Annotated in this window: 48 protein-coding genes and 1 pseudogene (1 of these 49 running past the window's edge); 40 read left to right on the forward strand and 9 right to left on the reverse strand. The window is 70.6% G+C overall.

What is annotated here, in order from left to right; all coding sequences use genetic code 11:
• The 4 genes from ACT3UL_RS02510 to ACT3UL_RS02525 all read left to right on the forward strand — a co-directional run.
• On the forward strand, nt 1-887 hold an 887-nt coding region (locus tag ACT3UL_RS02510; protein WP_444576556.1), incomplete at its 5' end, for a DUF3159 domain-containing protein.
• A gap of 161 nt (nt 888-1,048) precedes the next feature.
• Entirely contained in the window at nt 1,049-2,365 is a 1,317-nt protein-coding gene (locus tag ACT3UL_RS02515) for a class I SAM-dependent RNA methyltransferase (RefSeq protein WP_444576557.1), read from the forward strand.
• Nucleotides 2,366-2,640: 275 nt separating this feature from the next.
• Nucleotides 2,641-5,418, forward strand: coding sequence for an aconitate hydratase AcnA (acnA, locus tag ACT3UL_RS02520; RefSeq protein ID WP_444576558.1), 2,778 nt, complete (start codon nt 2,641-2,643; stop codon nt 5,416-5,418).
• A gap of 349 nt (nt 5,419-5,767) precedes the next feature.
• The gene (locus ACT3UL_RS02525; RefSeq protein WP_444576559.1) at nt 5,768-7,663 is read left to right on the forward strand and encodes a 1-deoxy-D-xylulose-5-phosphate synthase; all 1,896 of its coding nucleotides are present in this window, start codon (nt 5,768-5,770) and stop codon (nt 7,661-7,663) included.
• 41 nt (nt 7,664-7,704) lie between these two features.
• Here ACT3UL_RS02525 and map read toward each other — a convergent pair whose 3' ends face one another.
• The 5 genes from map to ACT3UL_RS02550 form a co-directional block, all read right to left on the reverse strand.
• Nucleotides 7,705-8,526 carry a type I methionyl aminopeptidase gene (map, locus tag ACT3UL_RS02530; RefSeq protein WP_444576560.1) on the reverse strand — a complete coding sequence of 274 codons (822 nt, stop codon included), beginning with the start codon at nt 8,524-8,526 and terminating at the stop codon, nt 7,705-7,707.
• Nucleotides 8,523-9,614 carry a COX15/CtaA family protein gene (locus ACT3UL_RS02535; protein ID WP_444576561.1) on the reverse strand — a complete coding sequence of 364 codons (1,092 nt, stop codon included), beginning with the start codon at nt 9,612-9,614 and terminating at the stop codon, nt 8,523-8,525. Before ACT3UL_RS02535 ends, map begins: the two co-directional genes overlap by 4 nt.
• An 86-nt stretch (nt 9,615-9,700) precedes the next feature.
• A complete protein-coding gene (locus ACT3UL_RS02540) occupies nt 9,701-10,540 on the reverse strand; it encodes an ABC transporter permease (RefSeq protein ID WP_444576562.1) in 840 nt (279 codons plus the stop codon).
• On the reverse strand, nt 10,537-11,487 hold the full coding sequence (locus ACT3UL_RS02545) for an ABC transporter ATP-binding protein (protein WP_444576563.1): 951 nt from the start codon (nt 11,485-11,487) through the stop codon (nt 10,537-10,539). The genes ACT3UL_RS02540 and ACT3UL_RS02545 overlap by 4 nt, the downstream gene beginning before the upstream one ends.
• A 153-nt stretch (nt 11,488-11,640) precedes the next feature.
• A complete protein-coding gene (locus ACT3UL_RS02550; protein WP_444576564.1) occupies nt 11,641-12,723 on the reverse strand; it encodes a glutathione S-transferase family protein in 1,083 nt (360 codons plus the stop codon).
• A 333-nt stretch (nt 12,724-13,056) separates the two neighbouring features.
• Between ACT3UL_RS02550 and ACT3UL_RS02555 the strand changes: the two genes are divergently transcribed.
• The 6 genes from ACT3UL_RS02555 to ACT3UL_RS02580 all read left to right on the forward strand — a co-directional run bounded on the left by ACT3UL_RS02555 (nt 13,057) and on the right by ACT3UL_RS02580 (nt 18,148).
• Nucleotides 13,057-13,794, forward strand: a complete 738-nt coding sequence (locus ACT3UL_RS02555; protein WP_444576565.1) for a helix-turn-helix transcriptional regulator — start codon at nt 13,057-13,059, stop codon at nt 13,792-13,794.
• Complete coding sequence (sufB, locus tag ACT3UL_RS02560; RefSeq protein ID WP_444576566.1) at nt 13,791-15,218, forward strand: Fe-S cluster assembly protein SufB; 1,428 nt, start codon at nt 13,791-13,793, stop codon at nt 15,216-15,218. The genes ACT3UL_RS02555 and sufB overlap by 4 nt, the downstream gene beginning before the upstream one ends.
• Nucleotides 15,218-16,537, forward strand: a complete 1,320-nt coding sequence (gene sufD, locus ACT3UL_RS02565; protein ID WP_444576567.1) for a Fe-S cluster assembly protein SufD — start codon at nt 15,218-15,220, stop codon at nt 16,535-16,537. The genes sufB and sufD overlap by 1 nt, the downstream gene beginning before the upstream one ends.
• Nucleotides 16,537-16,875 (forward strand): non-heme iron oxygenase ferredoxin subunit, encoded by a 339-nt coding sequence (locus tag ACT3UL_RS02570; RefSeq protein WP_444576568.1) that lies wholly within the window; start codon nt 16,537-16,539, stop codon nt 16,873-16,875. The genes sufD and ACT3UL_RS02570 overlap by 1 nt, the downstream gene beginning before the upstream one ends.
• A 79-nt stretch (nt 16,876-16,954) precedes the next feature.
• Complete coding sequence (gene sufC, locus ACT3UL_RS02575) at nt 16,955-17,716, forward strand: Fe-S cluster assembly ATPase SufC (protein ID WP_443404276.1); 762 nt, start codon at nt 16,955-16,957, stop codon at nt 17,714-17,716.
• 99 nt (nt 17,717-17,815) lie between these two features.
• Nucleotides 17,816-18,148 (forward strand): metal-sulfur cluster assembly factor, encoded by a 333-nt coding sequence (locus ACT3UL_RS02580; protein WP_443404277.1) that lies wholly within the window; start codon nt 17,816-17,818, stop codon nt 18,146-18,148.
• A gap of 235 nt (nt 18,149-18,383) precedes the next feature.
• On the opposite strand, the gene ald is transcribed toward ACT3UL_RS02580, so the two are convergent.
• Nucleotides 18,384-19,499 carry an alanine dehydrogenase gene (gene ald / locus ACT3UL_RS02585; protein ID WP_444576969.1) on the reverse strand — a complete coding sequence of 372 codons (1,116 nt, stop codon included), beginning with the start codon at nt 19,497-19,499 and terminating at the stop codon, nt 18,384-18,386.
• A 318-nt stretch (nt 19,500-19,817) separates the two neighbouring features.
• Here ald and ACT3UL_RS02590 point away from each other — a divergent pair, with 318 nt between their 5' ends.
• From ACT3UL_RS02590 to pyk, 28 genes are all read left to right on the forward strand, one after another.
• Nucleotides 19,818-21,422: an ABC-F family ATP-binding cassette domain-containing protein gene (locus ACT3UL_RS02590; protein ID WP_444576970.1), complete on the forward strand. Its 1,605-nt coding sequence runs from the start codon at nt 19,818-19,820 to the stop codon at nt 21,420-21,422.
• A gap of 150 nt (nt 21,423-21,572) precedes the next feature.
• Nucleotides 21,573-22,202: a MarR family transcriptional regulator gene (locus tag ACT3UL_RS02595; protein ID WP_444576569.1), complete on the forward strand. Its 630-nt coding sequence runs from the start codon at nt 21,573-21,575 to the stop codon at nt 22,200-22,202.
• Between the two features lie 75 nt (nt 22,203-22,277).
• Nucleotides 22,278-22,838: an elongation factor P gene (gene efp / locus ACT3UL_RS02600; protein WP_444576570.1), complete on the forward strand. Its 561-nt coding sequence runs from the start codon at nt 22,278-22,280 to the stop codon at nt 22,836-22,838.
• A 77-nt stretch (nt 22,839-22,915) separates the two neighbouring features.
• Nucleotides 22,916-23,353, forward strand: a complete 438-nt coding sequence (gene nusB / locus ACT3UL_RS02605) for a transcription antitermination factor NusB (RefSeq protein ID WP_444576571.1) — start codon at nt 22,916-22,918, stop codon at nt 23,351-23,353.
• A gap of 228 nt (nt 23,354-23,581) precedes the next feature.
• Nucleotides 23,582-24,229, forward strand: a complete 648-nt coding sequence (pyrR, locus tag ACT3UL_RS02610; RefSeq protein WP_444576572.1) for a bifunctional pyr operon transcriptional regulator/uracil phosphoribosyltransferase PyrR — start codon at nt 23,582-23,584, stop codon at nt 24,227-24,229.
• Nucleotides 24,226-25,182, forward strand: coding sequence for an aspartate carbamoyltransferase catalytic subunit (locus ACT3UL_RS02615; RefSeq protein WP_444576573.1), 957 nt, complete (start codon nt 24,226-24,228; stop codon nt 25,180-25,182). Before pyrR ends, ACT3UL_RS02615 begins: the two co-directional genes overlap by 4 nt.
• Nucleotides 25,179-26,513, forward strand: coding sequence for a dihydroorotase (locus ACT3UL_RS02620; RefSeq protein WP_444576574.1), 1,335 nt, complete (start codon nt 25,179-25,181; stop codon nt 26,511-26,513). The genes ACT3UL_RS02615 and ACT3UL_RS02620 overlap by 4 nt, the downstream gene beginning before the upstream one ends.
• A complete protein-coding gene (locus ACT3UL_RS02625; RefSeq protein ID WP_444576575.1) occupies nt 26,510-27,004 on the forward strand; it encodes a PH-like domain-containing protein in 495 nt (164 codons plus the stop codon). Before ACT3UL_RS02620 ends, ACT3UL_RS02625 begins: the two co-directional genes overlap by 4 nt.
• Nucleotides 27,001-28,278: a glutamine-hydrolyzing carbamoyl-phosphate synthase small subunit gene (gene carA, locus ACT3UL_RS02630; RefSeq protein WP_444576576.1), complete on the forward strand. Its 1,278-nt coding sequence runs from the start codon at nt 27,001-27,003 to the stop codon at nt 28,276-28,278. Before ACT3UL_RS02625 ends, carA begins: the two co-directional genes overlap by 4 nt.
• The gene (gene carB, locus ACT3UL_RS02635) at nt 28,278-31,643 is read left to right on the forward strand and encodes a carbamoyl-phosphate synthase large subunit (RefSeq protein ID WP_444576577.1); all 3,366 of its coding nucleotides are present in this window, start codon (nt 28,278-28,280) and stop codon (nt 31,641-31,643) included. Before carA ends, carB begins: the two co-directional genes overlap by 1 nt.
• 77 nt (nt 31,644-31,720) lie before the next feature.
• Nucleotides 31,721-32,560: an orotidine-5'-phosphate decarboxylase gene (pyrF, locus tag ACT3UL_RS02640; protein ID WP_444576971.1), complete on the forward strand. Its 840-nt coding sequence runs from the start codon at nt 31,721-31,723 to the stop codon at nt 32,558-32,560.
• A 206-nt stretch (nt 32,561-32,766) separates the two neighbouring features.
• Entirely contained in the window at nt 32,767-33,093 is a 327-nt protein-coding gene (gene mihF, locus ACT3UL_RS02645; protein WP_193117277.1) for an integration host factor, actinobacterial type, read from the forward strand.
• Entirely contained in the window at nt 33,090-33,689 is a 600-nt protein-coding gene (gene gmk, locus ACT3UL_RS02650; protein ID WP_444576578.1) for a guanylate kinase, read from the forward strand. Before mihF ends, gmk begins: the two co-directional genes overlap by 4 nt.
• 83 nt (nt 33,690-33,772) lie before the next feature.
• Nucleotides 33,773-34,135 carry a DNA-directed RNA polymerase subunit omega gene (gene rpoZ / locus ACT3UL_RS02655; protein WP_444576579.1) on the forward strand — a complete coding sequence of 121 codons (363 nt, stop codon included), beginning with the start codon at nt 33,773-33,775 and terminating at the stop codon, nt 34,133-34,135.
• A gap of 25 nt (nt 34,136-34,160) precedes the next feature.
• A complete protein-coding gene (gene coaBC, locus ACT3UL_RS02660; RefSeq protein ID WP_444576580.1) occupies nt 34,161-35,435 on the forward strand; it encodes a bifunctional phosphopantothenoylcysteine decarboxylase/phosphopantothenate--cysteine ligase CoaBC in 1,275 nt (424 codons plus the stop codon).
• Complete coding sequence (metK, locus tag ACT3UL_RS02665; RefSeq protein WP_444576581.1) at nt 35,432-36,640, forward strand: methionine adenosyltransferase; 1,209 nt, start codon at nt 35,432-35,434, stop codon at nt 36,638-36,640. The genes coaBC and metK overlap by 4 nt, the downstream gene beginning before the upstream one ends.
• Entirely contained in the window at nt 36,637-37,086 is a 450-nt protein-coding gene (gene hisI / locus ACT3UL_RS02670; RefSeq protein WP_444576582.1) for a phosphoribosyl-AMP cyclohydrolase, read from the forward strand. The genes metK and hisI overlap by 4 nt, the downstream gene beginning before the upstream one ends.
• Nucleotides 37,083-38,678, forward strand: coding sequence for an anthranilate synthase component I (locus ACT3UL_RS02675; RefSeq protein ID WP_444576583.1), 1,596 nt, complete (start codon nt 37,083-37,085; stop codon nt 38,676-38,678). Before hisI ends, ACT3UL_RS02675 begins: the two co-directional genes overlap by 4 nt.
• Nucleotides 38,675-39,418, forward strand: a complete 744-nt coding sequence (locus tag ACT3UL_RS02680; RefSeq protein WP_444576584.1) for a Trp biosynthesis-associated membrane protein — start codon at nt 38,675-38,677, stop codon at nt 39,416-39,418. The genes ACT3UL_RS02675 and ACT3UL_RS02680 overlap by 4 nt, the downstream gene beginning before the upstream one ends.
• A gap of 110 nt (nt 39,419-39,528) precedes the next feature.
• The gene (locus ACT3UL_RS02685) at nt 39,529-39,777 is read left to right on the forward strand and encodes an HGxxPAAW family protein (protein WP_444576585.1); all 249 of its coding nucleotides are present in this window, start codon (nt 39,529-39,531) and stop codon (nt 39,775-39,777) included.
• The gene (locus ACT3UL_RS02690) at nt 39,774-40,241 is read left to right on the forward strand and encodes a DUF2752 domain-containing protein (protein WP_444576586.1); all 468 of its coding nucleotides are present in this window, start codon (nt 39,774-39,776) and stop codon (nt 40,239-40,241) included. Before ACT3UL_RS02685 ends, ACT3UL_RS02690 begins: the two co-directional genes overlap by 4 nt.
• A gap of 61 nt (nt 40,242-40,302) precedes the next feature.
• Entirely contained in the window at nt 40,303-41,136 is an 834-nt protein-coding gene (trpC, locus tag ACT3UL_RS02695) for an indole-3-glycerol phosphate synthase TrpC (protein ID WP_444576587.1), read from the forward strand.
• On the forward strand, nt 41,133-42,467 hold the full coding sequence (gene trpB / locus ACT3UL_RS02700; RefSeq protein WP_444576588.1) for a tryptophan synthase subunit beta: 1,335 nt from the start codon (nt 41,133-41,135) through the stop codon (nt 42,465-42,467). Before trpC ends, trpB begins: the two co-directional genes overlap by 4 nt.
• Complete coding sequence (trpA, locus tag ACT3UL_RS02705; RefSeq protein WP_444576589.1) at nt 42,464-43,303, forward strand: tryptophan synthase subunit alpha; 840 nt, start codon at nt 42,464-42,466, stop codon at nt 43,301-43,303. The genes trpB and trpA overlap by 4 nt, the downstream gene beginning before the upstream one ends.
• Before the next feature lie 163 nt (nt 43,304-43,466).
• Nucleotides 43,467-44,396: a prolipoprotein diacylglyceryl transferase gene (gene lgt / locus ACT3UL_RS02710; protein ID WP_444576590.1), complete on the forward strand. Its 930-nt coding sequence runs from the start codon at nt 43,467-43,469 to the stop codon at nt 44,394-44,396.
• Nucleotides 44,397-44,513: 117 nt separating this feature from the next.
• On the forward strand, nt 44,514-49,232 hold the full coding sequence (gene gltB / locus ACT3UL_RS02715) for a glutamate synthase large subunit (protein ID WP_444576591.1): 4,719 nt from the start codon (nt 44,514-44,516) through the stop codon (nt 49,230-49,232).
• Nucleotides 49,225-50,703, forward strand: a complete 1,479-nt coding sequence (locus ACT3UL_RS02720; RefSeq protein ID WP_444576592.1) for a glutamate synthase subunit beta — start codon at nt 49,225-49,227, stop codon at nt 50,701-50,703. Before gltB ends, ACT3UL_RS02720 begins: the two co-directional genes overlap by 8 nt.
• Nucleotides 50,704-50,803: 100 nt before the next feature.
• Nucleotides 50,804-52,273, forward strand: a complete 1,470-nt coding sequence (pyk, locus tag ACT3UL_RS02725) for a pyruvate kinase (RefSeq protein WP_444576593.1) — start codon at nt 50,804-50,806, stop codon at nt 52,271-52,273.
• A gap of 105 nt (nt 52,274-52,378) precedes the next feature.
• Here pyk and ACT3UL_RS02730 read toward each other — a convergent pair whose 3' ends face one another.
• Entirely contained in the window at nt 52,379-54,583 is a 2,205-nt protein-coding gene (locus ACT3UL_RS02730; RefSeq protein ID WP_444576594.1) for a heavy metal translocating P-type ATPase, read from the reverse strand.
• 204 nt (nt 54,584-54,787) lie between these two features.
• Here ACT3UL_RS02730 and ACT3UL_RS02735 point away from each other — a divergent pair, with 204 nt between their 5' ends.
• Together ACT3UL_RS02735 and ACT3UL_RS02740 are read left to right on the forward strand one after the other, a co-directional pair.
• Nucleotides 54,788-55,501 carry a response regulator gene (locus ACT3UL_RS02735; protein ID WP_444576595.1) on the forward strand — a complete coding sequence of 238 codons (714 nt, stop codon included), beginning with the start codon at nt 54,788-54,790 and terminating at the stop codon, nt 55,499-55,501.
• Nucleotides 55,502-55,553: 52 nt separating this feature from the next.
• The gene (locus ACT3UL_RS02740) at nt 55,554-56,645 is read left to right on the forward strand and encodes a sensor histidine kinase (protein ID WP_444576596.1); all 1,092 of its coding nucleotides are present in this window, start codon (nt 55,554-55,556) and stop codon (nt 56,643-56,645) included.
• 114 nt (nt 56,646-56,759) lie between these two features.
• Here ACT3UL_RS02740 and ACT3UL_RS02745 read toward each other — a convergent pair whose 3' ends face one another.
• Both ACT3UL_RS02745 and ACT3UL_RS02750 read right to left on the reverse strand, forming a co-directional pair.
• Entirely contained in the window at nt 56,760-57,281 is a 522-nt protein-coding gene (locus ACT3UL_RS02745; RefSeq protein WP_444576972.1) for a CueP family metal-binding protein, read from the reverse strand.
• Nucleotides 57,250-57,671 (reverse strand): annotated as a pseudogene (locus tag ACT3UL_RS02750) (DUF1541 domain-containing protein) (its annotated part continues 145 nt past the right edge of the window); the annotation flags it as partial. The gene ACT3UL_RS02745 and the pseudogene ACT3UL_RS02750, both read right to left, overlap by 32 nt.

Genomic DNA, 57,671 nt, shown 5'->3' on the forward strand with positions numbered 1-57,671 from the left:
AAGCCGTCGACGTTCCAGAAGATGCCGACGTCCCCGAGGCTGCCGGTTCCCACCAGGCTCGCGCCGGGGAGACGGCTCGACACCGGGACAGCGGCAGCGCGGAGACGGAGCGACCGATCGCGCCCACCGCAGCAGTCGGGCCCACAGCAGCGGCCGGACCCACCCCGACCGCCCCGTCCGATGACGCGTCGGCAGACGCGTCCTCGCCCGCGTCGGCAGACCCGTCCGCTTCCGCGCCATCAGACCCGGCCTCCCCGCGCAGCGGGCTCGGCGGGGTCCTGCAGCAAGAGGACTTCTCGGTCGCCGGTGCGGTCGGCGGCCCTCGCGGCGTCGCCGAGTCGGTGCTGCCCACGCTGCTGTTCATCGTCGTGTTCGTCGCGAGCCGGTCGGTGATCGCGGCGTCCGTGACCGCGGTGGTCGTGGTCGCGGCTCTCCTGATCGTCCGCCTCGCGCAGCGTCAGAGCCCGGCGACCGTGCTCGGCGGGCTCATCGGGGTCGCCCTCGGCGCGGTGATGGCGATCCGCTCCGGCGACGGCACCGACTTCTATGCTCCCGGCATCGCGATCAACGCGGTCTCCCTGCTCGTGCTCCTCGTCTCCGTGCTCGCTCGCAGGCCGCTCATCGGTCTGCTGGTCGGTGTCCTCGATCCCCGGGTCGAGGACTGGGCGGCGGATCCCGATGCCCGCCGCGTCTACACCCGGGCCACGCTGCTGTTCGTCGGGCTGTATGCGGCGAAGCTGGCCGTGCAGGTCCCGCTGCTGCTGACCGGGCACGTCGCCGCGCTCGGTGTGGCGAAGCTCGCGATGGGGCTCCCGGCCTTCGCGGTCATCGCCTACCTGGTATGGCTCATGCATCGCGCTCTGCTGGGTCGCCGCGAGCAGCTCTGACAGCGTTCCCGGAGCGTGGTGTTCTCGGATCGGTCCGCCTGGTGAGACACTGGACCCGACGAGACTCCGCCCGGCACAGGCCGCGGTCGGAGAACATCACGAGACCGGGCAGCGGTGGTCCGCGAGGGCGCGCGCGCCCGTGGACGGAGAGGGAGCGGACGATGAGCATGGAGGCCGAGCCGATGTCGAGCACCCCCACTGCAGGCGGACGGCTCCTCACCCTGACCATCGGGCCTCCCGCCGCGGGCGGCACCTTCGTGGCCCGCCACGAGGGTCGAGTGGTGTTCGTGCGCGGGACCGCCCCGGGGGAGACCGTCACGGCCCGCCTCCTGGACGACCCCGAGAAGCAGGCCGACGCCCGGTTCTGGCGCGCCGAGGCCGTCGACGTGCTCGAGGCCGGCGTGGACCGCGTCCCGACCATCTGGGAGGAATCCTCGGTGGACGGCGTCGGCGGTGCCGAGTGGGCGCACATCGCGCTGCCCGCCCAGCGGCGCATCGCCAGCGAGGTGATGCAGGAGCTGCTGCGCCGCGCCGGAGTGACCAGCTATCCGATCGAGCAGGTGCAGGTCGAGCCCGCGCCCCACGACCTCGACGGCCTCGGCTCGCGCACACGGGTGCGCTTCGCCGTGGACGACGAGGGTCGGGTCGGGATGCGCGGATGGCGCTCGCACGACGTGCGCGACGCCGGGGAGAACCCCTTGGCATCCCCTGAGATCCGGGCCCTGCGGCTGGGGGAGTGGACCGCCCCCGAGGGGACCGAGGCCATCGACGCCGTCGCACCGTCCGCCGGCCCCGCCTCCGTGGTGCTGATCGGCCGCGACCTGGACCCGGCCTCCGTCGTCATCCCCGAGGCCTGGGGCGACGCGGACGTCGCCGTGCGCACCGGCCGCGGGCTGGTCCCGCTGCGCGGTGACGGCCTGGTGCACGAGCGCGTCGGCGAGCGTCTGTTCGCCGTCAGCGCCACCGGATTCTGGCAGGGGCACCGTCGCGCCGCCGAGCTGCTCAGCGAGGTCGTCGAGCGCACGTTGAAGGCACCGCACGGCGGCAGCGCCTGGGACCTCTACGGCGGGGTCGGCCTCTTCGCGGCCACCGCGGCCCAGCAGGTCGGGCCCGAGGGCACCGTGATCACGGTCGAGGGCAACCGACGGGCCTCGCAGCTCGCCGCCGAGAATCTCGAGGATCTGCCGCAGGTCTCCACCGCCACGGCCGACGTCGTCGACTGGGTGCGTGCCCGGCGCGGCGGCGTCGACGTCGTCGTGCTGGATCCGCCGCGCAGCGGCGCCGGGGCGGAGCTCATCGGCCTGCTCACCAAGAGCGTGCGCCAGCGCATCGTCTATGTGTCCTGCGAGCCCTCGACGCTCGCCCGCGACCTGGCCCTCGCGGAGAAGGCCGGCTGGAAGATCGTGGACCTGCGAGCCTTTGATCTTTTCCCGCATACGCACCACGTCGAGTCCGTGACGGTGCTCGAGCGCGCCTGAGTGCCGGAGCTCCGGAGCGACGGGGCGCCGGACGGGAACCGTCGTCGAATCGTCCGGGAAGGCCGTCCGGGAAGGCCGTCCGGGAGTGCCGTCGCGCCGTGGTAGACTTATCTTGACTTCAAGATATTTCCCGGGCGACCCCGGGGAGACGTCCCCCGGAGACCCCTGATCACCCCGCACCCCGCCCGTCCTCGCGACGGTCGCCGCGCCGGGCTGTCCGCAGCGGCGGACGAGCCTACGATGGTGGGGTCGCCCCAACCCAAGGAGTTCACCCCATGAGCACCGCCAACTCATTCTCTGCGAAGCAGGATCTCACCGTCGGTGGGACCGACTACGAGATCTTCGCGCTCGACGCCGTCGAAGGCGCCGACAAGCTTCCGTACAGCCTCAAGATCCTCCTCGAGAACCTGCTGCGCACCGAGGACGGTGCCAACATCACCGCCGACCACGTGCGGGCACTGGCGAGCTGGGACCCCGCCGCGGATCCGTCGATCGAGATCCAGTTCACCCCGGGCCGCGTGATCATGCAGGACTTCACCGGTGTCCCCTGCGTGGTCGACCTCGCCACCATGCGCGAGGCCATGCGGGACCTGGGCGGCGATCCCGAGAAGATCAACCCTCTCGCCCCGGCCGAGATGGTCATCGACCACTCCGTCATGATCGACGTCGCCGGGCGACTGGACGCGCTCGAGAAGAACATGGAGCTCGAGTACGAGCGCAACCGTGAGCGCTACCAGTTCCTGCGCTGGGGCCAGACCGCCTTCGACGACTTCAAGGTCGTCCCCCCGGGCACCGGCATCGTCCACCAGGTCAACATCGAGTACCTGGCCCGCACCGTCATGACGCGCGAGGTGGACGGCGTTCTGCGCGCCTACCCCGACTCCTGCGTCGGCACCGACTCGCACACCACGATGGTCAACGGCCTGGGTGTGCTCGGCTGGGGCGTCGGCGGCATCGAGGCCGAGGCCGCGATGCTGGGCCAGCCCGTCTCCATGCTCATCCCGCGCGTGGTCGGCTTCAAGCTGACCGGCGAGATCCCGCCGGCCGCGACCGCCACCGATGTGGTGCTCACGATCACCGAGATGCTCCGCAAGCACGGAGCCGTCGGCAAGTTCGTGGAGTTCTACGGCGAGGGCGTCACCCAGGTCCCGCTGGCCAACCGCGCCACGATCGGCAACATGAGCCCCGAATTCGGCTCCACCTGCGCGATCTTCCCGATCGACGACGTCACCGTCGACTACATGCGGCTGACCGGCCGCTCCGAGGAGCAGCTCGCGCTGGTCGAGGACTACGCCAAGCGCCAGGGCCTGTGGCACGACCCCTCCAAGGAGGCCGTGTACTCGGAGTACCTCGAGCTGGACCTGTCCACCGTGGTTCCCTCGATCGCCGGCCCGAAGCGTCCCCAGGACCGCATCGTGCTCACCGAGGCCAAGGAGTCCTTCCGGGAGGTCCTGCCGTCCTACGCCACCGGTCACCCGACGCCCGGCAACGGCGACGGCTCGTTCCCCGCATCGGACCCTGCCACCCCCGACTCGGACAACGAGTCCGGCGGTCAGGCGCCGACGCACCAGCATGTCGCCGGTCGGGCCTCGGACCCGGTCCAGGTCGCCGGCACGGACTACTCGATCGACCACGGCATCGTCTCGATCGCCTCGATCACGTCCTGCACCAACACCTCGAACCCGTCGGTGATGATGGCGGCCGGCCTGCTGGCCCGCAACGCCGCCGATCGGGGACTCACCTCGAAGCCGTGGGTCAAGACCTCGATGGCCCCCGGGTCCCAGGTCGTCACGAACTACTACACCAAGGCCGGTCTGTGGCCCGCCCTGGAGGAGCTCGGCTTCCACCTGGTCGGCTACGGCTGCACCACCTGCATCGGCAACTCCGGCCCCCTGGACCAGGAGATCTCCGACGCGATCGCCGAGAAGGACCTGGCCGTCACCGCGGTGCTCTCGGGCAACCGCAACTTCGAGGGTCGCATCAACCCCGACGTGAAGATGAACTACCTGGCCTCCCCGCCGCTGGTCATCGCCTACGCCCTCGCCGGCACCATGGACTTCGACTTCGAGAACGATTCCCTGGGCACCGACAAGGACGGCAACGAGGTCTACCTCCGCGACCTGTGGCCCAGCCCCACCGAGGTCGAGAAGGTCATCGCCGAGTCCATCTCCCAGGAGATGTTCACCGAGGACTACCGGGACGTCTTCACCGGCGACGAGCGCTGGAGGGGGCTCGACACCCCCGAGGGCGCCACCTTCGCCTGGGACGGCGAGTCCACCTACGTGCGCAAGCCCCCGTACTTCGAGGGCATGGGCCTGACCCCGGAGCCCGTCAGCGACATCGAGGGTGCGCGCGTGCTGGTCAAGGTCGGCGACTCGACCACGACCGACCACATCTCGCCCGCCGGCGCGATCAAGCTGGACTCCCCGGCCGGTCGCTACCTGCAGGAGCACGGAGTGGCCCGCAAGGACTTCAACTCCTACGGCTCGCGGCGCGGCAACCACGAGATCATGATCCGTGGCACCTTCGCGAACATCCGCATCAAGAACGAGCTGCTCGACGGCGTCGAGGGCGGATACACGAAGAACCTGCTGACCGGTGAGCAGGAGTTCATCTACGACGCGGCCCAGGCCTACGCCGAGAAGGACATCCCGCTGGTCGTCCTGGCCGGTAAGGAGTACGGCACCGGCTCCTCGCGCGACTGGGCGGCCAAGGGCACCAAGCTCCTCGGCGTCCAGGTCGTCATCGCCGAGAGCTACGAGCGCATCCACCGCTCGAACCTCATCGGCATGGGCGTGCTGCCCCTGCAGTACCCCGCCGGCGAGTCCGCCGCGTCGCTGGGACTGGACGGCACCGAGACCTTCTCGGTGACGGGCGTGACCGCCCTGAACGAGGGCACCACCCCGAAGACGGTCTCGGTCGTCGCCTCGAAGGAGGACGGCACCACGGTGGAGTTCGACGCGGTCCTGCGCATCGACACCCCCGGTGAGGCGGAGTACTTCCGCAACGGCGGCATCTTGCAGTACGTGCTGCGTCAGCTCGTCGCCGCCTGACCCGTCCAGGTCGGGAGCGGCACGGAGCCGCTTCCGACCTCGACACGGTCTTCGGCCGCTCGGGCAGTGACTGCTCGGCCTCCGCGCCCCGACCCCTCGTGGGTCGGGGCGCGCTGTCGTCCTGAGGGGTCGAGTCCGGATGGTTCCCGGTCCAGCAGGCGACGAGACGCGACCGAGAGCTTCTCGCATGCACCATTGCGCGCCCGCTCTGCACCGTGATGCACACCGCCGCTCCTGCCCGTGAAACCCCGGTGAAGATGTGCACAGATGTGACCATGCTGCCCGTCAGTACAGGTCAGGACGACGTACGCTGGTCGAGTCCCGTCCCCAGGCCGATGGAGGATCGCCCGTGTCGACGACCCGAGAGCATCCCATGCAGGAAGCCGTTGCCCTCCCCACTGCGGAGATGGCCGGCCCTCGCGCCGTGACGATCCCGGCGACGCTCGAGGAGCTGCGGGCACTGCCCGCCACGGACCTGCCCGGCCTCGCCCGCACCCTGAGGCGACGACTGGTCGAGATCACCTCGCGCACCGGAGGCCATCTGGGGCCGAACCTCGGCGTCGTCGAGCTGACCATCGCCCTGCACCGCGAGATCCGCTCCCCGCACGAGGCGATCGTCTTCGACACCGGCCACCAGGCCTACGTCCACAAGATGCTCACCGGGCGCGCAGACCTGCCCGGGCTGCGCACCGCCGGGGGAGTGTCCGGCTATCCCGACCGCGGAGAATCCGCGCACGACGTGGTCGAGAACTCCCACGCCTCGGGCTCCATCGCCTGGGCTCACGGCATCGACCGGGCGCACCGGCACGCCGGTGAGGAGGGCGTCTCCGTCGCCGTGATCGGTGACGGCGCCCTGACCGGCGGCGTCGGGCTCGAAGCGCTCAACGTGCTCGCCTCCGACACTGGTTCCCGCACGATCGTGGTGCTCAACGACAACACCCGCTCCTATGCCCCGACCGTCGGCGGCCTCGCCCACCATCTGGAGGCGCTGCGCGAGGGCTCCGTCGCCGCTGGCGCCGATGTGTTCACCTCTCTCGGCCTGACCTACCTCGGCCCGATCGACGGACATGACCACGTGGCCCTGGCCCGGGCGCTGGAGCTCTCCCGCGAGGCCGCCGAGGATTCCTCCCGGGCCGGGGTCGTGCTGCACGTGGTGACACGGAAGGGAGCGGGCTTCTCCCGCGCCGAGGACGATGTGATCGACCATTGGCACGCGACCGGTCCGTTCGAGCTGGAGCCGGCCCGTGAGCCGGATGTCGTTCTGCCCGGTGATGCTCCCGCCCGCGCGGAGACGGAGACGGAGACGGAGACCTGGACCTCCCGCGTCGGCACGGCGCTCCTCACTGCGGCCCGGGCCGACGACCGGGTGGTCGCCCTCAGCGCGGCGATGGTCGACCCGGTGGGACTGACCCCGCTGCAGCGCGAGATGCCCTCGCGCGTGATCGACGTCGGCATCGCGGAGCAGCTCGCCCTGGACACGGCCGCCGGCCTCTCCCGGGGCGGGGCGAAGCCCGTCGTCGGCCTGTACGCGACCTTCCTGAACCGCGCCTTCGACCAGCTGCTGCTGGATGTCGCCCTCCATGGGGAGGACGTCACGATCACTCTGGACCGCGCCGGAGTGACCGGTGACGACGGCCCCAGCCATCACGGCATCTGGGACCTCTCCGTGGCGGCGCAGATCCCCGGGCTGCAGGTGTGGGCGCCCCGAGACGCAGCCCGCCTGGACGCGGCGGTCGCCTCCGCCGTGGCCGTCGAGGGCCCCTCGCTGGTGCGCTATCCCAAGGGCGCCTGCCCGCCCGAGGTCCCGGCCCTCGCCGCCGTTCCCGCCGGGGACGTTCTCGCCGGGAACATCGAGGCTCCGATCGACGCCCTGATCCTCAGCGTCGGCGCCCTCGCCGATCGGGCCGTGGACGCCGCCAGAGCACGGAACGCGTCGAGCACTCCCGGCAACATCGTCGTCCTGGATCCGGTGCGCGCGCTGCCGATCACCGAGGACCTGCTGGACCTCGCCGCCCGGGCCCGGGCGGTCGTGACGCTCGAGGACGGCGTCGGGTCGCGAGGGATTGGGGCCGCGATCGCCCAGAAGCTCGGGGAACGTGCCACGGTGAGCGTTCCGACGCCTCCCGTGCGGACCCTCGGCGTGGCCCAGGAGTTCATCCCGCAGGCCAAGCGCGGCGCGATCCTGGCCGAGCAGGGACTGGACGCGGACGGCATCTCCCGGACCCTCGACGCGCTCCTGCGGTAGAGCGTCCGGCTTCCGGAGCCGAGACCGCGGGGCGCCGGGCCTCAGACCTGCGAGCTCCGCGGCGAGGGATCGTCGGACCGTGCGGTGAGGATGATCGGATCGCCATCGGTCACGTAGAGGGTGTGCTCGGCGTGAGCGCCGCGCGAGCCGTCGGCGGCGAGCTGCGTCCAGCCGTCGGTCTCGTCGACCACCAGATCGGCGGTGGTCGGGATCAGGAACGGCTCGACCGTGATGAGCTGACCGGCCACGAGCTCTGCGCCGCCGCCGGGGGTGCCGTGGTTCGGGACGAACGGCGCCTCGTGCATGGTCCGTCCCACGCCGTGCCCGCCGAAGCGGTCGTTGATCAGGTAGCCCAGGGATTGCGCCTCGTTCATCACCGCGTGCCCGATATCGCCCACCGTGGCCCCGGCACGCACCTGATCGATGCCCGCCCACATCACCTGCTCGGTGTCGCGGATCAGCTGCTGGTCCTCGGGGCGCGGCGTGCCCACGGTGATCGAGAGGCACGAATCGGCGACCCATCCCTCGACCTCGACCGCGAAGTCCAGGGAGAGCAGGTCGCCGTCAGCGAGCACACGATCGTAGGGGCGGCCGTGCAGCACGCCCTCGTTGACCGAGGTGCAGATGACGTACCCGAACGGGGAGGCGCCGAAGACGGGGTGATAGTCGATGTAGCAGCTCGTCGCCCCGGCCTCACGGATCAGCCGGTGGGCCTCGGCGTCGACCTCCAGGAGGTTCCAGCCGACGTCGACGACCTCGCGCAGGTGCGAGAGCACCGAGGCGACGAACTCGCCGGCGGGCCGCGCCTGGTCGAGGGTGGGCAGGTCGGCTTCCGCGGCGCGGCGGCGTCGTCCCAGGATCATCGTGCGCTCCTCTCGGGAGCAGTGGACGTGGAGGACCCGGCCGTGGTGTCGGCGACGGTCCCGGCCCAGTCCGGTCCGTCGACGCCGAGGGCGGGGGAGTCCCAGGTGTACAGCGAGACGGCCACCCAGGCGATGCCGGCGGCGAACAGGCCGGCACCGAGCATGTGGAAGCCGACGAGCAGCTCGGGCAGGCCCGTGAAGTACTGCGTGTAGCCGATCAGGGCCTGGAACGCGGTGACGCCGACGAGCCCCCAGGCGGCCCGGCGTGCGGGGCGCTGGGCCCCGATCAGGTGCAGCGCGATGAGCAGCCCGACGAGCAGGCCGCAGAACAGCATCACGGCGTCGGCGTGCAGCCACGAGATCGTGCGGGGGTCGAACGGGAGCCGCTCGGGGTGGACGTCGTCCCCCGAATGCGGACCGGTGCCGGTGACCAGGGTTCCGAGCACGAGGATCGCGAAGCCGATGACGCCCAGGGCCCAGCTCATCCAGTGCATCGCAGCGGGCACCACGGAGCGCCTGCGGGCGGCGTCGCCGTCGTACAGCCGGTACAGGAGCAGCGCGGACAGGGCCACGAGGACGGGGGAGATGAGGAAGTGCGGGCTGACGACACCCGGGTGGAGGTCCGCCTTGACGACGACCATTCCGACGATCGCCTGCAGGGCGGTGCCCGCCAGCGGTGTGAGGGCGAGCCACAGCACGGCCCGACCCTTGTGGCGCAGCCACAGCAGGGCGATCAGCAGCAGCGCCACGGCGAAGACGCCGAGCACCCCGGTGAGCGTCCGGTTGCCGAACTCGATGAAGGGATGGATCCCGGATTCCATCGTGAGCTCGGGGGTGAACTGACCGGGCTCGCAGTTCGGCCAGGTCGAGCAGCCCAGTCCGCTGCTGGTCAGCCGCACGACGCCGCCGGAGACGATGATCCCGATCTGGCAGACGAGGTTCCCCCAGAACACGACTGCCGCGATCCGGGCGCGGGCGGTCGGGGAGAGTCCGAGGGTGCGTTCTCCGGACAGCGACATCCGCCCGACGCGCTCTATCCGAGGGGAGGTGGCCGTCTGCTCGTCGGCGACGGACGGAGAATCGTTCATGGTTCCGATTGTAGGAACCTCCCCTGGGGTTCCGGTGATCGCGGCGATCCCTTTCACATCTGCGGCTCAGATCTGCGGCGGCACGATCAGACCGAGGTCCAGCGGAACCAGCGCGCCACCGCGAGGCTGCCGCCGGCCGCCCACAGCATCAGCACGATGATCGAGCCGCCGGTGACGTCGCCGCCGGCGAGGCAGGCGCGCAGGAGTTCGCCGAGCGCCCCGGAGGGCAGCAGATCGACCAGGCCGTGCAGCAGTCCGGGATAGCTCGAGGTGGGGAAGGCGATTCCGCCGGCGGCGACCAGGATCACGAATACGAGGTTGGAGACGGCGAGCACGGCCTCGGTGCGCAGGAGCCCGGCGACCAGCAGCCCGAGCGATCCGAAGGCGATGGTGCCCAGGAGCCATACCGGGACCACGGCGAGCAGTTCGAGGGCGCCGGGTCGCCAGCCGAGGATCATGGCCAGCAGCCCGAGCACGAGCACCTGGACGACGTGCACGAGCAGGGTGGCGAGGATCTTGCCGGCGAGGTAGCCGTCGCGTCCCAGCGGGGTGGTCGCCACCCAGCGCAGCACCCCGTTGCGCCGGTCGAAGCCGGTCTGGATCGCCTGGGAGGTGAAGGACGTCGAGATCAGGGCGGTGCCCAGGGTCGCGGCGAGCGCGGTCTCGATGGGCTGCGCTCCCTCGAGGCGACCGATCGGCAGCAGGCGCAGTCCGATCAGCACCATCGCGGGCAGTGCGATCGCGACCATCAGCTGTTCGCCGTTGGAGAGCAGGATGCGGGCCTCGAGCGCGGTGTGGGCGAGGACCCGGCGGATCCGCGGGGCCGGTGCCGGTCGCCGGGCAGCGGGACGGGCCGGATCGGCGGATCGGGCCGGATCGGCGGGAGCGGGCGAGGTGGATCCCTGCTCGGGCGAGGTCGTGCTCATCGGGACATCCCTTCCTGCGTGACGGCGTCCTGGCCCTGCTCGCCGTCGTCCTGGCCGTGCTCGATGTCAGCCTGCGGCGCCATGAGGTCCAGCAGGACGGCTTCGAGGTCCGCGGCACCGGCGCCGGTGATCTCGAGCCGGGCCCCGTGGCGGGCGGCCGCGGCGGCCAGGTCCGCCTCGAGGGCGGGGACGGCGGCAGGATCCACGCCGTGGGCTACCGCTCGGACCGAGACGACTCCCTCGTGCTCGCGATGGGCGGTGATGACGTCCTGGACCGAGCCGGAGGCGACCGTGCGGCCGCCGGCGATGACGCATACCGCATCGGCGAGGCCGACCACGTCGTCCATCATGTGCGTGGTCAGGACCACGGCGCTGCCGGTGTCCGCCAGCGAACGGATGAGGTGCCGTACGCGTCGACGGATGGCGGGGTCCATCCCGGCCGTCGGCTCGTCCAGGAAGATCAGCTCGGGGCGCCCCACGATGGCGAGCGCAAGTGCCAGACGCTGACGCTGGCCGCCGGACAGGCGCCGCACGAGGGTGTCGGCGAACTCGTCGATGCCGAGATGCTCGGCGACCTGGTCCACGTCGAGCGGGTCTGCATGCAGGCTCGCGCCGTAGCGCAGCAGCTGCATCGCGCGGGAGCCCGACGCCAGACCGCCGTCCTGGATCATCACCCCGACGCGGGCCCGGTGCTCGGGACCCGCGTTCCAGGGGTCTCGGCCCAGCACCTCCACGGTGCCGCCGCTCGCCCGCAGCAGTCCGGTCGCGCAGGACACGGCGGTGGTCTTGCCCGCTCCGTTGGGTCCCAGCAGGGCGGTCACCTCGCCCCGCAATGCAGTGAGCGTGAGGCCGTCGAGGGCTCGGACGGGACCGTAGGAGTGCGTGAGGTCCTCGATGCGCAGCGCCGTGGGGGGAGTGCTCGCAGGAGCGGTGATGTCGTCTGTCATGGCGAACCCATCGTAGGCGCGACCACCTGCGCGGCGCGCAGGGCCCGCCGGACCGGTGGGCGCCCCGCCACCGGGACGGGCGGCGGGGCGCGTGGTGCGGCGTGAGCGGCGCGGCGTCGGCAGCGCGATGGTCGCCGTGTTCACCGCTCCGCGTCAGCGGCCGACGACGTGCAGCGGCGTGTGGTCAGGGTCGACGACCTCGGCCGCGAGCGGGGCCAGGGGAGCGGTGCCTCCGTCTCCCCAGGTGTTCGTGGGGAGACGGTCGCGGTCGTGCGCATCCAGCAGGGGAGTCAGGTCCGGGCCGAGCGGCACCACCTGGGTGGGGTTGATGTCGGTGTGCACCACGTAGTAGTGCTCCTTGATCTGCTGGAAGTCGACGGTGTCGCCGAAACCGGGGGTCTGGAACAGGTCCTTGGTGTAGTTCCACAGGTTCGGCATGGAGGCGAGCGTCTGCCGGTTCGCCTTGAAGTGGCCGTGATAGACGGCGTCGAAGCGGATCAGGGTGGGGAACAGCCGCACATCGGCCTCGGTGATCGAGGGGCCCATCAGGTACCGGCTGCGGGACAGTCGCTCCTCGAGCTCGTCCAGGGCGGACCAGAGCTCACCGAACGCCTTCTCGTAGTCCGCCTGGCTGCCGGCGAAGCCGACCTTGTAGACCCCGTTGTTCACCCGGTGGAGCATCCAGGTGCTGAGGGCGTCGATCTCCTCGCGCTGCGCCTCGGGGTAGAGGTCGGGGGCGCCCTCGCGGTGCAGCTCCGTCCACTGCGTGGCGAAGTCCAGGGTGATGCGCTGGAAATCGTTGGTGACGACGGCCTTCGAGGGGATGTCGACGATGGCGGGGACCGTGATGCCGCGCGGGTAGTCGGGGAAGCGGGCGAAGTAGGCCTGCTGGAGGCGCTCGTAGCCGAGCACGGGGTCGACAGCGCCCTCGTCGAGGTCGAAGGTCCAGGAGCGCTTGTCGTGGGTGGGGCCGGGCATGCCGACCGAGAGGGCATCCTCGAGACCGAGCAGCCGCCGGGAGATCAGGGTCCGATTCGCCCATGGGCAGGCGCGAGCGGCGATGAGGCGGTAGCGGCCTGGCTCCACGGCCCAGCCGTCGCGGCCGTCGCGGGTGATCCGGTCGGAGATGTAGGACATGTCGCGGTCGAAGGGCTTGCCCTTGTGGACGTAGGAGCCCTCGGTGGAATGCTCTGCGGCGGTGCCGTCGCGGTCGGTGGTGCTGTCCTGCGTGGTCATGTGCTTCCTTCCTCGCTCTCGTGAGCTCGATCGCTGATACGAGCAGGATAGTTGAAACTGGCATTAATTGGAAGCGGGGCGGGATGCATGGTGGGGATCGGGACTCGGGGGCTGGTTCGAGGACGTGGTCGAGGGCATGGTCCGGGCGTGGTCGAGAACGTGGCCGGAGGTGCGCTCGGAGGCAGGCGCGGGCGCGGTTCGCGCTGGCGGCGATCACCCTGATTTCGCAGGTTAGGGCACCCTTGGTGCCGTGCGGCACACCGCCTCCACCGGTATTTGGCAAGCCATCTGTTGTAAAATGAAATCCGGTCGATGGAAGAGGGTGATGCACCGATGACAGTCTCGGATCTGGATCCAGCCGGCCCGCACGCCACGCGGGACCGACTCGTCGAGGCGATCTCTGCGCACGGACCGATCACCGCCCGCCAGCTCGCGGAGCGTTTCGGCCTCACGAGCGCGGCCGTGCGCCGCCATCTCGCGGCCCTCGAGGCCGACGAGGTCATCGCCGAGCACGACATGCCCGTCGCGCACCGCGGCCGCGGTCGCCCGAGCAAGGCCTTCGTGCTCACGAAGTTCGCCCACGAGGGCTACACGGGCGGGTACGACGAGCTCGCGGCGATGGCTGTCGCCGAGCTCGCCCGGCTCGGAGGCGACGATGCGGTGAGCCGCCTCGCCGACCGACGGGTCGCCGACTGGGAGTCGAAGCTCGCACAGGTGGTCGCCGACCGCGAGGCGGCAGGGGAGACGGTGACGCTCGTCCGCAAGGTCGAGCTGCTCGCCGAGCTGCTCACGTCACGCGGGTACGCCACCACGGTGCGTCCGCTGCATGTCCCGCTGCCCACCCCGAGCACGCGATCAGGGAGCAACCCCCGTACGCTCGTGACGGCACAGCTGTGCCACGGACGCTGCCCCGTCCTCGACGTCGCCGCAGATCATCCCGAGCTGTGCGAAGCAGAGACCCGCGTCGTCTCCCGAATCGTCGGAGCCCCCGTCCAGCGCCTCGCCACCCTGGCGCAGGGCGCCCACGCCTGCACGACCCACATTCCGCTCACCGAGGGAAGGACACCATGACGACAGCACCAGAAAAGCTGACCCAGGACGAGATCATCGACTCCGTGGGCCAGTACGCCTACGGATGGCACGACGAGGACTCAGCCGGCGCCAGCGCTCGCCGAGGCCTGAGCGAGGACGTCGTGCGCGACATCTCCGCGCGGAAGGACGAGCCGGAGTGGATGCTCGAGCGTCGACTCAAGGCCCTCAAGCTGTTCTACAAGAAGCCGCTGCCCACCTGGGGACCGGACCTGTCCGGCATTGCGTTCGACCACATCAAGTACTTCGTGCGCTCGACCGAGAAGCAGGCCACCTCCTGGGAGGACCTGCCCGCGGACATCAAGGAGACCTACGACCGACTCGGCATCCCCGAGGCCGAGAAGCAGCGTCTCGTCGCCGGCGTCGCCGCCCAGTACGAGTCCGAGGTCGTCTACCACCAGATCCGTGAGGACCTGGAGGAGCAGGGCGTCGTCTTCCTGGACACCGACTCCGCGCTCAAGGAGTACCCGGAGCTGTTCAAGGAGTACTTCGGCACCGTCATCCCCTCGGGGGACAACACCTTCTCCGCGCTGAACACGGCGGTCTGGTCCGGCGGCTCCTTCGTGTACGTCCCCAAGGGCGTCCACGTCGAGATCCCGCTGCAGGCCTACTTCCGGATCAACACCGAGAACATGGGCCAGTTCGAGCGCACGCTGATCATCGCCGACGAGGGCTCCTCGGTGCACTACGTCGAGGGCTGCACGGCGCCGATCTACAAGTCGGACTCCTTGCACTCGGCCGTCGTCGAGATCGTCGTGAAGAAGGACGCCAAGGTCCGGTACACGACCATCCAGAACTGGTCGAACAACGTGTACAACCTGGTCACCAAGCGCACCACGGTCGAGCAGGGCGGCTCCATGGAGTGGGTCGACGGCAACATCGGCTCGAAGGTCACCATGAAGTACCCGGCCGTCTGGCTGATGGGCGAGCACGCCCGTGGCGAGACCCTGTCGATCGCCTTCGCGGGCGAGGGGCAGAACCAGGACACCGGCTCGAAGATGGTCCACATGGCTCCGCACACCACGAGCTCGATCGTCTCCAAGTCGGTCTCGCGCGGCGGCGGTCGTACGTCCTACCGCGGCCTGGTCCAGGTCATGCCCGGTGCCGAGCACTCCGCCTCCACCGTGCTGTGCGATGCGCTGCTGGTGGACCAGATCTCGCGCACCGACACCTACCCCTACGTCGACGTGCGCGTCGACGACGTCCAGATGGGTCACGAGGCGACCGTCTCGAAGGTCTCCGAGGAGCAGCTCTTCTACCTGATGAGCCGTGGCATGGAGGAGACCGAGGCGATGGCCATGATCGTGCGCGGGTTCATCGAGCCCATCGCGCGCGAGCTCCCGATGGAGTACGCCCTCGAACTGAACCGCCTGATCGAGCTGCAGATGGAAGGAGCAGTCGGTTGATGACCACCGCAGACCTCAAGGGTGCCGAGACCGTGGGAGATCCCGCGGCCAATGAGAACGTCGGCCACGCCGCCGGCGCGGCGCCCGTCGCCGCCCAGACCGCGCTGGACGGGGTGGACACCACCTCCGCGCCCGAGCTCGAGGACGAAGCCCTCGCCCTCCCGGACGAGAGCACGCCGGCCCGCGCCGCTCTGAACCGCGGCGCCCGCAAGCGCTCGTTCGAGCTCGGCGAGCATCCCCGCCCCAAGAGCGACATCGAGGAGTGGCGCTTCACCCCGCTGCGCCGCTTCGCGCCGCTGTTCGAGGACGCCGCGACCGACGACCGCGAGGGCGATCCGGCCCTCAGCTACGACGTCACGGTTCCCGAGGGTGCGCCCGACGTCGCCACCCTCGCCCCCGGCGAGGCGCCCCGTGGCACCGCACTGGTTCCCGAGGACCTCCCCACCGCGATCGCCTCGGCCCGCACCGAGCAGGCGCTGTACCTGGTGGCTGCGAAGAATGCGGCCTACGAGGCACCGTTCCAGGTCGAGGTGGCCGGGCGCGGGGCGGACCGGCGCGGCAACGCCCACATCGTGCTGGAGACGAAGGAGTCGTCCTCGGCGACCTTCGTGCTCAACCACACCGGTTCCGCGCAGTACGCGCAGAACGTCGAGATGATCGTCGGCGACAACTCGCAGATGACCGTCATCACCCTGCAGGACTGGGACGACGACGCGCTGCACATCTCCACGCACCACGCCCGCGTGGGGCGTGACGCGAAGATCAAGCACATCGTGGTCTCGCTCGGCGGCAGCGCCGTGCGCGTCAACGCGATCGGCGAGTTCGCAGCTCCCGGTGGCGAGGTCGAGAACATCGGGCTGTACTTCTCCGATGAGGACCAGTTCCTCGAGCACCGCCTGTTCGTGGACCATGCGGCCCCGAACTGCACCTCCAACGTGGCCTACAAGGGCGCGTTGCAGGGGAAGAAGGCACGCTCCGTGTGGGTCGGCGACGTGCTGATCCGCAAGGAGGCCGAGGGCACCAACACCTATGAGCTCAACCGCAACCTGATTCTCACCGAGGGCGCACGCGCCGACTCGGTGCCGAACCTGGAGATCGAGACCGGAGAGATCGAGGGAGCCGGCCACGCCGCCGCCACCGGTCGCTTCGACGACGAGCAGCTCTTCTACCTGCGTGCCCGCGGGATCCCCGAGCTCGAGGCCCGCCGCCTGGTCGTGCGAGGCTTCTTCGCCGAGCTGATCCAGCGGATCGACGTCCCGGAGATCCGGGAGCACCTCTCCGCGTCCATCGAGTCCGAGCTCGCCCGGAGCATGAACTGATGTCGGACGCCTTCGTCCCCGTCGCCACCCTGGACTCCCTCGCCCCCGGCGAGGCGGTCGATGTCGTCGCCGGCGGCGTCGAGATCGCCCTGGTGCGCGCCGAGGACGGCGGCGTCCATGCCGTCGAGGACATCTGCTCGCACGACGAGATCGCGCTGAGCGATGGCGACGTCGAGGGATGCACCATCGAGTGCTGGAAGCACGGCAGCCAGTTCGACCTGGTCACAGGTCGTCCTCTGCAGCTTCCGGCGGTCCTCCCCGTGCGGGTGTTCCCCGTGCGCATCGACGAGAGCAGCGGCGAGATCCTCGTGGATCCGACCGCAGCACCCGCCACCTGAACACTCCGGGCACCGTCTGTCGGCGCCCGTACTCATCACCCACGAATCCACCAGCACCACTGGTCAAGGAGAACAGCCCATGTCGATCCTGGAGATCAAGAACCTCCACGCCACCGTCGAGACCCCTGAAGGCACCAAGGAGATCCTCAAGGGTGTCGACCTCACCATCAAGTCGGGCGAGACCCACGCGATCATGGGGCCCAACGGCTCCGGCAAGTCGACCCTCGCCTACGCGATCGCCGGTCACCCCAAGTACCAGATCACGCAGGGCGAGCTCACCCTGGACGGCGAGAACGTCCTGGAGATGAGCATCGATGAGCGCGCACGCGCCGGTCTCTTCCTCGCCATGCAGTACCCGGTCGAGGTCCCCGGCGTCACCGTCTCGAACTTCCTGCGCACCGCGAAGACCGCGGTCGACGGCCAGGCCCCTGCCCTGCGCACCTGGGTCAAGGACGTCAAGGGCGCGATGGCGGACCTCCGCATGGACCCGGTCTTCGCCGAGCGCAACGTCAACGAGGGCTTCTCCGGCGGCGAGAAGAAGCGCCACGAGATCCTGCAGATGCAGCTCCTCAAGCCGGGCATCGCGATCCTCGACGAGACCGACTCCGGCCTCGACGTCGACGCGCTGCGCATCGTCTCCGAGGGCGTGAACCGCGCCAAGGAGGAGACCGAGGTCGGCATCATGCTGATCACCCATTACACCCGCATCCTGCAGTACGTGAAGCCGGACTTCGTCCACGTCTTCGTCAACGGCCAGGTCGCGGAGCAGGGCGGCCCCGAGCTGGCCGAGCGCCTCGAGAACGAGGGCTACGACCGCTACCTCGTCGGCTCCGGCAGCTGACCCCATGCCGGTCCGGCCCGGGCGCGATCCCGGGCCGGGGCGGCACCATCACATCTGCGGTCCGGCACCCCGGCCCGTCCCTCATCAGGAGGACCCCACATGACCGACCAGAAGACCCCGTCGGCGACCGTCGGCTCCGAGGACGTCCTCGAGGCCCTGAAGGACGTGATCGACCCCGAGCTCGGGATCAACGTCGTCGACCTCGGACTCATCTACGGCGTGACGGTCGAGGACGGCCATGCCGTCATCGACATGACGCTCACCTCCGCGGCCTGCCCCCTGACGGAGATGCTTGAGGATCAGACCTTCGCTGTGCTGGACCCCATCACCGAATCGCATCGCATCAACTGGGTGTGGATGCCGCCGTGGGGCATGGAGAAGATCACCGAGGACGGCCGCGAGCAGCTGCGCGCGATCGGCTTCAACCTCTGATCGACTGATCAGGCTCCAGGGCCCTGATCACGGCGGAGGCCCGCACGCCGCAGGGCGAGCGGGCAGCCGCGGCAGCTGGCCTGCGCAGAGATGTCCCGGGAGGACCGATGTGATCCGTCGCATCGGTCCTCCCGGGACATTTCCGTCTGACGTGGGGCTCGACGTCATCGTGCACGGGAACGGCTCCCGCCCGGCACCGGCTCCTGCGCGGAGCCCGCACCGGGCGAGCGGAGGGTCAGCCGATGACCTGCTCCGCGGGGGAGACCTCGAGCCCGTGGGCCTCGCCGGTCCCGGCATGCGTGAGGGTGCCCTCGTGCGTGTGCAGGCCCTTCGCGAGGGCTTCGTCGGATCGCAGAGCATCGCGCCAGCCGGCGTCGGCGATCTTCAGCACGTAGGGGAGCGTGGCATTCGTCAGTGCCGAGGTGGCGGTGACGGGGACCGAGCCCGGCATGTTCGCGACGCAGTAGAACACTGCATCGTGCACGGCGAACGTCGGATCGTCATGCGTGGTGGGGCGGGAGTTCTCGAAGCATCCGCCCTGGTCGATGGCGACGTCCACGAGCACGGAGCCCGGCTTCATCGAGGCGACCATCTCGTCGGTCACCAGCTTCGGTGCCCGCTTGCCGGGGATCAGCACCGATCCGATCACCACGTCGGCCTGCTGGATCTTCTCCGTGAGGTCGAGGGTGGTGGAGTAGCGCGTGAGGATGCCGCCGTGGTGCATGGTCGCGATCTGCCCGAGGCGCGAGACGTTGAGGTCCATGACCGTGACGTCCGCGTGCAGGCCGTGGGCCATCATCGCGGCCTGCTCACCGACGACGCCGCCGCCGAGGATCAGCACATTCGCCTCGGAGGTGCCGGGCACACCGCCCATGAGCATGCCGGAGCCGCCCAGCGGGGACATCAGGTGGTACGCCGCGACCTGGGTCGCCAGGCGCCCGGCGATCATGCTCATGGGGGAGAGCAGCGGCAGCGACCGGTCCGGCAGCTGCACCGTCTCATAGGCGATCGCGGTCACCCCGGATCCGAGCAGCGCCTCGGTGAGCGCCTTGTCGGCGGCGAGATGCAGGTAGGTCAGCAGCACCTGCCCGCGCCGCATCCGCCCGTACTCGTCCGGGAGCGGCTCCTTGACCTTGACGATCAGCTCCGCCTGCTCCCAGACCTCGTCGGCCGTGGCCAGGATCCGGGCACCTGCCGCCCGGTAGTCGTCATCGCTGATCCGCGCACCCAGGCCCGCGCTCGCCTCGACCACCACGTCGTGGCCGCGGACCGCGAGCTCATGGACCCCTGCAGCGGTCAGCCCCACCCGGTTCTCGTTGTTCTTGATCTCCCGGGGCACACCTATGCGCATCACGAAGCCTCCTCGCATCGTCGTCCGGCCGCCTCTGCGACCGCTGGGACCAGCATGGCATCGACGCGGTCCCGATGGCGCCTCGAACCCTCCCCGAGGAGTGACGGACTTGTGAGGGTCTCCGATCGGACCACGAGGGCCTGATCACGCAGCGCCGTGGCGGACTGTGGTTCACCGCACCGTGGGCGGAAAAATCACGGCCGACGAGGGCCCGCGCCCCTAGACTCGATCCGGCCCCTGAGCGCTCCCGCTCCGCAGATGGCCGACACCTTCCGCGGCCCCGCCGCCACGTCTCACCACACCCAGGAGTCTGATCCCGTGATCACCGTGCACGACCTCGCCATCCGAGTCGGTGCCCGGCTGCTCATGAGCGACGTCTCCTTCCAGATCACCGATGGTGACCGGGTGGGCCTGGTGGGCCGTAACGGTGCCGGGAAGACCACGCTCACGAAGGTCCTCTCCGGTACCCTCCAGCCCTCCGAGGGCTCGGTCGAGGTCACCGGCGAGCTGGGCTATCTCCCCCAGGACACCCACGCCGGTGACGAGGACGAACCTGTCATCGCCCGCATCCTCTCCGCCCGCGGCCTCGACGACATCCTGCGCCGGCTGCGTCGGGCCGAGGAGGAGATGGGGGACATGAGTCTGAGCGAGGCCAAGCGCGAGAAGGCGATGAACCGCTACCCCCGGCTCTCCGCGGAGCTCGACGCGGTGGGCGGCTATGCCGCCGAGGCCGAGGCCAAGCGGATGGCCGCGAACCTGGGCCTGCCCAATCGCATCCTCGAGCAGGGCCTCGGGACCCTTTCGGGCGGTCAGCGCCGCCGCGTGGAGCTGGCCCGCATCCTGTTCTCCCAGGCCTCCACCATGATCCTGGACGAGCCCACCAACCACCTCGACCACGACTCGATCGTGTGGCTGCGCGAGTACCTCCTGGCCTACCGAGGCGGTCTGATCATCATCAGCCACGACGTCCAGATCGTGGAGTCCGTCGTGAACAAGGTCTTCTACCTCGATGCCAACCGCGCCGAGATCGACATCTACAACATGGGCTGGAAGCTCTACCAGCGCCAGCGCGAGGACGACGAGAAGCGCCGCAAGCGCGAGCGCATGAACGCCGAGAAGAAGGCGTCGACCCTCACCATCCAGGCCGAGAAGATGCGCGCCAAGGCCACCAAGGCCGTCGCCGCGCAGAACATGCTCAAGCGCGCCGAGCGGATGCTCGACGGCCTCGAGAGCGAGCGTCAGCAGGACCGGGTGGCGTCGCTGCGCTTCCCCAAGCCTGCTCCCTGCGGCAAGACCCCGCTGATGGCGCGGGACCTCTCGAAGTCCTATGGCAGCCTCGAGATCTTCACCGGGGTGGACCTCGCGATCGACCGCGGCTCGAAGGTGGTCATCCTGGGCCTGAACGGCGCCGGCAAGACGACTCTGCTGCGCATCCTCGCCGGGGTCGACGCGCCGGACACCGGCGGCCTGCTCCCCGGTCACGGCCTGCGCATCGGCTACTACGCGCAGGAGCACGAGACCCTCGACCTCGAGCGCACCGTGCTGGAGAACATGATGACCGCGGCCCACGAGATCGCCGAGGTCGAGGCCCGCAAGATCCTGGGCTCGTTCCTCTTCACCGGCGACGACGTCCACAAGTCCACCGGAGTGCTCTCAGGTGGGGAGAAGACGCGCCTCGCCCTGGCCACGCTCGTCGTCTCCAGCGCGAACGTGCTGCTCCTGGATGAGCCGACGAACAACCTCGACCCCGCCAGCCGCGAGGAGATCCTCGGAGCGCTCGCGGCCTTCGAGGGCGCCGTGGTCCTGGTCTCCCACGACCCGGGCGCCGTCGCCTCGCTCTCCCCGGAGCGGGTGCTGATGATGCCCGACGCCGTCGAGGACCTGTGGAACGAGGAGTACCAGGAGCTCATCGAGCTCGCCTGACCGGTCCGGACCCGTCCGGTCCGACGCCTGCGCGCCCTCCCGATATCACCGTCTTTCGACTGTAGTGTCATGGACAGCGGATTCGCCCTGAATCCCGCGTGATCCCGACCGCGACGCGCAGCACGCGTCGTGACGAGGCGGTGGCAGTCCATGTACGTCCTCTCCTTCGCCGGGGGCGCCGTGCGCACCTCGCGCGACGGCACAGATCCGGTCCCCGCGCTGCTCGAGGCCCTCGAGGGCGTGACCCTCGCCCTGCCCGCCGAGCGCACCGTCGGCCCCGACCTGCTCGCGCTCGCCTCCCGGGCCGACGCCGCGCTCGACGCGGTGCTGCGAGCCCGCGAGGAGGGCGACTGGAGGATCGGCCTGGGCATCGGAGCGGTCCGACGCCCGCTGCCCGGCTCCGTCCGCGAGATCGAGGGACCTGCCGTCGTGGCGGCGGAGGACGCGGTGCGGGCGGCCCGGCGGGAACGGTCGGCGACCAGCGTCCCGATCCACGTCCGCGCGGCCGACGGCCGGCACCGTGAGACCGCCCAGGACGCCGAGGCGGTGCTGGGCCTGATCGGATGGATCGTGCGTTCCCGCAATCGCGGTCAGTGGCAGGCCGTCCGCGCCCTGCGCGAGGATCCCGGAGCGACCCAGGCCCGGCTCGCCGAGCGCCTGGGGGTCACCCAGCAGACCGTCTCCCGGGCCGTGAAGACGAGCGGCTGGCGCGAGGAGAGCGCGGCGCATCCGCTCGCGACCCGTCTGCTGAGCATGATCGACCTCACGTCGGAGCGCTGAGCGGGGCCGCCGCCCCGGTCCGCAGCGAACCGGCACGCTATCCTTGTTCCGCCCCGACGACTACCGAGGAGACTCATGGCGACGACGAACGATCTGAAGAACGGGATGGTCCTCGTTCTGGACAAGCAGCTCTGGAGCGTGGTCGATTTCCAGCACGTCAAGCCCGGCAAGGGCCCGGCCTTCGTGCGCACCAAGCTCAAGAACGTCCTGTCCGGCAAGGGTGTCGACAAGACCTTCAACGCCGGCCTCAAGGTGGAGACCGCGACCGTGGACCGTCGCGACATGCAGTTCTCCTACCTCGACGGCGACATGTACGTGTTCATGGACACCACCAACTGGGAGCAGACGAACCTCACCGAGGAGATCGTCGGCGAGGCCAGGGACTTCATGGTCGAGGGCCAGGACGTCGTGGTGGCCTTCCACGAGGGCGATGCGCTCTTCGTCGAGATGCCGGCCTCCGTGGTCCTGACCATCGAGTTCACCGAGCCCGGCCTGCAGGGAGACCGCTCCAGCGGCGGCACCAAGCCCGCACGCCTGGAGACCGGCCGCGAGATCCAGGTCCCGCTGTTCCTGGACCAGGGCGACAAGGTCAAGGTCGACACCCGCGGCGGCGAGTACCTCGAGCGCGTGAAGTGACCGATTCCCCCGCCCCTCGGGGCACCGGCCTCCCTCATCCCACGCGGGAGGGGGCAGAGGTCGAGTTCGAACGGACGGTGCCTGCCGGCACCGACCGGCTCCACCGGCGTTCCCGCGATCGCATCCGGGCCCTGGACGTCCTGTTCGAGGCGGATGCGAAGCGGGAGGACGTGCTCGACGTCCTCGCCCAGCGACTGCGCCGCACCGCGGCCCAGAGCCCGTTGCCGGAGGCGGCACGAGCCCTCGTCGAGCTGTACGCGCCCAACGCCGCGGACATCGACGAGGACCTGGCCACGCATTCCCGGGACTGGCCCCTGCATCGCATGCCGGCGGTCGACCGGGCGATCCTGCGCCTGGGCAGTGCCGAGGTCCTCTACGGCACTGACGAGTCCCCGCGCGGGACGCTGATCGGCGAGTACACGAAGATCGCGGAGGTCCTCTCGACGGATGACTCCCCGCGCTTCGTCAACGGACTCCTGCAGCGACTGGCGGACGTGCGCGGCCTGCTGTCCTGACCGCTGCCGGGCACCGGAGACCTCTCCGGGCCCGGCGGTCCGCGCAACCGGTGAGCACGGCGCGGACCACATCGACGGACGCGTCCGGGACCGTGCGGCGGTCGCGCCGTCCGGAAGGTGGTCGCCCCCGCGCGGCCGGAACCCGAGCCGCTAGGATCGACCTCGCTCGAGAACGAGCATCTGCACCCTTTAACGACACGTCCCGTGAGGCGTGGAAGGGAGAACCCCATGCATGACGTACGACCACCATCAGGATCCACGGCAGGATCCGCAGCGAGAACCTCAGCCGATTCCCCGGCGGAGCACTCCCGAGTGCTCGGAGCCGAGGAGATCCGTCGGGCGCTGACCCGCATCGCCCACGAGATCCTCGAGAGCGGCCATGGCGCCGACGATCTCGTGCTGCTCGGCATCCCGCACCGCGGGGTCCCGCTCGCCGAGCGGCTTGCCGCCCAGATCGCGCGAGCCGAGGGCGACGACCGCCCGCTCGACCAGCTCGCCGGGTCTCTGGACATCACCATGTACCGCGACGACCTGCGGCACAATCCCACCCGGGCGCCGAGTCCCACCCGCATCCCCCGCGACGGCATCGACGGCCGCACCGTGGTGCTCGTCGACGACGTGCTCTACTCCGGCCGCACCATCCGCGCAGCCCTCGACGCCCTCGGGGCGATCGGTCGGCCCGCCGCCGTGCGCCTCGCCGTGCTCGTGGACCGCGGTCATCGGCAGCTGCCGATCCGCGCCGATCACGTCGGGAAGAACCTCCCCACCTCGCGCAGCGAACGGGTGCACGTCCAGCTGACCGAGACGGACGGGATCGACGCGGTGGACATCGTCCGCCCCGGCACCGAGCCGGTCATCGAGGAGGGGACGGCATGAGGCACTTCATCTCCATCGCCGACCTCGACCGCGACGAGGCGATCGCCGTGCTCGCGACCGCCGAGCACATGGCCGAGACCCAGTCGCGCTCGATCCGCAAGCTGCCCACCCTGGTCGGCACCACGGTCGTGAACCTCTTCTTCGAGGACTCCACCCGTACCCGGATCAGCTTCGAGGCCGCGGCCAAGAGGCTCTCCGCCGACGTCATCAACTTCTCCGCCAAGGGCTCGAGCATCTCCAAGGGGGAGACGCTCAAGGACACCGCCCTCACGCTGCAGGCCATGGGCGCCGACGCGGTCGTGGTCCGTTCCGGGTCCGCCGGCGCGGCGCACCTGCTGGCCCATGCCGGGTGGATCGACCAGCCGATCGTGAACGCCGGCGACGGCGCGCACGAGCATCCGACCCAGGCGATGCTCGACGCCTTCACGATGCGCCGCCACCTGCGCCCCGGGGACCCGACCGCAGGCCTCGACGGCCTCCACGTGGTCATCGTCGGCGACGTGCTCCACTCGCGGGTCGCACGCTCCAACGTGCTGCTGCTGACCCTGCTCGGGGCCCGCGTCACCCTGGTCGCGCCGCCGGCGCTGGTGCCCGTCGGCGCCTCCGCGTGGCCGTGCGAGATCCGCTACGACCTCGACGAGGCGCTCGCGACCGGACCCGACGCGGTGATGATGCTCCGCGTCCAGAGCGAGCGCATGGTCGGTGGTGGCTTCTTCCCCACGGCGGGGGAGTACTCCCGTCGCTACGGGCTGACCACCGCCCGCGCCGCCTCCCTGCCCGAGCACGCGATCGTGCTGCATCCCGGCCCGATGAACCGCGGGTTCGAGATCGCCGGGGACGTCGCGGACTCCCCGCGCAGCGTCATCGTCGAGCAGGTCGCCTCCGGCGTGTTCGTCCGCATGGCCGTGCTCTACCACCTGCTCGCCACCGACTCCCGGGAGGGCCTCCGATGACCGCCGACCAGACCGCACCCCCCGGTGGTCCCGGGCCCTCCACGCTGCTGATCCGCGGCGGCCGTCCCTACGGTGAGGACGTCCAGGACGTCCTGCTCGAGGGAGGCCGCATCACGGCGATCGGCGCCGACCTCGAGGTGCCCGCCGACGCCGAGATCGTCGAGGCCGACGGCTGCATCGTGCTGCCGGGCCTCGTGGACCTGCACACCCATCTCCGCGAGCCCGGCGGCGAGGAGGCCGAGACCGTCGAGTCCGGCACCCGCGCCGCCGCCCGGGGCGGGTTCACCGCCGTCCACGCCATGGCCAACACCCTGCCCGTCGCCGACACCGCCGGTGTCGTCGAGCAGGTCGCCCGCCGCGGTGAGACCGCCGGCTGGTGCTCCGTGCGGCCCGTCGGCGCCGTGACCGTCGGGCTGGCGGGGGAGCGCCTCGCCGAGCTCGACGCGATGGCCAACTCGCGGGCCAAGGTCCGCGTGTTCAGCGACGACGGCAAGTGCGTCCATGACCCCGTGCTGATGCGGCGCGCCCTGGAGTACGTGAAGTCCTTCGACGGCGTCATCGCCCAGCATGCCCAGGACCCGCGGCTGACCGAGGGCGCCCAGATGCACGAGGGCGTCGTCTCCGCGGAGCTCGGCCTCGCCGGTTGGCCCGCGGTCGCCGAGGAGTCGATCATCGCGCGGGACGTCCTGCTGGCCCAGCACGTCGGCTCCCGCCTGCACGTGTGCCACCTGTCCACCGCCGGCAGCGTCGACATCGTGCGCTGGGCCAAGCAGCGCGGCATCGCTGTGACCGCCGAGGTCACTCCCCATCACCTGCTGCTGACCGACGAGAACGTGCGCCAGTTCGACTCCGTGTTCAAGGTGAACCCGCCGCTGCGCACCGCCGCGGACGTCCAGGCGGTCCGCGACGGGCTCGCCGACGGCACGATCGACATCGTCGCCACAGATCACGCACCGCACCCGCGCGACGCCAAGGACCGCGAGTGGGACCAGGCCGCGATGGGGATGACGGGGCTCGAGACGGCGCTCTCCCTCGTGCAGCTGACCATGGTCGACGAGGGTCGTCTGACCTGGCGCGACGTGGCCCGCGTGCTCTCGGAGAAGCCCGCCGAGATCGGTCGCGACGAGGACCAGGGCTGGGCGCTCGAGCCCGGCGCCCCGGCGCATGTGCTGGTCTGGGATCCTCGGCCGGTGCGCGCCGCCGATCCCGCCGAACACGCCTCGCGCAGCCGGAACTCCCCGTTCGCGGGGATCGAGCTGCCGGGGATGAACCGCCTCACCGTGCTCGAGGGTCGGCCCACCGTGCGCGACGGCCTCGTGGTGGAGCGGTGAGCGAGCAGCTCGGACCGGTCCTCGCGCTGATCGCCCTCTTCGCACTGATCCTGGTGCTCATGGCCTGGGGCTGGCGACGACGGGGCGCGTCCCAGTCGGATCTGCCGCAGCCGTCCCGGGACACGCTCGACGAGCTCGGGGAGGCCGTCGAGACCGGCCCTCTGGACGCGGTCTACGTGAGCACGGTGCTCGCCCGGCAGCCGCTCGAACGGGTGGTCGCCCATTCGCTCGGCCAGCGCGCCGCCGCCCGCGTCAGCGTCGGCACCGCCGGGACCTGGCACATCGATCGCGAGGGTATCGCGCCCCTCACCATCTCCGCCGACGCCCTCGACGAGGTCACCGCCGGGCCCGGCATGGCCGGCAAGTTCGTCGGCGGCGACGGCATCCTCATCCTCCGCTGGCGCCTCGGCGACCAGCTCCTCGACACCGGTCTGCGTCTCTCCCGGCGCGACGACCACGATCTGCTGCTCTCCCGGAAGGAGCACTCATGACAGTCCCCACCCCGCACCAGTCCTCTGGTCCCGCACCATCAGGCGTCCGGGCCACCTCCCGCGTACGTCGTGACCGCGCCCTGCTCATCCTCGAGGACGGCACGGTCCTGCGCGGCAGCGCCTACGGCGCCCAGGGCGCCCGCCTCGGCGAGGTCGTCTTCACGACCGGCATGACCGGCTACCAGGAGACCCTCTCCGATCCCTCGTACGCGGGGCAGATCGTCGTCCAGACCTCCCCGCACATCGGCAACACCGGTGCGAACGCCGAGGACATGGAGTCGAGGAAGGTCTGGGTGCGCGGGTACGCCGTGCGCGACGCCAGCCGCCTCGCCTCGAGCTGGCGCTCGGAGCAGTCCCTGGACGACCTGCTGGTCAGCAGCGAGGTGGTGGGCATCAGCGACATCGACACCCGCATGCTCACCCGTCGCCTGCGGGACACCGGCTCGATGCGCGGAGGCATCTTCTCCGGTGATGCGCTGCAGAGCTCCGAGGACGAGCTCCTCGCCCAGGTGCGCGAGCAGCCCTCCATGAGCGGATCCAGCTTCGTCGAGGAGGTGACCATCGCGCAGCCGATCGTGCTCGAGCCCGAGGGCGAGGTGATCGGCACCGTGGCCGCCGTCGACCTCGGCATCAAGGGCGCCTCGCCCCGCAGCATGCTCTCCCGCGGCCTCCGGGTGCACCTGCTCCCGGCCACGACGTCCCTCGAGGAGCTGCTGGCCGTCGAGCCCGACGCCGTCTTCTTCTCCAACGGACCCGGGGACCCGGCCGCTGCGACCGCCCAGGTCGACCTCCTGCGCGGAGTGCTGGACGCGGGTCTGCCGTTCTTCGGGATCTGCTTCGGCAACCAGCTGCTGGGACGGGCGCTCGGCTTCGACACCTACAAGCTGAAGTTCGGCCACCGCGGCATCAACCAGCCCGTGATGGACAAGGAGACCGGCAAGGTCGAGATCACGGCTCACAACCACGGCTTCGCCGTGGACGTCCCCCTCGAGGGCGAGCACGAGGCCCCGCACGACGGCGGCCGCTACGGCCGGGTCATCGTCACCCACGTCGGCCTCAACGACGACGTGGTCGAGGGCATCCGCTGCCTCGATCGCCCCGCCTACTCCGTCCAGTACCACCCGGAGGCGGCCGGCGGCCCGCACGACGCCTCGTACCTCTTCGACCGCCTCGTGAGCCTGGTGACCGAGCGCCGCGCCTCCGGCGCGTCCGCCGGCTCCGCAGCCGCCACCGGCTCCTCCTCCCACCCCCAGTCCTCGCAGAAGGAGTCCTGATGCCCCGTCGTCCCGACATCTCCTCCGTCCTCGTCATCGGCTCCGGCCCGATCGTCATCGGCCAGGCCGCGGAGTTCGACTACTCCGGCACCCAGGCCTGCCGGGTGCTGCGCGAGGAGGGCCTGCGGGTCATCCTCGTCAACTCCAACCCGGCGACGATCATGACCGATCCGGACATCGCCGATGCCACCTACATCGAGCCGATCGACCCCGACATCATCCGTTCGATCATCGCGGCCGAGCGTCCCGACGCGCTGCTGCCCACCCTCGGCGGCCAGACGGCTCTCAACGCTGCGATCGCCCTCGCCGAGAACGGGACCCTCGAGGAGTTCGGCGTCGAGATGATCGGTGCGAGCCTCGACGCGATCAACAAGGCCGAGGACCGCCAGCTGTTCAAGGAGGTCGTGGACCGCGTCGGCGGAGAATCCGCACGCTCGAAGATCTGCCATACGGTCGATGACCTGCTGGCCGGCGCCGAGGAGCTCGGGTACCCGATGGTGGTGCGCCCCAGCTTCACCATGGGCGGACTCGGCTCCGGCATGGCGTACGACGAGCAGGACCTGCGCCGCATCGGCGGCGACGGCCTGCACTACTCGCCGACCACCGAGGTGCTCCTGGAGGAGTCCATCCTCGGCTGGAAGGAGTTCGAGCTCGAGCTGATGCGCGATCGCAACGACAACTGCGTGGTCGTCTGCTCGATCGAGAACGTGGACGCCGTGGGCGTGCACACGGGTGATTCGGTCACCGTCGCACCGGCGCTCACGCTGACCGACGTGGAGATGCAGAAGCTGCGCGATCTGGGCATCGCCATCATCCGCGAGGTCGGGGTCGACACCGGCGGCTGCAACGTGCAGTTCGCGACGCACCCCGAGACCGGTCGCATCGTCGTCATCGAGATGAATCCACGCGTCTCGCGGTCCTCGGCGCTGGCCTCCAAGGCCACCGGCTTCCCGATCGCGAAGATCGCGGCGCGCCTGGCGATCGGATACTCCCTGGACGAGATCCGCAACGACATCACCGGCACCACCCCCGCGAGCTTCGAGCCCGCGCTGGACTACGTGGTGGTCAAGGTCCCGCGCTTCGCGTTCGAGAAGTTCCCGGCCGCGGATCCGACGCTGACCACCACCATGAAGAGCGTCGGCGAGGCGATGGCCATGGGCCGCAACTTCACCGAGGCCCTCGGCAAGGCGCAGCGCTCGATCGACGTCAAGGGCGCCGCGCCCACCTACGCGGGCACCCCGCCGACCGCGGTGGAGATCACGGCCCTCCTCGAGGACGTGCGCACCCCGACCGACACCCGTCTGGTCACGATCTCGCGCATCCTGTGGGCCGCCGCCGAAGGCGTCGTGGACCCGACGGAGACCCTGGACCGCCTCGTCGAGGCGACCTGGATCGACCGCTGGTTCCTCGACCAGATGCTGCTGGTCGCCGAGCTCGCCGCCGAGATCCGCACCTCCGAGGTCCTCGACGCCGAGCTGCTGGCACTGGCCAAGCGGCACGGCCTGTCCGACGACCAGATCGGTCGCCTGCGCGGGCAGAGCGGCGACGTCGTCAAGGGCGTGCGCGAAGCTCTGGGCATCAACCCGGTCTTCAAGACCGTCGACACCTGCGCCGCGGAGTTCGCCTCCCGCACGCCGTACCACTACTCCACGTACGACCAGGAGACGGAGGTCGAGCCGCGCGAGCGCCCGGCGATCCTGATCCTCGGCTCGGGACCCAACCGCATCGGCCAGGGCATCGAGTTCGACTACTCGTGCGTCCATGCGGCGCTCGCTCTCGGCGACCGGGACCTGCCCGGCGGCGGGTACGAGACCGTCATGATCAACTGCAACCCCGAGACCGTCTCCACGGACTACGACATCGCCGACCGGCTCTACTTCGAGCCCCTCACCTTCGAGGACGTCGTCGAGGTGTACGAGGCGGAGAAGGCGGCCGGGCCGGTCGCGGGCGTCATCGTCCAGCTCGGCGGCCAGACGCCGCTCTCGCTGGCCGACCGGCTGCAGGACGCCGGGCTGCCGATCATCGGCACCAGCCCCGCGGCGATCGACCTCGCCGAGGATCGTGGCCACTTCGGTGCGGTGCTCGCCGACGCCGACCTCCCGGCGCCTCCGTACGGCACCGCCTGGGGCCTCGCGGACGCGACCGAGGTCGCCGCCGCCGTGGGATACCCGGTGCTGGTGCGCCCGAGCTATGTGCTCGGCGGGCGCGGCATGGAGATCGTCTATGACCAGGACGGTCTGGTCGACTACGTGAGCAGGAACCTGCCCGATGGGGGCCGCGCCGAGGCGCCGATCCTCATCGACCGCTTTCTGGACACCGCGATCGAGATCGACGTGGACGCCCTGTACGACGGGACGGACCTCTACCTCGGCGGCATCATGGAGCACATCGAGGAGGCCGGCATCCACTCCGGTGACTCCGCCTGCACCCTGCCACCCGTCACCCTCTCCGATGACGTGATGGACCGCATCCGCACCTCGACCCTCGGGATCGCCGAGGGTGTGGGCGTGCGCGGGCTGCTCAACGTCCAGTACGCCCTCTCCCAGGGCACCCTGTACGTGCTGGAGGCGAACCCCCGGGCGTCGCGCACGGTGCCCTTCGTCGCGAAGGCCACCGGGGTCCCCCTCGCGCAGGCCGCGGCCCGCCTGATGGCGGGGGAGTCGATCGTCGAGCTGCGCGAGCGCGGCGTGCTGCCGGCCCAGGGCGATGGCGCGGACCTTCCCGACGACTCCCCGATCGCGGTCAAGGAGGCCGTGCTCCCGTTCAAGCGCTTCCGCACCCGCGAGGGTCGGGCAGTGGACTCGGTGCTCGGCCCGGAGATGCGCTCCACCGGCGAGGTCATGGGGCTGGATGCGACCTTCCCGCTCGCCTTCGCGAAATCCCAGCTGGCGATCTCCGGGCAGGGGCTGCCGATGTCCGGCAGCGTGTTCATCTCGGTCGCCGACCGGGACAAGCGCGCCGTCGTGCTGCCCGCGGCCCGGCTCGCGGCGCTCGGCTTCGACATCCTCACCACGGCCGGCACCGGTCGTGTGCTGCGACGCAGCGGGATCCCCTGCACGGTGCTCCGCAAGGCCTCGGAGGCCGACGGAGAGGGCGCGAGCGTCATCGAGCTTCTCGAGGCGGGCGACATCGCCCTCGTGCTGAACACCCCCTCGGGCTCGAACGCCCGTGCGGATGGATATGCCATCCGCGCGGCGGCGACCAGCATGGACGTCCCGATGATCACGACGCTCCAGGAGTTCCAGGCCGCCGTGCAGGCGATCGAGGCACGGCCCGAGGAGCCGTTCGCGGTGGGCAGCCTGCAGGAGCACACCCGGCGCCTGGTCGAGGCCCGTGCCGCCGCGGTCGCCGAGGCCGGCGCGTGAGCGACCAGAACGACGTGCACGGCACGAGCGCGTCGGGCGGCACGAGCGGGTCGGGCGGCACGAGCGGAACGGCTCCGGTGCCCTTCGGTGCGCGCCTGCAGCGGTCGGTGCAGGAGAACGGCCCGATCGTCGCAGGGATCGACCCCCACGCCTCGCTGCTCGAGGCGTGGGGCCTGCCGGACACCCCGGCCGGCCTCGAGGCGTTCTCGCGCATCACGCTGGACGCCGTCGCGGGGCAGGTCGCCGCGGTCAAGCCGCAGTCGGCCTTCTTCGAGCGTCACGGGTCCGCCGGTGTCGCGGTCCTCGAGGGTCTCCTGGCCGCTGCGCGCGAGCGCGGGGTGCTCACCATCCTCGACGTCAAGCGCGGCGACATCGGCTCGACGATGGGGGCGTACGCCCAGGCGCACCTCGCCCCGGGAGCGCCTCTCGAGGCCGATGCGATCACCGTGAGCCCGTACCTGGGGACCGGATCGCTCGATCCTGCGGTGCATCTCGCCCTCGAGCACGGCAAGGGCCTGTTCGTCCTCGCCCTGACCTCGAACCCCGACGGACCGCAGGTCCAGCACGCGCTGACGGCACCAGACACGCCGGTGGCGCTGAAGATCGCGCGACACGCCGAGCGGATCGGTGCCGGAGATCCGGGGGAGTGGGGGAGCGTCGGACTGGTCGTCGGCGCGACGGTCGGCGACGCCTATCGGCGGCTCGGACTGGACCGCGCCGCTCCCTCGGTGCCACTGCTCGCCCCGGGCTTCGGCGCCCAGGGTGCAGGCCCCGACCAGATGGTGGAAGTATTCGGCGACAGTGCAGGTCACGTCCTGGTTTCGCTGTCCCGCGGGATCCTGTCCGAGGGTCCGGACCCGGTGCGTCTGCGCGAGGTCGTCGGCAGGCTCCGGGACGAGTACAGCGGCCGGTCATGACCGTCTGAGCACACCGCGGCGCATCGTCGCGGAAGCCGGGTTCAGGGGCGTTCCGGAGAGGTCCGGGACGCCCCTGATCTGCACCCGACCTGGGGTGGAGCGTGTCAGAAGTGCCCTTGGCCACGATATTGGGGTTACGCTCTTCCCACACGCGTGGTCCTCCCGGATCCCGCCCGTCACCAGCAAGAGAAGATGAGGTAAGAACAGTGGCTCTCCCTCCCCTCACCCCTGAGCAGCGGGCCGACGCCCTGAAGAAGGCCGCCGAGGCTCGTCGCGAGCGCGCGGTCATCAAGGCCCGGCTCAAGGACAGCGCCGGCCACCGAGGCGCCGAGATCAAGAAGGTCCTCGTCGAGGCCGAATCCAACGAGATCGTCGGTCGCCTCCGGGTCGCCGCGCTGCTCGAGGCGCTGCCGGGCGTCGGCAAGGTCAAGGCACAGCAGATCATGGAGGAGATCGGCATCTCCCCCTCCCGCAAGATCCGGGGCCTCGGCTCCCATCAGGCGGAGAAGCTCGTCGCCCACTTCTCCGAGTGACCGATCCGTCAGGGGCCGGTGCCGTCACGACGGCACCGGCCCCCGTCACGGTCCTGGCCGGGCCCACAGCCGTCGGCAAGGGCACGGTCTCCGCAGCGATCCGCGCGCAGTACCCCGAGATCTGGCTCTCGGTGTCCGCGACCACCCGGCCCGCACGGCCCGGTGAGGTCGACGGCGTGCACTACCGGTTCGTGACGGAGGAGGAGTTCTCCCGTCTCGTCGACACCGGGCAGATGCTCGAGTGGGCGGTCGTCCACGGCCGCAACAAGTACGGCACGCCGCGCGGTCCCGTCGAGGAGAAGGTCGCCGAAGGGCGGCCAGTGCTGCTGGAGATCGATCTCGCCGGTGCTCGGCAGGTGCGCGACTCCCTGCCCGACGCCCGTTTCGTGTTCCTCGCCCCGCCGGACTGGGACACCCTCGTGGACCGGCTCGTGGGCCGGGGCACCGAGGACGCCCAGGAGCGCGAACGCCGGCTGGAGACCGCGAAGGTCGAGCTGGCCGCGGAGAGCGAGTTCGACGTGACCATCGTCAACGACACCGTGGACAGCGCCGCCGCAGAGCTCGCCGGCCTGATCGGCGTGCGCGACCTCACCTGACCCGTGCGCCGGCGCACTCGCCCCTTCCCGGGTCGAGGGCGTATCCTGAAGCGTCGCACCCCGAAACTTACGAAGGGACATCCGTGGCCGGAACAGTCGCTCAGCCCGAAGGCATCACGAACCCCCCGATCGACCGTCTCCTGGAGACCGTCGATTCCAAGTACGCGCTGGTGCTCTACGGCTCCCAGCGCGCCCGCCAGATCAACGCCTACTACTCGCAGCTCTCCGAGGGCCTGCTCGAGTTCGTCGGCCCGCTGGTGGACGTGGACAACCAGGAGAAGTCCCTGTCGATCGCGTTGCGCGAGATCGACGAGGGCCTGCTGACCGTCCGCGAGATCGACGAGGCCGAGTACGCCGCCCAGAACGAGCCCGATCCGGACGCCCCGGCGCCGCTCAAGCTCGGCGACGACGCCCCCGAGGTCCCGTCCTCCGAATTCGGCTTCTGACCTTCACCCTCCACCGGGAGCTGCGATGAGCATCGTGAAGAGCACCCTCGACGGTGCCCGCGTCCTGGTCGGCGTCGGCGGAGGGATCGCCGCCTACAAGACCGCGCACCTGGTGCGCGGTCTTGTCGGTGAAGGGGCCGACGTGCGCGTCGTCCCGACCGCGTCCTCACTGCAGTTCGTGGGTGCCGCGACGTGGGAGGCGCTCAGCGGTCACAAGGTCCTGACCTCGGTGTTCGAGGACGTCGACCAGGTTGCGCACGTCCGGTTCGGCCAGGAGGCCGACCTGATCGTGATCGCCCCCGCCACCGCCGACCTGCTGGCGCGGATGCGCACGGGCCGTGCCGATGATCTGCTCACCGCCTCCCTGCTCGTGACCCGGGCACCGGTCGTCCTCGCCCCCGCGATGCACACCGAGATGTGGCAGCACCCGGCGACGCTCGAGAACGTCGCCGTGCTGCGGGAGCGCGGCGTCATCGTGCTGGAACCCGCTGTCGGCCGCCTGACCGGTCCCGACTCCGGCCCCGGCCGTCTGCCCGAGCCCGCCGCGCTGCTCGAGGCGGCGCGCGCCGCGATCACCGCGCCGCGGGGCGAGCGCGGCGAGGTGCTCCAGGACCTCGCCGGGCACGAGCTGCTCATCACCGCCGGCGGCACCCGGGAGGACCTCGACCCGGTGCGCTTCCTCGCCAACCATTCCTCGGGACGGCAGGGCTGGGCCCTCGCCCATGCCGCTCTCGTGCGGGGCGCGCGGGTGCTCCTGGCCGCCGCGAACGTCGACCTGGAGACCCCGCCCGGCGCCCGGCGGCTCGATGTCGGCAGTGCCGCCGAGCTCGCCGCGGCCGTTGCCGAGCATCGCGGCGGCGTGGACGGCCTGGTCATGGCCGCCGCTGTGGCAGATTTCACCGCCGCCGAGCGGAGCCAGGAGAAGATCAAGAAGGACGAGTCCGAGGCCGACTCGGTGCCCACGATCGCCCTGCGTCGCACCGACGACATCCTGCGTCACAGCGTGCTGGACCGCGGCGATGCCGAGCACCCCGTGATCGTCGGCTTCGCGGCCGAGACCGGCGGGAACGGCAGCTCGGCCCTCGATCTGGCCCGCTCCAAGGCCCGCCGCAAGGGTGCTGACCTGCTGGTCTTCAACGACGTCACCGCAGGAGTGTTCGGCTCCTCGGACAATGCCGTGCGCATCCTGGACGGCGAGGGGGCCGAGGTCGCCGAGGCGGCCGGGAGCAAGACCGTCGTCGCCCACGCGGTGCTCGACGAACTCGCCGGTCGGCTGCCGCAAGTACCCTGGTCCGCATGACCTCCAGCGAGCTGCGCACCTTCACCTCAGAATCGGTCACCGAAGGACACCCGGACAAGATCTGCGACCAGATCTCCGATGCGATCCTCGATGACCTGCTGTCCCAGGACCGCGACGCACGCGTCGCCGTCGAGACCATGGTGACCACCGGCCTCGTGCACGTCGCCGGCGAGGTCCGCACCACCGGGTACAGCGACGTCGCGACGATCGTGCGCGACGTCATCCGGGAGATCGGCTACGACTCCTCCGAGAAGGGCTTCGACGCGGATTCCTGCGGCATCGAGGTCTCCATCGGCGCGCAGTCCCCGGACATCGCCCAGGGCGTGGACACGTCGTTCGAGACCCGCGGGGACGCCGCCGCCGAAGCCTTCGCACGGCTCGGCGCCGGGGACCAGGGACTCATGTTCGGCTATGCCTGCCACGACACCCCCGAGCTGATGCCGCTGCCGATCCACGCCGCGCACCGGCTCACCGCGAACCTCTCGGCCGCCCGCCGCGACGGGGTGCTGCCGTACCTGCGCCCCGACGGCAAGACCCAGGTCTCGATCGGCTACGACGAGGACGGCGTGGCCCGCACCGTCGAGGCGGTCGTGGTCTCCACGCAGCACAGCGAGGAGGTCGACCTCGGCAGCCAGCTCGCGCCGGCCATCTCGAAGGTCGTCATCGGCCCGGTCCTCGAGGACCTCGCAGCGCTCGGCCTGGACGTCTCGGACGTCACCACCCACATCAACCCCTCGGGCCGCTTCGTGCTCGGAGGGCCCAAGGGCGATGCCGGTCTGACCGGCCGCAAGATCATCGTGGACACCTACGGCGGCATGGCCCGTCACGGCGGCGGGGCCTTCTCCGGCAAGGATCCCTCGAAGGTGGACCGCTCCGGGGCATACGCCATGCGCTGGGTCGCGAAGAACATCGTCGCCGCGGGTCTCGCGGACCGCTGCGAGGTCCAGGTCGCCTACGCGATCGGCGTCGCGGAGCCCGTGGGGCTCTATGTCGAGACGTTCGGCACCGCCCACCGCCCCGCCCACCAGATCGCCGCTGCCGTGCGGAAGGTCTTCGACCTGCGCCCCGCCGCTCTGATCGACGCTCTCGACCTGCTGCGCCCGATCTATGCCCTGACCTCGGTGCACGGCCACTTCGGTCGCGAGCTGCCCGAGTTCACCTGGGAGCGCGCCGATCGCGCGGAGGAGCTGGAGCGCGCGCTGTGACCACTCCCGCTGCCCCCACCGCCGCTGCTCCTACGGCCGCTGCTCCTACGGCCGCCGCCCGGCCTGCCGTTCCCGCCTCCGGGCTCGATCCCGAGCTCGCCGCGCGGCTGAAGCGTGATGAGTCCGGCCTGATCACCGCCGTGGTCCAGGACGCCACCGACCACCGCGTGCTGATGGTCGGATGGATGGACGACGAGGCGCTGCACCGCACCCTCACGTCCGGCCGCGCCACCTACTGGTCGCGCTCCCGGCGCGAGTACTGGCGCAAGGGCGATACGAGCGGGCACGTGCAGTGGGTCCGCTCCGTCGCAATCGACTGCGACGCCGACACCCTGCTGATCGAGGTGGACCAGGTGGGCGCGGCGTGCCACCGCGGCACCGAGACCTGTTTCGACGGCGGCGACCTGGGCGCCGTCGTCCTGGACCCCACGGAGCGCACAGCATGACCGACCGTCCCGTCCCCGCTCCGAGCGCTCGCTCCGAGGTCTATCCCGAGCTGGTCGCCGGCCGGGAGGGCGACGCCCTGGGCACGATCCAGCCAGACCGCGCCACCTTCCGGGCCCTGGCCGCCCGCCAGCGTGTGGTGCCGGTGAGCGTCCGTCTCCTCGCCGACGAGGACACCCCCGTCTCCCTGTACCGACGCCTCACCGCGGACGGCGACGGCCGCGGCACGTTCCTCCTCGAATCCGCCGGCGAGGGCGAGACCTCTCGCTGGTCGATCATCGGCACGCGCGCCCGCGCCGTGCTCACCGAGCACGAGGGCAGGGCCCGCTGGATCGGGGACGTCCCCAGCGGCGTGCCCGTCGACGGCAGCCCGGTGGAGGCGCTGCGCGAGGTCACCAGCGCCTTCCGTGCCGCACGCCAGCCGCACCTGCCGCCGTTCTCCGGCGGCATGGTCGGATTCATCGCCTATGACGCCGTGCGCCACTGGGAGAAGCTCCCCGCCTCCCCGCCCGATGAAGTGGGCCTGCCGGACCTGTCCATGCTGCTGGCCCAGGACGTCGTGGTCCACGATGCCCACGACTCCACGGTCGTCCTGGTCGCCAACGCCCTGAACCTCAACGCCACGGACGACGGGGTGGACGCCGCCTATGACGACGCCCTCGCCCGGCTGGAGGCGATGCGGGAGCGCCTGCGCACCCCGCTGAGCAGCGGTGCGATGGTCTACGAGACGGTGCGCGACCTCGAAGCGAAGTCCCGCACCGCGCGGCTCGACTACGAGCGTGCCGTGCACGAGGCGGTCCAGGACATCGTGGACGGTGAGATCTTCCAGGTCGTGCCCTCCCAGCGGTTCTCGCTCTCGGCCTCGGCGCACCCGCTGGACGTCTATCGGGTGCTGCGGCGCATGAACCCCAGCCCGTACATGTACCTGCTGCGCACGATCGACGCCGACGGCGAACCGATCGATGTGGTGGGCGCGAGCCCGGAGTCCCTCGTCACCGTGCGCGGCCGCACCGCGACCACGCATCCGATCGCCGGCTCGCGGCCTCGCGGCGCCACCCCGGAGGAGGACGAGCGCCTGGGCCAGGAGCTGCTCGCCGATCCCAAGGAGCGCTCGGAGCATCTGATGCTGGTGGACCTCGCCCGCAACGACCTGCAGAAGTTCTGCGACCCCGGCACGGTGGTGGTGCGGGACTTCATGCACATCGAGCGCTTCTCGCACATCCAGCACATCGTCTCCACGGTGACCGGGACGATCCGCGAGGACGCCCTGGCCTACGACGCCCTGCGCGCCACGTTCCCCGCCGGCACCCTCTCGGGGGCCCCGAAGCCCTCGGCGATGCGGATCATCGACCGTCTCGAGCCGGTGCGCCGCGGCGTCTACGGAGGCACAGTGGGCTATATCGACTTCGCGGGCGACATGGACATGGCGATCGCGATCCGCACCGCGGTCCTCAAGGACGGCACCGCTCACGTGCAGGCCGGCGGGGGAGTGGTTGCGGATTCCGACGCCACCACCGAATACCGCGAGACCCAGTCGAAGGCAGCGGCCGCCCTGCGCGCCGTGGCCTCCGCCGACACGCTGCGCTCCGCATGAGCACGCCGACCCCGCGCACACCCGTCGATCCGCAGCAGGATCGCGCATCGCAGCGGCCGCCCGCACGACGGGCCGGTCGCCGTCCCGGCCGCGCACTCACCGTGCTCGCGGGCACCGCGGTCTCCGGGCTGCTGATCGGTGCCACGAGGCTGACCTGGACCCAGGCGGATGCCCCCGACCTCACGGGCAGCGCCCAGACCGTCGCCGTCACCGGCACCGACGCCGCGCCGGCCGTGCTCGCCCTGGCGATCGTGGCCATCGCGGCGTCCCTGGCGACCTCCCTGGCCTCGTCCTGGGTCCGGTTCGTCACCGGACCCGTGCTGATCGCCGCCGGACTCGGCGCGGCCTGGTCGGCGTTCGCGGTCACCCTGGACCCCGAAGGGACCTCGGCCGGAGCCATCACCGAGGCCACCGGGGTGGTCGGCGCGCAGGTCGATGCCACCGCCACGAGCTGGCCGCTGATCTCGATCCTGCCCGCGCTCGTCCTCTGCGCGATCGGCGTCGTCGTGCTCCTGGTGGGAGGGCGCTGGCCGCGGGGGACCCGATACCGCAGCGCGGCGGTCGCCGCGCCGTCGGACCCGGCCGACGACCCGGCCGCCGCCTGGGACGCCCTCACCCGGGGTGAGGATCCCAGCGCCGGACTGGGGGAGCCCGAAGCCGGCTCGACCGCTCCCGAGGACGGCGAGCAGGATCCGCCCCCGGAGAGCGAGGACGGCCCCGCCGGAACTCCGATCCGGTGATGGTGCTCACCCCGCCCGCGCCTCCTGCGGCGCGGGGCGGACGCCTCCGCCTCGACCCGAGGATGACGTGGCACAATGGCCTGGACCGGGCCCCTGACTGGAGAAGGATCATGACCAAGACCTACACCGTGCCGCCGCCCCCGCCCCACAACGAGGGTAAGACCGTGGCCGCGTACACGCTGAACTTCGGCGTGGTCCTCGGCGCCCTCTTCATCGGGCTGGGCATGATCCTGCCGATGGTGCTGCTCGTGTGGATCGGCACCGGCGTGATCGCCGTGTCGATCATCGCCGGCATCGTCCTGTCCCTCGCCGGCTTCGGTCAGCCCCGTCGTCGGGCCTCTGAGGCCGAAGCGCGGTGACCACCGGGGTGGGCGACCGGCACGGCGCTGCCGTGACGGCCGTTCCCGCCCGCGGACTGCGCAGGGCGCTGCTCCCGGCGGGCATCGTGGCCGGCGGCCTCGCCCTGGCGGTCGGGGTCCAGCTGGTCTTCGACCCGTTCCGCACGGACATCCCGCTGTGCATCGTCTACCACCTGACAGGCCTGTACTGCCCGGGCTGCGGCGCGATCCGTGCCGTGCACTCCGTGCTCGCCGGGGATCTGCTGCTCGCCCTGCGCAGCAATGCGCTGATCACCGTCGCACTGCCGCTGGTGGCCGCAGCCTTCGTGCTCTGGATGATCCGCCGGGTGCGCGGGCTGGCCACCGACCTGCTGCCCTCCACCCGGGTGGCATACATCCTGGTCGCCCTCATCGCCGTCTTCACCGTGCTGCGCAACCTTCCCGCCTTCTGGTTCATCGCCCCGATCTCCTTCATCGGCGCCTGAGACCGGACCCGAGGTGCTCGCGATCTGCGGGCATCGCCCCCGACTGCTGCAGGAGGTATCCGTGGTCACCACCGGAACCGTGCTCGACGAGATCATCGTCGGGGTCCGCGAGGACCTCGAGACCCGCCGCGGCCAGGTCCCTGCGACCGAGCTCGAGGACCTGGCCCGTGCGGCTGCCCCGGCGCTCGACGCCCGCGCCGCCCTGCACGGCGACGGCACCACGATGGGACTGATCGCGGAGGTGAAGCGCGCGAGCCCCTCGAAGGGCGACCTCGCGGAGATCCCCGTCCCCGCCGACCTCGCGGCGATCTACGCCGATCACGGGGCGTCCGCGATCAGCGTGCTCACCGAGCAGCGTCGCTTCCGAGGCACCCTGGCAGATCTGGACGCAGTGCGGGAGCGCGTCCGCGTGCCGGTGCTGCGCAAGGACTTCGTGGTCGACCCGTACCAGGTGCTCGAGGCACGCGCCCACGGCGCCGACCTCGTCCTGCTGATCGTCGCCGCACTCGAGGACTCCCAGCTCCAGGAGCTGCACGAGCAGATCACGGCGCTCGGGATGAGCGCCCTGGTCGAGACGCACACCGACGACGAGCTGGATCGTGCGCTCGCCCTGGGCGCCGACATCATCGGCGTCAACGCCCGCAACCTCAAGACCCTCGACGTGGACCTCGCCCGGGCCACCACCCTGCTGCGGCGCATCCCCGCCGGGCCTCTCGCGATCGGCGAGTCCGCCGTCGTCTCGGTCGCCGACGTCCAGGAGTACGCCGCCGCAGGGGCGGACGCCGTCCTGGTCGGCGAAGCCCTCGTGACCTCCGGCGACACCGGGGACGCCGTCTCCACGTTCCGCTCCGTGGTCCGTCGCGGCCGCACCGTCCCGGAAGGAGCTCAGGCATGAGCACCTCGGCCTCCCGACCCACCATCCCCGATCTCGCCCGACCGGAGGGAGAGCTGCGCTCCGAGGCCGGCCCGTACTTCGGCGGCTTCGGCGGCCGCTTCCTGCCCGAGGCACTGGTCCCCGCCCTCGACGAGCTGCGGGAGACCTACGAGAAGGCCGTGCTGGATCCCGAGTTCATCGAGGAGCTGCAGCGACTGGCCCGCGAGTACACCGGGCGTCCGTCCCTGCTGTCCGAGGCGCCCCGCTTCTCGCAGCTCGCTGGCGGAGCTCGGATCCTGCTCAAACGCGAGGACCTCAACCACACTGGCAGCCACAAGATCAACAACGTGCTCGGCCAGGCTCTCCTGACCAAGCGCATGGGCAAGACCCGCCTGATCGCCGAGACCGGAGCCGGGCAGCACGGCGTGGCCACGGCCACCGCCGCCGCCCTGTTCGGCCTCGACTGCACGATCTACATGGGTGAGGAGGACACCGAGAGGCAGGCCCTCAACGTCGCCCGGATGCGACTGCTCGGCGCCGAGGTGGTCGCAGTCACGCAGGGCTCGCGCACCCTCAAGGACGCCATCAACGAGGCGTTCCGCGACTGGGTGGCCAACGTCGAGACCACCCACTACCTGCTCGGCACGGTCGCCGGCCCCCACCCGTTCCCGGTGATGGTGCGCGACTTCCACCGCATCATCGGCGAGGAGGCGCGGGAGCAGACCCTCGAGGTCGCCGGTCGCCTCCCGGACGCCGTCGTGGCGTGCGTGGGAGGTGGCTCCAACGCGATGGGCATCTTCCATGCCTTCCTCGACGACACCGACCCCCTCGTGCGGCTGGTCGGCTGCGAGGCCGGCGGCGACGGGATCGCGACCGGCCGCCACAGCGCCACCATCGGCGGCGGCACCCCGGGCGTCCTCCACGGGGCCCGCAGCTTCGTCATGCAGGACGAGGACGGCCAGACCATCCCCTCGCACTCGATCTCCGCGGGCCTGGACTACCCCAGCGTGGGCCCCGAGCACGCCTGGCTGGCGGACATCGGCCGCGCCGAGTACCGCGCGATCGACGACGGGCCGGCGATGGAGGCCTTCGCCCTGCTGTCGATGACCGAGGGCATCATGCCCGCCATCGAATCCGCCCATGCCCTGGCCGGAGCGCTCGAGCTGGGCCGCGAGCTCGGCGAGGACGCCGTCATCCTGGTCAGCCTCTCGGGCCGCGGTGACAAGGACGTGGACACCGCCTCGCGCTGGTTCGGACTGGTGGGGGACGGCCCTGCCTCCGGGGATCTGGCCGCACTGCGAGCACAGGCCCGCGCCACCTCCGACAGCACCGATCCGAAGGAGACGCGATGACCGCCACCGATATCGCCACCGACCCCCACCGGCTGCGGTCGGCGGAGGCGATCGACGCCGCCCGCGCCGAGAACCGTGCCGCCCTGATCGGTTATCTGCCCGTCGGCTACCCGGACCTCGCCGGGTCGATCGACGCCGCGAAGGTGCTCATCGACCACGGCGCCGACATGATCGAGCTGGGCCTGCCCTACTCGGATCCCGTCATGGACGGCCCGATCATCCAGAAGGCCGCCTCCGCGTCCCTGGCCGGCGGCAACCGGACCCGGCACGTGATCGAGGCCGTTCAGGCGCTCTCCGGGCGCGGAGCCGCGATCCTCGTGATGTCGTACTGGAACCCGATCCTCGCCTATGGCCCGGATGCCTTCGCCCGCGATCTCGCGGCAGCAGGCGGCGCCGGGGTGATCACCCCGGACCTGATCCCCGACGAGGGCGCCGACTGGATCGCCGCGAGCGAGGAGCACGGCGTCGACCGGATCTTCCTGGTCGCCCCCAGCTCGCCCCGCGACCGCCTCGCCCATGTGGTCTCGCACACACGGGGCTTCGTCTACGCCGCGAGCACCATGGGCGTCACCGGCACCCGCGCGAGCGTCTCCGCGGCGACGGAGGGACTGGTCGAACGCACGCGCGCGGCGGGCGCCGAGAACGTCTGCGTCGGCCTCGGCGTCTCCAACGGTGACCAGGCCGCGCAGGTCGGAGCGTATGCCGACGGCGTGATCGTCGGCTCCGCCTTCGTCCGCGCCCTGCTCGAGAACGAAGGGGACCCGACCGCCTCGCGCACCGCGCTGGCTGCGGTGGCCGACGACCTGCGTTCAGGGGTTGAACGCGCGCGCCGCTGAGCTCCGTCGGGCAGTACCCTTCGAACGTGACGCGTCGATCGTGAGGGCCCACCAGCGCTGATCGACCACCAGGCCTGATCGTCCATCAGTACCGATCGACCACCAGCCCCGATCGACCACGAGCCCGCAGAGAACGGGGCCTGACAGCGAGGAGTGCACGGACATGATCCCCAGCCCGCCCATCTCCTCGGTGTCCCTCGGCCCGCTCACGGTGCACTTCTACGCGATCTGCATCCTGGCCGGCATCGGGCTGGCCCTGTGGTGGGCCACGAAGCGCTGGGAGCGGCGCGGCGGCAACGGCGACGATCTCTTCGACATCGTGTTCGTCGCCGTGATCGCCGGGATCGTCGGCTCCCGCATCTGGCACGTGCTGACCTCTCCCGCTCCCTTCTTCGGGCCGGACGGCGACCCGCTCGCGGTCTTCTACATCTGGCAGGGCGGTCTGGCGATCTACGGCGGCGTGGCCGGCGGAGCCGTGGCCGTCTGGATCATGGCTCGCATCAAGAAGGTCTCCTTCGTCGCCCTGGCCGACACCATCGGGCCGACGATCATGGCCGCCCAGATCCTCGGCCGCTTCGGCAACTGGTTCAACCAGGAGCTCTACGGACCCCGGCTGGACGCCTGGTGGGCCTGGGACGTCACCTGCGTGACGAACGGTCAGACCATCGGGGGCTGCACCCCCGGGACGTACCACCCCACGTTCGCCTACGAGCAGATCTGGATGCTCGGCGGCCTCGCCGTGCTGCTGCTCCTGAGCCGACGGTTCCAGTGGGCCGGGGGACGCGTGTTCTGGGCCTACGTCGTCATCTACTCCGCAGGGCGCGCCCTGGTCGACTCGATCCGCACCGAGCCGGTGCTGATGGTCGGACCCCTGCGCATCCACACCCTCGTCGCCATCCTCATGGTGCTCTTCGGCGTCCTGGTGTTCGTGGTCCTCACGCGGCGCAAGCAGCGCCGTGGGGGAGAGGTCGTCGCCGCCGACGGCTCGTTCGTGCTGTCCGCCCAGACCGCGGGCAACGGCCCCGACGAGGACGAGGTCGAGAAGTCCGGGACGCCTCCGTCCGCTGGTGAGGAACCCTCACCCGGACCGTAGGCCCCACACGACCCCGCGCGATGCAGATCGCCAGGTGGATCCAGGGCCCGCGACCGGGCAGTCGTCGATATCCGACGCCCCCGTCACCGGCCGCCCATCTGGAAGGGCTTCGCTCCCATGCGACCTCTCGATTCTGATTCTGTTCCGCCCACCGGCTCCACGCACCGCACCGACGATCGAGGCACGGCGCACTCCGTCCGGTCCACGCGGTTCTCCGACTTCCCCGCCCCCCAGGGCCTCTACCACCCCGACAGCGAGGCCGACTCCTGCGGTGTCGCGATGATCGCCACCCTGCGCGGTCGCCCCGGGCACGACATCGTCGAGCACGCGCTCACGGCGCTGCGCAACCTCGAGCACCGCGGTGCGGTCGGCGCCGAGGAGGACACCGGCGACGGCACCGGCATCATGGTGCAGCTGCCCGATGCCTTCCTCCGCGAGGTCGTCGGGTTCGAGCTGCCGCCCCTCGGCGCCTACGCGGCCGGAACCGCCTTCCTGCCCCGTGATCCGGCCGGCAGAGCAGAGGCGCTGGAGGCTCTTCGGACGATCAGCGCGGACGAGGGCCTGCAGCTGCTCGGCCTGCGCGAGGTGCCCATCACGGACGGTCTCGTCGGCCCCTCCGCGGAGGCGGTCCGCCCCGACTTCGTGCAGGTCTTCCTCGCCGACGCCGCCGCCGACGCCGGTTCCGACGCCGTTGCCGGGGCACCTGCCGGCGCAGCTGATGCCCCCGATGCGGCCGGAGCGCTCACCGGCCTCGAGCTGGAGCGGGCGGCCTTTGCCGTGCGCCGCCGCGTCGAGCACACCACGGGGGCCTACTTCCCCTCGCTGTCCACGCGGGTGATGGTCTACAAGGGCATGCTCACCCCGGTGCAGCTCGACGAGTTCTACCCGGATCTGCGCGATCCCCGCTTCACCTCCGAGCTCGCGATCGTGCATTCGAGGTTCTCGACGAACACCTTCCCGGCCTGGCCGCTCGCCCATCCCTTCCGGGCGCTCGCCCACAACGGCGAGATCAACACCGTCATCGGCAACCGCAACCGCCTGCGGGCCGCCGAGGGCAGCATGCGCACCGACGCCTTCGGGGCGGACTTCGAGCGGCTGCTGCCGATCAACACCCCCGGAGCGTCCGACTCCGCCGGTCTGGACGAAGCTCTCGAGCTGCTCCACCTCGCGGGGCGATCCCTCCCGCACGCCCTCATGATGCTCATCCCGGAGCCCTGGGAGAACGACGCCACGATGGACCCCGATCTGCGGGCCTTCTACGAGTTCCATGCGGCGCTCCAGGAGCCCTGGGACGGACCCGCTTCGGTGGTGTTCACCGACGGCACCCAGGTCGGCGCGCGACTGGACCGCAACGGACTGCGCCCGCTGCGCTACTGGATCACGGACGACGACCTGGTGATCCTCGGCTCCGAGACCGGGCTGGTCGATGTCCCGCGCAGCTCCCTGGTGCGCACGGGGCGCGTGGCCCCGGGCGAGATCTTCCTGGTGGACCTCGCCGCGGGGGAGATCGTCCCGAGCGATCAGCTCAAGCACGCCATCGCCACCGAGCACCCGTACGGCATCTGGGTGCGCGAGCAGAAGGTGCAGCTGGCTGATCTCCCCTCCCGCGAGCACATCATCCACTCGCGGTCCTCCGTGGTGCGGCGCCAGCAGACCTTCGGCTATACCGAGGAGGAGCTGCGGATCCTGCTCGCCCCGATGGCCGCCAAGGGGGCCGAACCGCTCGGAGCGATGGGCACCGACACCCCGATCGCGGTGCTCTCGGAGCGGCCCCGGCTGCTGTTCGACTACTTCACCCAGATGTTCGCGCAGGTGACCAACCCTCCGCTGGACTCCCTGCGCGAGGAGATCGTGACCTCGCTGGGCGTGGCCATCGGCCAGTCGCGCAACCTGCTCGACGCCACCCCGCAGCACGCCCGCCAGCTCGGGCTGGACTTCCCGATCCTGGACAACGACGAGCTCGCGAAGATCATCGCGGTCGACGCGAACCCTGCCACGGCGGATTTCCACACCGTGCGCCTGCGCGGCCTCTACCCGGTCAGCGGGGGCACTGCTGCGCTCGAGCGCCGCCTGCAGGAGATCTGCGAGGAGGCGGTCGCGGCGATCGACGACGGCGCCACCTTCCTGGTGCTCTCGGACCGCGACGCCAACCAGACGCTCGCGCCGATCCCGTCGCTGCTCCTGACGAGCGCCGTGCAGCACCACCTCGTGCGCACCGGTCGCCGCACCGCGGCCGCGCTGGTCGTCGAGGCCGGCGACGTGCGGGAGGTCCACCACGCCGCCCTGCTGATCGGCTACGGGGCGAGCGCGATCAACCCCTATCTCGCGATGGAAAGCGTCGAGGAGCTCGTGCGCCGCGGGGTGCTCAGCGACATCACCCCCGAGCAGGCCGTCCGCAACCTCAACAAGGCGCTCGGCAAGGGTGTCCTGAAGATCATGTCGAAGATGGGCATCGCCACGGTCGCCTCCTATCGCGGCGCCCAGATCTTCGAGGCCGTGGGCCTCGCGCAGGATCTCGTCGAGACGTGGTTCCCGGGCACGATCAGCCGCATCGGCGGCATCACCCTGGACGTCATCGCGCAGGAGAACGCGGCTCGGCACGCCCTGGCGTACCCGGTCGACGGGCAGCACCCCGCCCACCGCAACCTCCCGGTCGGCGGCGAGTACCAGTGGCGTCGGGAGGGGGAGCCGCACCTGTTCACCCCCGAGGCCGTGTTCCGCCTGCAGCACTCCACGAAGCACCGGCAGTTCGAGGAGTTCCGGAGGTACACCGACGAGGTCGATGACCAGCACGAGCGACTGATGACGATCCGCGGACTGCTGCGCCTGCGCACGGGGGAGCTCGACCCGGTGCCGATCGACGAGGTCGAACCGGTCGAGACCATCACGCGCCGCTTCATGACCGGGGCCATGAGCTACGGCTCGATCTCGCAGGAGGCGCACGAGACCCTCGCGATCGCGATGAACCGCCTGGGCGGCATGTCCAACAGCGGGGAGGGCGGGGAGGATCCCGAGCGCCTGCGCGATCCGGAACGACGCAGCGCGATCAAGCAGATCGCGTCGGGCCGCTTCGGGGTCACCAGCGAGTACCTGACCTTCGCCCGGGACATCCAGATCAAGATCGCCCAGGGGGCGAAGCCGGGCGAGGGCGGGCAGCTGCCCCCGGAGAAGGTGTATCCGTGGATCGCGCGCACCCGCCACTCGACCCCGGGCATCGGCCTGATCTCGCCGCCGCCGCACCACGACATCTACTCGATCGAGGACCTCGCCCAGCTGATCCATGATGCGAAGTCGGCGAACCCGGCGGCCCGCGTGCACGTGAAGCTGGTGTCGCGGTTCGGGGTCGGCACGGTCGCGACAGGAGTCTCCAAGTCCCATGCCGACGTGGTGCTCATCTCCGGGCACGACGGCGGGACCGGGGCGAGCCCGCTGAACTCGCTCAAGCACGCCGGCACCCCCTGGGAGCTCGGCCTGGCGGAGACCCAGCAGACCCTGCTCCTCAACGGTCTGCGCGATCGCATCACCGTGCAGGTAGACGGCCAGATGAAGACGGGACGGGACGTGGTGATCGCCGCGCTGCTGGGGGCGGAGGAGTACGGCTTCGCCTCCGCACCGCTGGTCGTCTCCGGCTGCGTCATGATGCGGGTGTGCCACCTCGACACCTGCCCGGTGGGCGTGGCCACCCAGAACCCCGAGCTGCGCTCACGGTTCACCGGCCGCGCGGAGCACGTGGTGACCTTCTTCCAGTTCGTCGCCCAGCAGGTGCGCGAGCACCTCGCGGCCCTCGGCCTGCGCAGCCTGGACGAGGCGGTCGGGCGCAGCGACCTCCTGGCACTGCGCGAGGACGCCCGCAGCGGGTCGGCCCTCGGCGCGGCCAAGCGGGAAGGGCTCGACCTGGGAGCGATCCTCGCGCCGCCCACCATCCATCCGGGCGACCATCCGCGGCGCCGCCGCGGACAGGACCATCAGCTCGAGCGCGCCGCGGATCACCCGTGGATCTCCCGGGCCGCGGCTGTCATCGACGGGCAGGCCTCCTCGGTGCGGATCGCCGACACGATCCGCAACGTCCAGCGCAGCACCGGCACCCTGCTGGGGCACGAGGTCACCCGCCGGACCGGGGGAGACGGCCTGGCCGACGACTCGATCGTGCTGGACCTCGAGGGGACCGGAGGGCAGTCCTTCGGGGCGTTCCTGCCCCGCGGGATCAGCATGCACTTGACCGGGGACGTCAACGACTACGTGGGCAAGGGGCTCTCCGGCGGCGTGATCGCCGTGGGGCACGGCGCCGCCACGGAGCCGTCGCTCACCTCGGCCGTGATCGCCGGCAACACCTGTGCCTACGGCGCCACCAGCGGCCGGCTCCTGCTCGCCGGCGCGGCGGGGGAGCGCTTCGGGGTGCGCAACTCCGGGGCGACGCTCGTCGTCGAGGGGATCGGCGACCACGGGGCGGAGTACATGACCGGCGGCGCCGTGATCGTGCTGGGCCCGACGGGACGCAACCTCGGCGCGGGGATGAGCGGGGGCACCCTGTTCATCCTCGACCTCGACCCGGCGGCGCTGAACGCCCAGGACGCCACCACCTTCGAGATCACCGCGGTGCGCGAGGACCACCGGTCCTTCGTGCTCGACGCGATCGCCGAGCATGCCCGGCGCACCGGGTCCGACCGGGCCGCCGCACTGCTCGCCGACCCCGAGGAGCTCCTCGGCCGGCTCACGGAGATCGCGCCCCGCGCCTTCCTCCGCATCACCGGGCTCCGCGAGGACGCCCTGGCCCAGGGGATCGACCCCGATTCGAACGATGTCTGGAACGAGATCATGGAGAGCACTCATGGCTGATCCTCGCGGATTCCTGCGGAACCGAGATCGGGAGCTGCCGGCCCGACGTCCCGTGCCGGTGCGGCTGATGGACTGGCGGGAGGTGTACGAGGCCCGCGAGAAGGGCACGCTGAACGTCGTGTCCCGCCAGGCGGGCCGTTGCATGAACTGCGGCATCCCGTTCTGTCACCAGGGCTGCCCGCTGGGGAACCTGATCCCCGAATGGAACGACCTCGTCTATCGCGATGACTGGCAGGAGGCGGCCGAGAGGCTCCACGCGACCAACAACTTCCCGGAGTTCACCGGCCGTGCCTGCCCGGCACCGTGCGAGTCGAGCTGCGTGCTGGGCATCAACCAGCCGCCGGTGACGATCAAGAACATCGAGGTCTCGATCATCGACCGAGCCTTCGAGGAGGGGTGGGTCGAGCCCGTCGAGGCTGCTCGGCAGACGGGTCGCGCCGTCGCCGTCGTGGGCTCGGGCCCGGCTGGGCTGGCCGCGGCCCAGCAGCTCACCCGGGCGGGCCACTCCGTGGTCGTGCTCGAGCGGGACGATCGCCTGGGCGGGCTCCTGCGCTACGGGATCCCGGAGTTCAAGCTCGAGAAGCGCCATGTGGACCGTCGGCTGCAGCAGATGCGCGCCGAGGGCACGCGGTTCCGCACGGGCGTCGACGTCGGCGGCACGGGGACGGGCGCGCTGTCCGTCGACGCCCTGCGGTCACGCTTCGACGCGGTCGTCCTCGCGACCGGCGCGGGCACGCCCCGGGAGCTCGCCGTCCCCGGTCGTGAGGCGAGCGGCATCCACCCCGCCATGGAGTACCTGACCCAGGCCAACCGCCTGGTCGAGGGGGACTGGGTGGAGGACGGCATCTCCGCCGAGGGCAAGGACGTCGTGATCATCGGCGGCGGCGATACCGGTGCCGACTGCCTGGGCACGGCGCTGCGCCAGGGAGCGCGGTCGGTCACGACCCTCGCGATCGGCACCCAGCCGCCGGCCGAGCGCAACGAGGACCAGCCGTGGCCCACCCATCCGGTGCTGTTCGAGGTGTCCGCCGCTCATGAGGAGGGCGGGGATCGCTCGTACCTCGCCTCGACGACCGGTTTCGAGGTCGACGAGGAGGGCGCTGTGACGGGTCTGCAGGTGGCTCGGACGCAGTTCCGCGACGGGAAGCGGGTCCCGACCCCGGGCACCGGGACCGTGCTGCCGGCGACCCTCGTGCTCCTGGCACTGGGATTCACCGGGACCGAGGAGGACGGACTGCTATCCTCCCTCGGGGTGGACATGACCGCGCGGGGAACCATCGTGCACGATGCCGACTGGGCCACGACGGCACCGAACGTCTACACCGCGGGGGACTGCGCCCGAGGTCAGAGCCTGATCGTCTGGGCGATCGCCGAAGGGCGAGCCTGCGCGGCGGCGGTCGATCGGGCCCTGATGGGCACGTCCTCCCTGCCCGCGCCGGTGAGCCCCGGAGAGAAGTCCGTCACGGTGTGAAACACTAGGGGGACCACGCGACGCTGCGGCCAGTACGGCGAGCACTTCGTGATGCCCGCCGGAGGGCCGCGGCCCTTATTCGAACTACTGATGGGTTGACATGCGCAAAGCGAAGATCGTCTGCACACTCGGTCCGGCGACCAACACCTACGACCAGATCCGGACCCTGATCGAATCCGGGATGAACGTGGCGAGGATGAACCTCAGCCACGGCTCCTACGACGATCACGAGCAGGTCTACGCGAACATCCGCAAGGCCGCCGAGGACCTCGGGCGCAACGTCGCCGTCCTCGTCGATCTCCAGGGCCCGAAGATCCGCCTCGGCAAGTTCGAGAGCGGCCCGCACCAGCTCGAGGTCGGCGACACCTTCGTCATCACGACGGACGACATCGTCGGCACCAAGGAGCGCGTCTCCACCACGTTCAAGGGCCTCCCCGGCGACTGCCGCCCCGGCGACTCCCTGCTGATCGACGACGGCAAGGTGTCCGTGCGCGTCACCGACGTCACCGCGACGGACGTGACCACGGTCGTCGAGGTCCCCGGACCGGTCTCGAACAACAAGGGCATCAACCTCCCCGGCGTCGCGGTCTCCATCCCCGCGATGAGCGAGAAGGACATCGCCGATCTCCGCTGGGGCCTGAAGCTCGGGGCCGACGTCATCGCCCTGTCCTTCGTGCGCGACGCCCATGACATGGACGACGTGCTGCGCATCATGCAGGAGGAGGGCCGCCGGGTCCCCGTCATCGCCAAGATCGAGAAGCCGCAGGCCGTGCGTGCCCTGCGCTCCATCGTCGGCGCCTTCGACGGCATCATGGTCGCCCGTGGCGACCTCGGCGTCGAGCTGCCCCTGGAGCAGGTCCCGCTGGTGCAGAAGCGCGCCATCGAGCTCGCCCGCCGCAACGCGAAGCCGGTCATCGTGGCCACCCAGGTCCTCGAGTCGATGATCACCAGCCCGCGCCCCACCCGCGCCGAGGCCTCCGACTGCGCCAACGCGATCCTCGACGGCGCCGATGCGGTCATGCTCTCCGGCGAGACCAGCGTGGGCGCCTATCCCTTCGAGGCTGTCCGCACGATGGCCCGCATCATCATCAACACCGAGGAGAACGGCGCCGACCGCATCCTCCCGCTGGGCACCATCCCCCACACCCGCGGCGGTGCGATCACCCGTGCGGCCGCTGAGATCGGCGATCAGCTCTCCGCGCAGTACCTGGTGACCTTCACCGAGTCCGGCGACACCGCGCGTCGGCTCTCCCGTCTGCGCCCGACGATCCCCCTGCTGGCGATGACCCCGTACCCCGAGGTCGCCCGCCAGCTGTCGCTGACCTGGGGCATCGAGGCGCACCTGGTGCCCATGCAGAAGGACTCCGATCAGATGGTCGCCGAGGCCGACGCGATGCTCCGCGAGAGCAAGGGCCTGCAGAAGAACGACCTCGTCGTGATCGCCGCCGGTTCCCCTCCCGGAGTCCACGGCTCGACCAACACGCTGCGCGTGCACCGCATCGGTGACCTCGACGGCACCGAGTCCGCTCGGATCGAGGCCGACCGCATCGCGGCCGGTCCCGAGAACTGAGACGCACCGCCTGAGAACGGCGCCCCTCGGCCTGTCGGCCGAGGGGCGCCGTTCTCATGGGCAGGCGCTGCGCGCTGATGAGCGGTCCGCTGTGAGGTGGGTGGGTCATCGGCGCGCCCTGACTGCGGCGACGCTCGCCTCGGGGCGCAGGTCGAGGCGTCGCAGGAGCTGGGCGTTCACGGCGACGACCACGGTGGACAGGGACATGAGGATCGCCCCGACGGACATCGGCAGGACGAACCCGATGGGGGCGAGGATCCCCGCCGCGAGCGGCACGGACAGCAGGTTGTATCCGGCAGCCCACCAGAGGTTCTGCGTCATCTTCCGGTACGCGGCGCGGGAGAGCTCGATGACGGAGAGGACCGAGCGCGGATCAGAGCTCGCGAGCACGACCCCCGCGGACGCGATGGCGACATCGGTGCCCGCACCGATGGCGATGCCGACGTCGGCCTGTGCCAGGCCGGGGGCGTCGTTGACGCCGTCACCGACCATCGCGACCTTCTTGCCCTCTTCCTGGAGCTGAGCCACCGTCGAGGACTTGTCCTCGGGGCGCACCCCCGCGATGACGCGGTCGATGCCGAGTTCGCGGCCGACGCTGTTCGCGACCGGCTCCGCGTCACCGGTGATCATGATGACCTCGACATCCAGGGCGTGCAGCGCATCGATCGCCTCGCGAGACTCCGGGCGGATCTCGTCGTGGAGGGTGAGGCCGCCGATCACCTCGCCGTCGCGGAGGACGTGGAGGATGATCGCGCCCTGCTGGCGCCAGGCCTCTGCCTCGGGGATCTCGCTCGTGCCGGTCTCCTCGAGCAGGCGGGGACCGCCGACGCGGATCTCGTGCCCGTCGACATGGGCGCTCACTCCGAGCCCTGGGGTGGAGCCGAGATCGGAGCCCGCGAGAATCCGGACCTGGTCCGACTGAGCCCTGGCCACGATCGCACGGGCGAGCGGGTGCTCGCTCTCCGCCTCGGCGGCGGCTGCGAGAGCCAGCACCTCGGACTCCTCCGCGCCCCGGCCGACGATCTCGGCGAGGACGGGCTCGCCCCTGGTCAGGGTGCCGGTCTTGTCGAACAGGACGGCGTCGACGGTGCGCATCGCTTCCAGCGCCAGGCGGTCCTTCACCAGGACGCCGCCGCGGGCGGCCCGCTCCGTCGCGATCGAGACGACCAGCGGGATCGCGAGCCCCAGCGCATGGGGGCAGGCGATGACCAGGACGGTCACCGTGCGGACCACGGCCTCGTCGGGCATCCCGAGCAAGGACCACGTGATCGCGGTGATCACGGCGGCTCCGAGGGCGAACCAGAACAGCCACGCCGACGCCTTGTCGGCGATGCGCTGGGCCCGGGAGGAGGAGTTCTGCGCATCGGTCACCAGGCGCTGGATACCGGCGAGGGCGGTCTCATCGCCCGTGGCGGTGACCTCGATTCGGAGGCTGGAGTCGGTGGCGACGGTGCCTGCCACGACAGAATCTCCGGTCGATCGCGTCATGGGACGGGATTCGCCGGTGACCATGGACTCGTCCATATCGGCACGGCCCTCACGGATCGTGCCGTCGGCCGGGACGCTCGCCCCGGGCCGCACGAGAACCAGGTTCCCGCGCTGCAGCTCGGCAGGGGAGACGCTCACGATCTCCTCCCCATCGATCCGCTCGGCCATGTCCGGGAGCAGTGCGGCCAGGGAGTCGAGCGCGGACGTCGTCTGGGCGAGGGAACGCATCTCGACCCAGTGCCCCAGCAGCATGATCACGACCAGCAGGGCGAGCTCCCACCAGAACTCCAGCTGGTGATCGAGGAATCCGAGGGTGGCGCCCCAGGAGGAGATGAATGCGACCGTGATCGCGAGCCCGATCAGAAGCATCATCCCGGGCTGGCGGGAACGGATCTCCGAGACCGCCCCGGTGAGGAACGGGCGCCCGCCCCAGATGTACATGACGGTCCCGAGGACCGGGGCGATCAGCATCGCGCCAGGAAGATCAGGAACGCCGTACCCGAGCAGCATCGCGAACATCGGGGAGAAGATGACGACCGGAACCGCGATGATCAGGTTGATCCAGAACAGCCGCCGGAACTGTGCGACGTGGTCACCATGGCCGGCGTGGCCGCCATGTCCCGAATGCTCCTCGGGCTCCGAATGCTCCTCGTGCTCCGAATGATCGGCGTGCGATCCATGCGATCCGTGGTCGAGAGGCGCCTGAGCGGCGTCGTGCTCAGCGGCATCGGCGTGCGTGGGCACAGACCCGGCGGAAGGACGCGGGTGCTGCTTGTCAGCTTCTCCGTCGGCGTGGCGGTGGAGATCGTGATCAGCGTTCATAGTCGACACCGTATACCCATGGGGGGTATATTTCCAGGGCTGATCTTCCGCTGTGCGCGTGCACGTCGTTCGTCCAGCCGCTCACCGATCGACAGGGCGTGCTCGTCGAGGAAGCTCGAGGGGAACCTCAAGATCTGCTCCAGATCCTCCGCGAGAGCCACTGCAGCCCCATGGCATCCAGGAACGGCGACCAGACTGGGACGCATGAGGAGTGGAGCGGATCGAGCGGCGGCGATGGTTCTCGTCGTCGAGGACGAGGCAGCGCTGTCGGATGTGGTGCAGGCATATCTCACCAGGGCCGGCTATGCCACGACGACTGCGCGAAGCGGTCCGGAGGCGGTGGGGCTGGCCCGCACGATGTCGCCGGACGTGATCATCCTCGATCTCGGCTTGCCGGGTCTCGACGGCCTGGAGGTGATGCGGAGGATCCGTGCCTTCTCCGACTGCTATGTGCTGATCACGACCGCGCGAACAGAGGAAGTGGATCGACTGGTCGGTCTGTCTGTGGGGGCGGACGATTACCTCACCAAACCGTTCAGCGTGCGCGAGCTCGTCGCCCGGGTGCAGGCCGTGCTGCGCCGACCGCGCGCCGTCCCCGGGGCCGCGTCGACGAGCACGGTGCGGAGGTTCGGGGCGCTCGAGATCGACACGACGGCGCAGGAGGTGCGGCTGGCAGGAGCTCCGGTCCCGCTGACCCCGACCGAGAGGGGGCTCCTGATGACGTTGGCGCACCGTCCGGGCCAGGCCTTCAGCCGTGGACAGCTGCTGGAGCTCGTCTGGGGCGACAGGTGGAACGGCGACGATCATCTCGTCGATGTGCACATCGCCAATCTCCGTCGGAAGCTGGGTGAGTCGGCCGAGTCCCCGCGATTCGTCACTACGGTGCGCGGCATCGGGTATCGGATGGGGAAGGGGTGAGGTCGTGACCATGTTGGGTTCCCCAGCTCGGCGTCCTTCCCGGGGAAAGAGCTTGGCGTCACGACTCATGGTCGGCCAGATCATGGTGCTGCTCGCCGGCGCGCTCACCATCACCGTCCTGACGGTGATCATCGGGCCCGCGGCCTTCCACCACCACCTCCTCCAGACCGACCTTCCCATGGGGGACACCGATCTCGTCCACATCGAACGTGCCCACCGCGACGCCCTTGCCCTCGCCCTCGGCGTCGGGCTGGTGGTCTCGCTCCTGGCTGCCGGCCTCGTCACCTGGAACCTGACGCGACGCCTCCGCGTGACGCTCCACGGCCTCACGTCGGCTGTGGACGAACTCTCCCGCGGCCACTACTCCACCCGGGTTCCCGTCATCGGCGACGGGACCGAGCTGGACTCTCTGGCGGCGACGCTCAGCGACATGGCGGCCCGGCTCGATGTCGTCGAAGAGACCCGGCGCCAGCTGCTCTCCGACCTCGCCCACGAGCTTCGCACTCCCATCGCCACCCTGTCTGCGCACCATGAGGCTCTGGCCGACGGCGTCATCGATCCCGACTCGGTGATGCCCATCCTCGCGAGCCAGACCGTGCGGCTGTCGCGGCTGGCCGCCGACATCAGCGAGGTGTCCCGGGCGGAAGAGGGTCAGCTCCTGGTGGAGCCACGACCCCTCGTCGCCCATGACCTGCTGGCCTCGGTGCTCCGAGAATGGCAGGAGCGTTTCGAGGGCGCAGAGGTGGCGCTGCGCCTCGACACGACGACGGGTCGATCGCCGGTGATCCACGCAGACCCGGATCGTCTCGCCCAGGTGCTCGGAAATCTGCTGAGCAATGCGCTCCGGCACACCGCCTCCGGAGCCGCCGTCACGGTCTCGGCAGCGGCGCACGGCAGGACGGTGGAGATCGCGGTGGCGGATGAGGGGGAGGGGTTCGCCGCGGAGGACAGGTCCCGGTTGTTCGAACGCTTCTTCCGCGCCGACAGCGCTCGCACCCGCGAGAACTCCGGGTCAGGTATCGGTCTGACGATCAGCCGTGCCCTGGTCGATGCGCACGGCGGGACCATGACGGCGACGAGCGAAGGTCCCGGACGAGGAGCCTGCTTCACCATCAGCCTTCCTCAGCTGACCGCTGACCGCTGACCGCTGACAGCTGACCGCTGACCGCTAGCTCCGCCGCCCTGGGCCGCCAGGAACGGGCGGTCGTGGTGAGCCGCCGCGTCCCGCCTCCGTGAGCGCTCTCCGTCCTGCGTTCCTTCACCTCAGCTGAAGACTCGTCAGACAGGTGAGATCGTCCTCCTCCTGAGTCGAGATGGACGCAGTCCCCGACAGATCCTCGACGGTGCACGTGAGCTCCGCGGTGATCCCGCGGGGCAGCCAGATTCCGAGGAACCCGTTGTCTCCCGTCGTGCGGGTGCCATCCTCGAGAGGGTCGCCCGAGCTGTCGTCGACCACGCTCACCGTGACGTCCTGACGACGCAGCTCACCGAGGCACGTCGTCAAGCTGTGATAGGCGCACTCGTGGGTGGAGTCCCTGAAAGGAGCCACCGAGAGGTAGAACTTGTTCTGGGGTAGGGACAGCTCGACCTCCCGCCCCGCAGCGTCGCTGAGCCCGAGTGCGGTCGCCACGACGCTGGCCATCAGGCCCCGTGGTCGCTCGGCAACCGGCAGCGCCTCGAGCTGGTCGATGATCTCCTGGGCATCGGCACCCTCGTATCCGAGGTCGCGGAGCAGCTCCTGATCGCCGCTCGATCTCGCTCTCGACGACCCATTTGTGATTCGTCATCATCATCCCGACGGCCTCGTAATCGACCATGTACACGGTCTCCTCGGTGGCACGGTCGATGGTGGCGTCGGCGCCCTTCATGCCCGCCATGTGCTCGGCCGTGATGACCACCTCGCTGCCGTCCGGCAGCGGGGCGTCGCCCGGATTCTCGAGCTCCTCGTGGACGACCCACCTGTGGTCGGTGACTGGATCTCCACCGTCGGTCGGGGTGTAGCTGACCGAATACGTCGTGGTGGTGAAGGCGCCGGAGACCGTCGCCGTTGCGCCCGCCATGCCTTCCATGTGGTCCGCCGTGAGCGTCACCGTCGTGCCGACAGGGAACTCGGGGTCCTCGGCTGGTGCGATCCCCTCGGGTGCGGGCCCGCCGTCCATCGGATGCTCCA

This window comes from Brachybacterium sp. 107 (assembly GCF_052379725.1).
Classification (GTDB): Bacteria; Actinomycetota; Actinomycetes; order Actinomycetales; family Dermabacteraceae; genus Brachybacterium.

Bases quoted from the DNA above. Each gene is read 5' to 3' on its own strand.
- ACT3UL_RS02515 (WP_444576557.1), top strand. From the start codon at position 1,049: ATGAGCATGGAGGCCGAGCCGATGTCGAGCACCCCCACTGCAGGCGGA.
- acnA (WP_444576558.1), top strand. From the start codon at position 2,641: ATGAGCACCGCCAACTCATTCTCTGCGAAGCAGGATCTCACCGTCGGT.
- map (WP_444576560.1), bottom strand. From the start codon at position 8,526: ATGATCCTGGGACGACGCCGCCGCGCCGCGGAAGCCGACCTGCCCACC.
- ACT3UL_RS02535 (WP_444576561.1), bottom strand. From the start codon at position 9,614: ATGAACGATTCTCCGTCCGTCGCCGACGAGCAGACGGCCACCTCCCCT.
- ACT3UL_RS02540 (WP_444576562.1), bottom strand. From the start codon at position 10,540: ATGAGCACGACCTCGCCCGAGCAGGGATCCACCTCGCCCGCTCCCGCC.
- ACT3UL_RS02545 (WP_444576563.1), bottom strand. From the start codon at position 11,487: ATGACAGACGACATCACCGCTCCTGCGAGCACTCCCCCCACGGCGCTG.
- ACT3UL_RS02550 (WP_444576564.1), bottom strand. From the start codon at position 12,723: ATGACCACGCAGGACAGCACCACCGACCGCGACGGCACCGCCGCAGAG.
- ACT3UL_RS02555 (WP_444576565.1), top strand. From the start codon at position 13,057: ATGACAGTCTCGGATCTGGATCCAGCCGGCCCGCACGCCACGCGGGAC.
- sufB (WP_444576566.1), top strand. From the start codon at position 13,791: ATGACGACAGCACCAGAAAAGCTGACCCAGGACGAGATCATCGACTCC.
- sufD (WP_444576567.1), top strand. From the start codon at position 15,218: ATGACCACCGCAGACCTCAAGGGTGCCGAGACCGTGGGAGATCCCGCG.
- ACT3UL_RS02570 (WP_444576568.1), top strand. From the start codon at position 16,537: ATGTCGGACGCCTTCGTCCCCGTCGCCACCCTGGACTCCCTCGCCCCC.
- sufC (WP_443404276.1), top strand. From the start codon at position 16,955: ATGTCGATCCTGGAGATCAAGAACCTCCACGCCACCGTCGAGACCCCT.
- ACT3UL_RS02580 (WP_443404277.1), top strand. From the start codon at position 17,816: ATGACCGACCAGAAGACCCCGTCGGCGACCGTCGGCTCCGAGGACGTC.
- ald (WP_444576969.1), bottom strand. From the start codon at position 19,499: ATGCGCATAGGTGTGCCCCGGGAGATCAAGAACAACGAGAACCGGGTG.
- ACT3UL_RS02595 (WP_444576569.1), top strand. From the start codon at position 21,573: ATGTACGTCCTCTCCTTCGCCGGGGGCGCCGTGCGCACCTCGCGCGAC.
- efp (WP_444576570.1), top strand. From the start codon at position 22,278: ATGGCGACGACGAACGATCTGAAGAACGGGATGGTCCTCGTTCTGGAC.
- pyrR (WP_444576572.1), top strand. From the start codon at position 23,582: ATGCATGACGTACGACCACCATCAGGATCCACGGCAGGATCCGCAGCG.
- ACT3UL_RS02615 (WP_444576573.1), top strand. From the start codon at position 24,226: ATGAGGCACTTCATCTCCATCGCCGACCTCGACCGCGACGAGGCGATC.
- ACT3UL_RS02620 (WP_444576574.1), top strand. From the start codon at position 25,179: ATGACCGCCGACCAGACCGCACCCCCCGGTGGTCCCGGGCCCTCCACG.
- carA (WP_444576576.1), top strand. From the start codon at position 27,001: ATGACAGTCCCCACCCCGCACCAGTCCTCTGGTCCCGCACCATCAGGC.
- carB (WP_444576577.1), top strand. From the start codon at position 28,278: ATGCCCCGTCGTCCCGACATCTCCTCCGTCCTCGTCATCGGCTCCGGC.
- coaBC (WP_444576580.1), top strand. From the start codon at position 34,161: ATGAGCATCGTGAAGAGCACCCTCGACGGTGCCCGCGTCCTGGTCGGC.
- metK (WP_444576581.1), top strand. From the start codon at position 35,432: ATGACCTCCAGCGAGCTGCGCACCTTCACCTCAGAATCGGTCACCGAA.
- ACT3UL_RS02675 (WP_444576583.1), top strand. From the start codon at position 37,083: ATGACCGACCGTCCCGTCCCCGCTCCGAGCGCTCGCTCCGAGGTCTAT.
- ACT3UL_RS02680 (WP_444576584.1), top strand. From the start codon at position 38,675: ATGAGCACGCCGACCCCGCGCACACCCGTCGATCCGCAGCAGGATCGC.
- ACT3UL_RS02685 (WP_444576585.1), top strand. From the start codon at position 39,529: ATGACCAAGACCTACACCGTGCCGCCGCCCCCGCCCCACAACGAGGGT.
- trpB (WP_444576588.1), top strand. From the start codon at position 41,133: ATGAGCACCTCGGCCTCCCGACCCACCATCCCCGATCTCGCCCGACCG.
- trpA (WP_444576589.1), top strand. From the start codon at position 42,464: ATGACCGCCACCGATATCGCCACCGACCCCCACCGGCTGCGGTCGGCG.
- lgt (WP_444576590.1), top strand. From the start codon at position 43,467: ATGATCCCCAGCCCGCCCATCTCCTCGGTGTCCCTCGGCCCGCTCACG.
- gltB (WP_444576591.1), top strand. From the start codon at position 44,514: ATGCGACCTCTCGATTCTGATTCTGTTCCGCCCACCGGCTCCACGCAC.
- ACT3UL_RS02720 (WP_444576592.1), top strand. From the start codon at position 49,225: ATGGCTGATCCTCGCGGATTCCTGCGGAACCGAGATCGGGAGCTGCCG.
- pyk (WP_444576593.1), top strand. From the start codon at position 50,804: ATGCGCAAAGCGAAGATCGTCTGCACACTCGGTCCGGCGACCAACACC.
- ACT3UL_RS02730 (WP_444576594.1), bottom strand. From the start codon at position 54,583: ATGAACGCTGATCACGATCTCCACCGCCACGCCGACGGAGAAGCTGAC.
- ACT3UL_RS02735 (WP_444576595.1), top strand. From the start codon at position 54,788: ATGAGGAGTGGAGCGGATCGAGCGGCGGCGATGGTTCTCGTCGTCGAG.